This window comes from Mangrovibacterium diazotrophicum (assembly GCF_003610535.1).
In the GTDB taxonomy this organism is placed as follows: Bacteria; Bacteroidota; Bacteroidia; order Bacteroidales; family Prolixibacteraceae; genus Mangrovibacterium; species Mangrovibacterium diazotrophicum.
The window spans coordinates 57,672-115,342 of the sequence record NZ_RAPN01000006.1 but is presented as its reverse complement, the minus strand read 5'-3'; the positions used below and the strand labels follow the sequence as shown (position 1 = coordinate 115,342).

Sequence of the window (57,671 nt, the reverse complement as noted above, 5' to 3'; positions counted from 1 at the left end):
AATCGAGTCGAGCAAGATCGGTTCGCGCCCGGCGCGTCGTACCGGAAAACGAAGCATGGAAGACCTTCGTGCTATCCCTTGGGTATTCTCCTGGTCGCAGTCGCGCTTCAACATTACCAGTTGGTACGGCGTGGGTTCAACCTTACATGAAATGAAAACCCAAAAGCCGGACGACTATCAAAAGATGATTGAACTGATGGAATACGATCCGTTTGTGCGGTATGTGATGACCAATCTCGATTCGAGTCTGGCATCGACCGACGAGCAGATTATGGAAAAATACGCTTCGATGGTGGAAGAACCTGAAATTCGTAAGCGCATCATGGGCATCATCAAGAAAGAATTGACGCTGACCCGTGATATGTTGGCCGACGTGTTGCAGGTGCCGATAGAACAACGCCGGAAAAACCACTACTATTCGACCCAGTTACGGGCCGAAGCACTCAACTTCCTGCACGATGCTCAGATTGAGCTGTTGCAGAAATGGCGAGAAAGTAAGAAGAAGAAAACACCGGATGAGGATGATTACCTCTTTGCCTTGTTGCAATGTGTTAATGCTATTGCCAATGCCCTCGGGGCAACCGGTTGATGATACAGAGGGAGCGTTGCTCCCTTTTTTTATGGATTGAAGTGAATAAAAACAAAATTTTGAAAGTAATAACAGAGTTAGATAAAGATGAATAAAACGATTTCGCGTATTCAGACGCTTTTCCCGGGAGCCGCACCTTTGAATGAGGTGTTGGACGATTATTTTCAGAAAATGAATGAAGAGCATGATTTCGATGTTCGGAAAAATGTGGCAGCCTATTCGCTGTGCCCCGACGAGCTCAACAATCATGTGATCGAAAAAATCCGTTCGTTGTTTGGGAATACTTTCGCACTTGGTGGAATTACCGGCTACCCGTTTACTGGGGCCACGGGCTTCAACGCGTTTGGCGACCATATTCCGGACGATGGGACGGCGTTCATTTTCTACGGGCCGCACATGGGAATCAATGCGGAGCGCAACGGATATGTGCATCGGATCGGGCAGGAGCGCGACACGCTTTCATGCGGTGCTGCTTTGGGTGCTTACCAGCAGTTGATCGACGGTGGTGGCACCTTGCCGGAAATTAACCACGACGACTACCAGCAATGGCGGGTCAAGCAGATGATTGTGCCTCACCTTGCCGGCATGTCGAAAGTGACGCCTGAGCTGAACCTGATTGACATTGTGTTTGAGGAAAGCCGCAGTTTTGTTTTGCAGCAGGCAGCGCGGATTAAAAAGCAGTTTAAAGCGGACAAGATGTTTTTGTTGGGCGGGCTGGTGTTGAATACGCCGCTGGAGATGGCGGATTACATTTTAGCTAAATCCTTTGATGTAATTTAGCTACTGGCCCTACTGTTTTGAAAGTTTGTTCGTGCCAAAGCAGGCCGCATCGCGACCAGGAAAAGTGACATAGAAATTCGTCTCGATTTCGGAATCACTTTTCTTTTCAATGGTCCAACGGGCACTTCCGCCGGGAACAAAGTTTTCAATATTTTCGGTTTGAAAGACCAGAAAATCAGTAGTCGATAGGGAGTCTACCAAAACATATTGGTTGATATAGCCCTCGTTGTTGAATTGGCGGAACACAATTACTTTTCGGGCTTTGTCAAAACTAATCATCCCCTGATCGGTGTGATGTTCTCCGTTTGGATTTTGGCTGGTTGGTTGAAACCGGGAGTCATGATTGACTTCGATGAAACTGCCATCCATAACCGGTTTGTATGACGCGGTTATTGTCGATTGGTTGTTCCCAAATCCGCTGCCGGTTCCCTGCCAGTCGCCAAACAAGAAGGAGAGGCGTGCAAATGTATTTGACTGACCAGAACCTGCGAGGGCGATCAAAATTAATATCGAGAGCGTGATTAACTTTTTCATGAGTTAAGTATTCAAGAAGGTCAGTTTATTCCATTCGTTTGGCTTCTTCCCAGTATTTGTCCATTTCCGAGAGAGGCATTTCTTTCAGATCCATGCCTTTCTTAATGGTTTGGCTTTCTAAATAGTTGAAGCGTTTCATGAATTTCAGGTTGGTCCGTTCCAGCGCGGCTTCGGGATCAATTTTGTACAAGCGGGCAGCATTCACCATCGCAAAGAAGAGGTCGCCAAATTCGGCTTCTATTTTATCGTGGTCGTTGCTGTTTATTTCATGCTGCAGTTCGTTTACTTCTTCTTTCACCTTGTCCCAAACCTGTTCCGGGTATTCCCAGTCGAACCCGACACCGCTCACTTTTTCCTGGATACGGTTGGCTTTCACCAAAGCGGGTAACGAGGCCGGTACACCTTCCAGCACGGTTTTCTTTTTCCTCCCTTTTTCTTTCAGTTTCAGGGCTTCCCAGTTTTGTTCCACTTCGCGTGAGTTGTTCACGTCCACTTCGCCGTAAATGTGCGGGTGGCGGTAAATCAGTTTTTCATTCAGCGATCGAATGACATCCTCAATATTGAAAGCCTGTTTTTCTTCCCCGATCTTTGCGTAAAAGACAATGTGCAACAACAGGTCGCCCAACTCTTTTTTAATCTCATTCAGATCCGACTGCAGGATTGCGTCGCCCAGCTCGTAGGTTTCCTCAATTGTCAGTTTGCGCAGCGACTCAAAAGTTTGCTCCCGATCCCACGGGCACTTCTGACGCAATTCATCCATAATTTCCAGCAACTCGCCAAAAGCTTTCAATTTTTCATTCATATCTAGGGTGTTTTATTCAATTATCAAATCGTAATTCCGAAGCAAACCTGCTAATCCGTTGGTTGCAAAACGCGTTTTTTTCAGACTATTTCGCGACGGGTCAATCGTAAAATTGAAGGCTGACCGGAAGTCGGCTTTAACCAGCAGGCAACTCTCAAATTGGGCATCAGTCAGATCACAGTCATCAAAAACAGATTCAGAGAGATCCGTTCGGGTAAAATCAACTTCTTTCAACGAGCAGTTTGTAAAACGCGTCTTCTTCAACTTTTTCGCGGTAAACAACGCATAATCCATTTTGCAGTTTTCAAACTGAACCTGGAACAGGAAATCGTTGCAAGCTGAGAAATCCAAACCAACCAGTTTGCAGTTGCCAAATTTCACGTCTTTGAACCCCGTTTGGGCAGTCGCTGCGCCTGCAAAATTACAGTCCGAAAACTGGCAATCAATGAAGTCGCAATGATTCAACCCTGTGTTTTCAAAAGAACAGTTCACGAAGGTGCATCCGTCGAAAGTTGTGTCCTTCAGTTGATTGGTTTCGAAATGTTTGTTCTCGTAAGTTTCGTCGTAATTGGCCATGGCTGTTCTCTGAATTGAATCGGGAAGTTATTCAAAATTATCAGGAAACCGGAGTTCGACGCAGCTCATTTTATTAATTATTAATGAACCGATTGTGTCTTTATTTAACAATAAAAATTGAATTAATTGCTGCAAGGGTGTAGGGCGTTATCGCCTAAATACTTATAATAGAACGACAATAATTTACCACACCTCCCGTTTCTAAAGGTGCTGTTTTGCAAAAAACATCTATTTTTACCCTCGGAATGGAAGAGCCTCTTGCCTCGGTTTGTGCGACCTGAATGCTGTTGTGCGGCAATGTTTACGGAATGCGAACCCTTTTTGGCACTATTTTAGAATGGCTTTTCACGAAAAGTAAAGAGAAAACTCATGACCCTTAAATTTAATCCTATGAAACGTATTTACTGGTTATTGGTGGTTGTCCTAATTTTAGGAGCCTGTTCGTCAGGACAGAAGGCCCTGGATAACGGTAACTTCAGAGAAGCCATTGCGAAAGCTGTCAATCGCTTAAGTCAGAACCCGGATAGCCGCAAAGCCCAGCAGGTTGTTGCTGAGGGATATCCGATGGCCATGGAATATTACCAGGAAGAAATCGACCAGACGTTGTCTGGCAACGATCCGTTTAAATGGAACCAAACCCTGGCGGTGATGCAGGAGGTCAACAGCATTTCCGAGACGATCCGACGAATTCCGGCTGCCCGGAAAATCATCACTTCGCCAAAAGTTTACACCAGCGAGTTGCAAAATGTGATTCAGAATGCCGCGGAAGAACACTATGTTGCCGGGCAAGCTTTTCTGGATCGTAACAACCGCGACGATGCCAAGCAGGCATGCCGCCATTTTCAGGAATGCGATCGCTTGGTGCCGGGTTATAAGGATGTTGTTGCCATGATCAATGAATCGAAAGATTTAGCCACTTTGAGGGTGATCGTTGAGCCACTGCCAGCGCCGTCGATGCGCTATGAGCTGACAGCCGACTTTTTCTACAGCCAGGTGATGGAACGCATGAATCAATTGTATCCGGTTCAAAGTTTTGTCAATTTTTATACGCCCGAAGAGGCTGAGAAATTAGAACTGAAATACCCGGATATGGTAGTGAAGCTGGCTTTTATGGATTTCTACATAGAGCGCCCGAAGCACTACGAAGAAGAAAAGATGTTGCAGCGTGAGATTGAGGAAGAAGTGCAGGTGAAAGTTTCGCGCGATTCTGTTCGCACTGAAAAGCGGACATTTACCGTGAAAGGAAAAATTAAAGTTTCGACCGACGAAGTTGCTTCCGGCGGTTTGATAAAACTGAATATTCAGGATTTTCAGGCAGAAAGAGTGTTGCTGGATGACAATATTCCCGGCGAGTTCCTGTGGCGCAACCAATATGGCCTTTTCCTGGGCGATGAACGTGTGCTATCGAAAGAAGAAGTTCAAATTCTGAACAATTCAGCGGTACCTCCTCCTGGATCGCAGGATCTGTTTATGGAATTTACCAAACCGATTTATGCGCGCTTAACGGACCGGATGAACGGTTTCTTCAGACGTTATAACTAGAATGAATTGCTAAGCATAGAAAAGGCCTGAATTATCGTGGAGATAATTCAGGCCTTTTTGTTTATGATCGGGTTCCGGGTTCTGAGTTTCAAGTTCCGAGTTCCAAGTTCTGAGTCTCAAGTCTATTATCTATCATCCAGTATCTGGCGTCCGTCAGCCTTCAATCCTTCAATCCTTCAATCTAGTATCTCGTTGAGTGATAGAAAGCAATGGTGAAATTAATCGTTGGCCGTTCCAGGAAATACCACTGCATATCCCAGTCGTCAAAGTCGGTGTAGGGTTTGTGATCCCATTTCCAGTGGTTGGCTTTAAAGTAGTTGTAGCCCAATTTAAACATCAGAAAGTTGTGGCGTCTGCCCATTTGATGCCGGTAGCCGAGTCCTGCTTCGTAAATCAACCCTTTGTGTTGTTGGTCCGCATCGGTTCGAAAGGCGTATCCACCCTCCGCATAAATGAACGGCGTTCGTGCCGGTTTTCCGAAGAAATATTTCAGGTTTCCCATAAAGGGAAGCGTTTGCATTTTAGGACCAGTATATTGGTTGTAGCCTAATGACACCCCCGCGGAAACATGGTAATTCAGAAATATGTTGGCCGATACTGCCAATCCCAGGTTGAAAGGTGAAAATTCGTCGTGCCAGTTAGGCGGGTAATCCGTTGTCATACTTAACCCGTATCCGGCTTTCCCCTCGATGGTATAGTAGAAACCTTGGTTCCGAATAATTCTGTTTTGGCCGGACACCGTTACGCTAACGATAAGTAATGCGATACAGACCAGAGCTTTAGTAAAATTGTTTACTTTCATATTCCACAGCTAATAGTTTTTCTATTTTCCCTTCACGCAACGAATCGACCTACCTATGCTATCAAATGAAACGATGAAACCGATTTTTTAGTGTTTACGGGTAACATAAAATTCAGCCTGTTTTTTGCGAAATTTTAATGTGGTAACATAATGAAACCGGCACCTGCTCTCAATAAAATCCTTATTTTTGGGCTTCACTCATAACAAACGCATGAAAAAGTTACTCTCCCTGCCAGAAAACCTGGTTAATCAGTTTCACCAATTAGAGCAAGTTACCAAACAGGAATATTTTTGCGCCAGCGACCCCGCCGGTACAAAAGTGGGCTCCGGTGGCGGAACTTCCTGGTTGTTTTATCAGAACTGGAAAACTGAAAATCCGGAGATGAGCTTCAGCGACTGGTTGGCGAAAGATCAGCGGATTATTATTCATGCGGGAGGGCAGAGCCGACGGTTGCCATCTTATGCAACTGCCGGTAAAATTTTAACACCAATTCCCGTGTTTCGTTATGAGCGTGGGCAGAAGCTCGATCAGTCGCTGATGGACTTGCAGTTGCCCCTGTACGAGAAAATTATGACACACGCACCGGCGGGTGTAAATACGTTAATTGCCAGCGGTGACACCTTTATCCGCGCCAATGATAAAATTGAAAAGCTTCCTGAAGCTGATGTGATTTGCTACGGTTTGTGGGTCGAACCTTCGTTGGCTACGAACCATGGCGTTTATGTGTGCGACCGCGAGTATCCGCACGAGTTGCTGTACATGCTTCAAAAACCGAGTAGTGAAATTATTCGCGGTCTGGCCGTGAGCAAGCTGTTCCTGATGGACATCGGTATTTGGTTGCTAAGCGATAAAGCAGTGAAACTGTTGATGAAGAAGTCTGGTTTTGATGCGGAGCAACCGGCGGCGGATTGGACACCTTCGTTTTACGATTTATACGGACAGTTTGGTTTGAACCTCGGTTCGCAGGCAGAGAATGCCGATCCGGAACTGAATGCACTTTCGGTGGCAATTTTGCCATTGCCGGGAGGCGAATTCTACCATTACGGTACAAGTCGCGAGTTGATTTCGTCAACATTAGCGGTGCAAAACCGGGTGAAAGATCAGCGCAGCATCTGGACAAAAAATGTGAAGCCACATCCGGCCATGTTTATTCAAAACGCGGTGGTTGAAGTGCCATTGACTTCTGATCATTCCGAATTGTGGATTGAAAACTCGCACGTTGGCAAAGGTTGGAAATTGGCACAACAGCATATTTTGACGGGGATTCCGGAAAACAACTGGACAATGGATTTGCAGGCGAAGACTTGTATCGATTTGGTGACAGTTGGCGAAACTACGACGGCAGTCCGTCCTTATGGTTTCTCGGATAAATTTTCGGGCAAGGTGGCCGATAAATCGACTCTTTGGATGGGAATCTCGTTGCCGGAATGGTTTTTCCAACACGATGTTACTTTAGAGGATGCGGGTATTTTGCCGGATACAGATATTCAGGAAGCTGCCTTGTTCCCGTTGATTAAGGACGTTGAGCAAATGGGGCGCATGCTGAACTGGATGATCCAGGCGAATGGCGATGACGAAATGAAGGCGCTTTGGTTGAGTAGTGAGCGCTTGTCGGCAGCCGGAATTTCAGCAAAAGCGAACTTATTCCGCTTGTATGAGCAACGCAAAGCATTCCGCATTCAAAACTGGCCTGTGCTTGCGAAAAATTACCAGCGCAGTGTGTTTTACCAGGTCAACCTGGATGAAGCGGCTAAAGATTATGCTGAAAACAACATCGAATTACCGGCTTCATTGTCAGAGCAGGAGTCGGCAATCACACGACTGCACGATTATATGTTTCGAAGTCGGGTGGCCCAATATGCAGGTAAGAACCCGGAGCCCGATGAGCAAAAAGCATTTGCCTTGTTGCGCGAAAGCCTGATACAATCGCTGAAGGGAGATAAAGTTATTCCGCAACTCAATATTTTCCCCGATCAGATTGTGTGGGGACGCAGCCCGGTGCGCATCGACTTAGCCGGCGGCTGGAGTGACACGCCACCGTTTTGCCTCATGTCGGGCGGGTCGGTGTTGAACATGGCGATTGAACTGAACGGTCAGCCGCCGTTGCAGGTGTACATCAAACCTTGCGAGGAGTATAAAATTATTCTGCGATCGATTGATTTGGGCGCTCGGGAAGATGTCAAGACCTTTGAAGAGTTGGCTGACTACCAGAAAGTCGGTTCTCCGTTCTCCATCCCGAAGGCTGCCTTGTGTTTAGCAGGTTTTGGGCCTGTTTTCTCGAAATTGGTCAAAGGCAGCCTCGAAGAACAGTTGAAAGCCTTTGGTTGCGGTATTGAAATCTCGTTGTTAGCGGCCATCCCGAAAGGATCAGGTCTGGGAACAAGCTCGATTTTAGCCGCGACCGTATTGGGCGCGCTGTCCGACTTCTGCGGATTGAACTGGGATAAAAATGAAATTTGTAACCGAACATTGGTTCTGGAGCAATTGCTGACTACCGGTGGTGGTTGGCAGGATCAATACGGCGGTGTGTTCCCGGGCATCAAGTTGCTCGAAACACGTTCGGGTTTGTATCAATCACCAACGGTACGTTGGACGCCTGATTACCTCTTTACGCGCCCCGAATATCGCGAGTGCATGTTGTTGTACTATACCGGGATTACGCGAACAGCGAAGAATATTTTGTCAGAGATTGTTCGCGGAATGTTCCTGAACTCGACGCGTCACCTGGCTATTTTGAACGAAATAAAAGCACACGCCCAAACGACTTTTGAGGCGCTGCAAACCGGAAGTTACGAGCATTTTGCACAGCAAGTCAGCATGACCTGGCAGCAGAAACAGGATCTGGATCCGGGAACGAATCCTCCGGCTATTCAGGGCATCATCAATCAAATTAAAGATTTGTGTCTGGCCTATAAATTACCCGGCGCCGGTGGTGGTGGGTACATGTTCATCATGGCGAAAGATCCGGAAGCAGCGGGTAAAATCAAACAAATTCTGACGCTTAATCCACCGAACAAGAGCGCTCGTTTTGTCGACATCAGTTTGTCAAACAACGGGTTCCAATCGAGCCGTTCGTAGCGGCCTGCATTTTTTGCGGGATTTGACGAAAAACATATCTTTGTGGCATGCAAAAGGCAAGGCACATATTTTCCTTTGGTCTTCTGGCAGTCTACCTGATTGTCTTGATGCATAGTTTTGTGCCGCATCACCATCACGAGAAATCCTTTGAGGACAGCTGTTGCCAAGAGGTTTCAGCTCTTCAGTCAGAGTTTCATGTAGAGTTTTGCGCGGAAGATGTGTGCCATCATGAAGAAGAGTCTCAGGCTCCTTGCCACTTTGTTGTGAATCCCGTTCCCGGGAAAACCTTGGATCTGAAAGCGGCGGTATTGACCGCTTTTGTAATACTCGAAATTTATTACCCGGAGGAAGAAGAAACATCCTATTTCGAACATCGGATCGTTGTTCCCAAATCTCCGGAACGGCACACGGCCGGTCTCCGTGCACCTCCTGTAATCGCATAATCTTTTGGACGGAACACCCTTGTTCCGAAAATAGTTATTCGTCAGTTCTGTTTTCAGAGGAAAACGGAAAGGGCGTTGGTATTCATCATTTTTCAATTCAAAGAAAGAATGAAGCGATTATATGTTGTGGCTTTTGCTGCGGCCCTCGGTTTAGCGGCCTGCAGCAGCCATCAAAAAACAGAACACGATCATGATCATGAGAATGATGGCCATGATCATCACGAAGAAATCAGTCAAAAACTAATTCAATACAACGATACTTACGAGCTGTTTGCCGAAGCGGAACCTTTTGTCGCAGGAGAGTCTGCTGATGTGCTGGCTCATTTTACCTGCCTGGAAAACTTTAAGCCGCTTGTGGGAGCAGTGGTGAATGCTCTGCTGGAGGTAAACGGCGAACAATCGCAGGCAAAGGCTGAGGCGGTTTCTCCCGGAATTTACCGGGTGGTGGTTAACGCACCAAAAGCGGGTGCCGGACAATTGAAGTTTCGTGTCGCAGCAGAAGACGGTGTGAATGAGCTGTCAGTTCCTGTGAAGGTATTTGCGGACAGTCACGAACCGCACCACTTTCTGGAAGAAGAGGATGCACCGGCAACGGCAGTTCCGTTCACGAAAGAACAATCCTGGAAACTGGACTTTGCCACCGCGTTGCCGCAAAGCAAACCTTTCGGGCAGCTGATCAAGACGACAGCGCGAGTGGAAGCATTGCCGGCAAAAACAAGAACACTGACTGCTCAAACGAGCGGTGTTGTTCAATTTGCTTCGGCGGGGATTGTTGGCGGAAGCACTGTTACGGCCGGGCAGCAACTCTTTACCATTACCGGCTCGGGTATGGGCGACGATAATGCGGCGCTGGTTTATCAGACCGCTGAAGGCGACTATGAGCTGGCCAAAGCCGAGTACGAACGTATGAAGCAACTGGCCGACAAGCAAATTGTTTCGCAGAAGGAATTCCTGCAAGCCCGCAACAGTTTCGAGAAAGCTGAGGCGAAGTATGAGAATCTAAAAGCGAATTTCAACTCACAAGGGCAGAGTGTTCGGGCACCCAAAACGGGCGTGCTGGAACAGGTTCGTGTGCAAAACGGGCAACACGTTTCGGCAGGCGATCCGCTGGCAACGTTAGCCAGTTACGACAAAGTGCAGTTGGTTGCCGGTGTGCAGCAAAAGTACAGCAAGCAGTTGTCCAAAATCAGTTCGGTTGCTTTTTATACGAGTAATCCCGGTTGGCGAAACCTGGACGATTTGAACGGCAAATTATTGTCGGTTGGTCAACGTACGCAGGAAAGCAACTTTCTGCTTCCGGTTTATTTTGAAGCGGATAATGCCGGCGAATTTGTTCCGGGCAGTTACGTGGAGATGAACCTGACAACCGGTTCGGAGCAAAATGAAGTGGTTGTGCCGGTAACTTCATTGGTGGAGCAACAGGGTAACTTCTTTGTATTTGTGCAGCTGAATCCGGAGCTTTTCGAAAAACGGCAGGTTTTCCCGGGCTCATCCAACGGTTACGAAACGGCCATCAAGCGCGGTTTAAGTGCCGATGAGCGCATTGTTACCAAAGGCGCTGTGATGCTGAAACTGGTTTCGGCTTCATCAACCCTTGACCCGCATGCCGGGCACGTGCACTAAACGAAGGGAGGAGCTATGTTAGATCGAATAATCAAGTTTTCTCTTCAAAATAAGCTACTTGTTTTGTTGGGGGCAGCTGTGTTGCTGTTCGCCGGTGTTTACACGGCTCGGGACATGGATGTGGATGTGTTTCCGGATCTCACAGCACCAACGGTGGTTGTAATGACCGATGCACACGGCATGGCAGCCGAAGAGGTGGAGCGCCTGGTAACTTTCCCGATTGAAACGGCGGTAAACGGTGCAACCGATGTTCGCCGAGTGCGCTCGAATTCCGCACAGGGGATTTCATTTGTCTGGATTGAGTTTGACTGGGGAACTGACATTTTCAAAGCCCGGCAGATTGTGAGTGAGAAGCTGGTGACTTTGGCCGGGCAAATGCCCGTCGGCGTTGGCCAACCCACGATGGCGCCACAGTCGAGCGTGATGGGCGAGGTGATGTTTGTCGGGCTGCAGGCCGACTCAACCAATATGATGGACTTGCGCACGTTGGCTGAGTGGAATGTAAAGCCGGTGTTACTGGCTACGGGAGGCGTCTCGCAGGTGACCATTATTGGTGGAGACTACAAGCAATACAAGATCCTGGTCAATCCGCGTTTGATGGATCTTTACAATGTCAGTCTGGATGAACTGGCTTCGGTTTGCGCCGGGATGAGCGAGAACTCAACCGGAGGTGTTGTGCGGGAATATGGCAACGAATATGTTGTGCGTGGGATGGCCCGGACTTCTGATCTGGATGAGCTGGGGCGCTCGCTGATTAAGTTGAAGGATGGCCAGCCGGTTTACATGGAAGATGTGGCCGAGCTGAAGATAGACGCAGCGGTGAAGATGGGTTATGCTTCGCAGAACGGAAAGCCGGCCGTCATTCTTTCGGTATCCAAACAGCCCAATACCAACACCCTGAAACTGACAGAACGAATCTCCGGGAACCTGGAGGCGTTAAGCAAAACCTTGCCACCAGATGTGGTGCTGGATTCACATATTTTCCGGCAGGCAGACTTTATTGAAACGGCTGTCGACAATGTCAAAGATTCGCTGCTGGAAGGCGGCGTGTTTGTGATTGTGATCCTGTTTCTCTTTCTCGGAAGTTTCCGAACGACGATCATCTCGCTGCTGGCGATTCCTTTGTCGTTGCTGGGGGCAGTGCTGGTGTTAAAAGCCTTCGGATTAACGATCAACACGATGAGTTTGGGCGGGATGGCAATTGCGATCGGTTCGCTGGTCGACGATGCCATTATTGATGTGGAGAATGTCTTCAAGCGGCTACGGCAAAACCGGCAGTTGCCGGCAGCCGAGCGGGTAACTCCCTGGAAAGTTGTTTTTGAAGCATCGAAGGAAATTCGTTCTTCCATTTTCAATGCGACATTGATTATCATGGTCGCTTTTATCCCGCTGTTTTTCCTGTCGGGAATGGAGGGGCGGATGTTGAAGCCACTGGGGATTGCCTACATCGTGTCGCTGTTTATGTCGCTGATTGTGGCGATGACGCTGACGCCGCTGTTGTGCCGCTTGCTGTTAACGGGCGACAAGTACCTGACCCGGAAGAATAAGGAAAACTGGTTGACCCGGAAGATGAATCACTACTACGAGCGTTCCTTGCTGACGGTTTTCCGCTGGAAGAAAGTTGTCCTTGGTGCAGCGTTTGCGTTGTTGATTGTTTCTGTCATTTTACTTGCCGGTATGGGACGAAGTTTCCTGCCCGAGTTTAACGAAGGTGCATTGACGATTGCAGCAGTCAGCCAACCGGGAATTTCGCTGGACGAAAGTAATCAGTTGGGAAAACTGATTGAACAGGAACTCTTATCGATACCCGAGGTGCAAAGCACCGCACGCAGAACCGGGCGCGGCGAACTGGACGAACATTCGCAGTCGACAAACAGTGCTGAGATTGAGGTGAAGTTCAATCTCGACAAACGATCCAGTGAGGTCTTTATGGCAGATGTTCGGGATAAGCTGAGCCACATCCCCGGTATTGCCGCAACCGTGGGGCAGCCCATCGGGCACCGTATCGACCACATGCTCTCGGGAACGCGCGCCAATATTGCCATTAAGTTATTCGGTACCGACCTTACGGAGCTTTACCGTTTAGGGACACAGATTCAGCAAAATATAGCCGACATCGACGGGCTGGTGGATGTGAATGTGGAACAACAGGTAGAGGTCCCGCAGATTCAGATTAAAGCCCGCCGCACCATGTTGGCACAGTACGGCATCAGCATCGACGAGTTTACCCATTTTGTTGACCTGGCTTTAGGAGGTGAGAAGCTTGCCGATATTTATGAAGGGCAGCAGAGCTACGACCTGATTCTGCGCTTCAACCCCGATTACACCGATACCATGGAAGGATTGAAATCGGCGCTGATTGATACCGGCGCCGGTGGTAAAGTACCTTTGGAGCAGGTGGCCGAAATTGTGTCGGTATCCGGACCAAACCGAATCAGCAGAGAAGATGTGCAACGCAAGTTGGTTATTTCGGCCAATGTGAGTGAGCGTGACCTGCGCAGTGCAGTGGCGGATATCAAGCAAGCAATCGCAGAGCACATTAGCTTGCCCGAAGGTTACCGCATTGAGTATGGCGGGCAGTTCGAAAGCGAGGCCCGTGCATCGCGAACGCTGGCTACAGCAACCGTGTTGGCCATTCTCATCATTTTCCTTTTGCTCTACCAGGAGTTTAAGAACCTGAAGCTGGCGGGCATCATTTTGCTGAACCTGCCCATGGCATTGATTGGCGGTGTATTTGCCATCTACGTCACTTCGGGTATCATCAGCATCCCGGCTATTATCGGTTTTATCACCTTGTTTGGAATCGCCACGCGTAACGGGATTTTGTTGGTGTCTCGCTTTCAGCAAATGGAAGAGCAAGGCATGAAACTGGGCGACATCCTGATCCGCGGATCAGTCGACCGGTTGAACCCGATCCTAATGACAGCACTTACTGCCGCTTTGGCTTTGATTCCGCTCGCTTTGCGCGGCCATGCGCCGGGCAACGAGATCCAGAGCCCGATGGCCAAGGTCATCCTGGGCGGTCTGCTGTCTTCAACATTACTGAATATTTACCTGGTGCCGGTGATCTACCAGTTGCTGCACCGCTTTGGCTTATTAAAACAGAATGACGATGCGAAAAATTAATATCGCTTTGCTGATGCTGTTGTTCGCAGTTCCGGCTCTGGCACAGCAAAGCCTGTACGATGTTTTACAACAAATAGAAACAAACAATACCGCTTACCAGGCGCAACAGTCGCAGGCTGAAGCACAGAAAGCCGAAAACCGGATCGGCAACACGCCCGATAACCCGGAGGTGAATGGTGGCTACCTGTGGGGAAGCCCATCAGCGATTGGTAACCGCAAAGATTTTTCGGTGAACCAGGAGATTGCTTTTCCAACGGTTTATCACCATCAGAAAAAGCTGGCCGATCTGCGCGACCTGCAGGCCGACCTGAGTGCTGAACAATACCGGTTGGCTTTGCGGCAGGAAGCAGCGCAGTTGTGGGTAGAGTTGGTGAGTCTGAATCAACGTATCGCGATTCAGCGGGAACGGACGGAGCTGGCTGTCAAGCTGGGCAATGCGTACGAGGAACGTTTAACGGCTGGCGATGCCAACCGGATCGACCGTAATAAAGCGGCGCTGAATGCGATGCAGGCTGAAAAAGAACTGGCACGCTTGCAGCAGGAAAAAGAGCTATTGCAGCTCAGCCTGAATGCAATTAACGGGAATCAGCCACTACCGGTAAATGGGGAAACTTATGAGCCGGTCCGTCTACCTGCTGAATTTGATTTGTGGGAACAGGCGGTGATGCAAAATAACCCGACAGCTCGTTGGTATATGCTGGAAGGAGATGCGGCTGAACGAGAACTGAAACTGAACCGCGGGAAGAGCCTGCCGAAGATTAATGGTGGCTACATGATGGAGAATACCGTGGGAGAGAAGTTTCAGGGAGTGACTCTTGGACTTTCCATTCCTTTGTGGGAAAATAAGAATACTGTGAAGGCGGCTCGTTTGCTACAGGAATCCACGCAGCTGGAGCAGCAGGACTTTCAGCTTCAACTGACTGCTGAATTACAAAAGCTTTACCGCTCGGTACAGCTGGCATCGGCCCGAGTGGAAGGTTTTCGGGAAGAACTTGAGAGCATGCAGCAGCAGAATCTGTTGCAGGAAGCGCTTGATGCAGGGCAGATCTCGCTGATTGAGTACCTGCTCGAAATGCAGTTTAACTACGAAGCCGTTGATCAGTATCTGGAAGCGCAAAAAGAACTGCAACTGGCGTGGGTGAAGATGCAGATGCTTGGCATGTAGCGATTTGCCACGTCGTTGTACAAGGCCATAAGAGGAGAAAGATTGCTTCGTCGTCGTTCCTCCTCTTAGCAAAGACGATGTTTGAGAATGAAAAAAATAAGGGAGCTTTTGCGGCCGTGAAGCAAAAGCTCCCTTGTTCAAATTTACGCATCCCCGTCATGGCGAGCGGTGCGAAGCCATCTCGTTGCGATTCATGCGTAATGCCCGTTGTAGAATGATGCAATCCTGTTGCTATTCCTGTATGTAGATCATTTCGCAGAGAAAGCCGTCTCATGATAACCGTCTCATCTTTTTGTCCTCAAGCCGGACGGGCTGTTCATTTTGTCTTGACACAAAACGAACCAAAAGGTCAAGACTGCCCGAGGCAATTGCTGCGCACCGCTCACTCTGAACACTACATGCCTGACGCTCACGCGTCGCACTTCCGTGTTTTCGTTCGCTATTGCTGCGTGCAGTCGGCGCTTTGATCAAGATTGTGCGTACTTGTTTTCTCAACCCGACGGGGTGAAATGTTGGTAGTTTCTGCAGGACCCGATTTTTTGGTAGATCGGATTTTTATCCGTTGATGCTATTTATTTACTACATTTGAATAAGATGTTAAACTCAATAAATTGACGACTATGATTTTAGGTGTTTCACAATGGCTAAGCGATAAATTAGGTTGGAATGTAACGGGCATCCGAATTGCATTTGTGGTAGGTGTACTGATATTCGGAGTTGGGTTAGGCTTGTATCTGATCCTTTGGTTGGTGAAGATGTTTTCCAAATAAGCTGCTCCGGCCTATTCAACGCGGAAGTTTCCCGTTTTCATTGAAACTAAAAAAGGAACCCTGCTTATTCACTTAAGCCGGATTCCTTTTTTTTATCCAATCATTCAATCGGCTACATCGGTTCCAATACCAAAACGACTTTGTTGAAGTCGGCTGCAGCGTTAACCACATTTTTAAATCCTTCGAAGCGTTCTTCCGGAACGGTGATTTCGCTATAGTACTCGTCAATAACGACTTTGTATTGCTGTCCCTCGTAGCTGTAGGACGAGTTGAATACAAAGACCGGTTTATCGCCGTCTTTTTCAACCACAGACATAATTGCTGCTTCCGGGTTTTTAATACGGTAGCCATCCGGTACGTTGAAAACAATCTCCCGGTAGTATGTGCGGTTGAATTCGTTTTCAGCCTGCTGATCCCGATCTTCTTCAAAATACATTTCGGCTTGCGGGCCAATGGTATTGCCCAGGTGGAGCAGCAGTTTGTTACCGGCTTGCTCAACGAATGAGGTACTGGCGACTTTGGAGTGAACGATCATCTCTGCATCGGCGATCTTATCCTGGTTTGCCTGTGCTTCGCCTTTTTCAACCGACAGGATATCATTTTCGGGGACGCTGATCACCATCATATTTTTCAGCATGTTCTTCTTCTGGTCTTCATCAATGACCTTGTAGAACTGGCTGACAAAGCCACCGCTCAAACCTTTGAAGCCAACATAGGTGTCCACTTTGGCTAAGGCTTCGTCGGGATCGACGTCGACCTGGATGTACATGTTGTTGTAGTTTGCTTCGGGGCCGGGTGCATCGATGTGTTTAATTTTGCCGATTGCCGATTGGAAGGAGCCGATATTCACCCGCTCAACCGCCAGACCATACTCATCGGCCAGCATGCCATTGAAGCATCCTAAACGGAAGCCTTGTGCAGCGGGGTCGATGTACTGATCAGTTTCCGGAATGTAGATCAGGAACTTGTCAAGGTAGTTCCACGATTGAAAGTCGGGATCGAATTTGACTTTATCGCGGGGAGAGGTGATGACGATTTCGTGATCGATACCCAATTGCGCGAAGAGTTTCACCATCAGTCCGGTCATTCCGCGTCCGCTGGTCATCTTTTTGTCGTAAACAAAGGAAATGTCGTCAAACTCGGACGAGTGGAACTCCTGAATATACACGTTGGATTTCAGGTAATCCTCTATTTGCTTCACTTTACCAATATTGTCGGTGGCTGTCAGCTTGATGTCGTCGAACCATTTCTTCATGACTTTCGGATCGGGATCGAGGTACATGATGTCGTAAAGACGTTGGGCGGCTTCGTCCCAGCTGAGCACCTGCGCCCGGCTTTTATTCAGGTTATAGTCCAAACGGTATTCCAGGCGTTGTCTGCGTGGCGTGTCATAGCTGAACTTCTCGTCTTTGATACCTTTGATATTTTCTTCGCTGAAGCTGTAAACGTTTCGTTTGTCGTCCATCACGGTGTGGCTAACTTCATTACATCCGTTGTAGCCTTTAAAGTCGTACAGGATTGTTTCGGGTGTTATCAGCTCAAAATTTACCTTTTGAACAGGATAACTGTATTGCAGGAAGAAGCGTCCGAAATTGTCAGCCGTTACGTTGGTCACCACGTAGAACTCAACATCGTCGCCAACTTCAATACCGTCGATGGCAAAAATCTTGTAAGCATCGCCACTTTCTTCATCCTTGATCTCCTTGATGTTGTTTTTGTCGAACTCCACAATTTTACCATCGGGCTTGATCACACGAGCTTTGATGTCAACGGTTTCAAGCACATCGGCCATGGAGACGGAGATCTTGTTGAAGTCGTTGATGGATTGCTCGTTGTTGATCCGGAATTTCTTGTGGATGCTGCGTTGACCGAGGAAGTTGCCTTCGTCGTTGTGGTAATACTCCAGGCGCTCGTCCAGCAGAAGGCCGATGACATTTTCGCCGGCAAACTCCGGTAAAACAGTGGTGTAGCTGGGATGCGATTCCCACAAAAGAGGAGTGGCTGGCTTGTTGGCGTTGGCTGCAACAAACAAGCAGCAAAGGATTATTGTCAATAGATGTCGCATATCGTTTTTTTATCTTTTAGTTCATAATTTTTTGAGCACCACTGTTGAGCGGTACTGCTTGTTCAACTCACTAATCATTTTGTTCCAGTCGTCAAGCTGGTCTTCCAGCAGGACAAAGAATTCGAAGCGAATCACGTTCTGCATGATGATCCGGTTTCCTTCTTGTTTGTATTGAATGTTGAAGCCAAAATCTTTCGACTGGTATTCGCCACCTTCGGGAATAAAGTCAACCTGGTAGCCCTCGGGAACTTCAAACACGGTGGTATATTTCTCCATGCAGTAGAAGTCGTTTTCGATTGGCGAGATGATGTTGCTGGTATCGGCAACCATGGTCTGATAAGATTTGTCCATGTTGAGATTGATGTAAACCTCGTCGCCAAAATGCTTGCAGTAGTCCTGCAGTTTGAATTCATAGTCGATCTCCGCCGGGCGATCGTATTCAAAAAGGTTGATTACCTGGAAGCTGTCGACCAGGAACTTGTTGTTTCCTTTTTCGAAAATGCGCGAGAAACGTTTACGGTAGTCGTCGGGCTTCACACCGTCCATAGCGTGCGCAATCTCCACTTTGTTGAACCCGGTTTGGATTCGCTTGGCTTTGCCGATCACCAGATCCTGATCCAGTGAGATGCAAACCGAGTCACTCAATACGCTGTATTCGGGAGGGGTGACGGGTAATTTGTGGATCATGCATTTATCGTCGTCCATCCCGATCATGATTTCCTTGCCCTGAATGTGATAAGGTACAACGCCGTAATCCAGGTACTTGAATGTTCCGTCGAGCACAATCACCGAGTCGTTTACGAAGTACGAAACAATCATGTGGTTGTCGGTAATGGGCAGCGGCACCTCGGTGTAGCTGTAAGGAATGTGGCGTGTTCCGACCCAGGTGAATTTGGCATCCAATCCGGCCAGGAGCATCATCTTGCGGATCAGGCTCGACATGCCTTTGCAATCGCCAAAGCGCTTTTTATAAACGTCGACGGCTTTCATCGGGCGGAAACCATCGTAGCCCTCGGAGTAAGCGATGTACTTGATGTTCTTTTGTACCCAATAATAAATCTGACGTGCCTTTTCTTCGTCGCTCAAACCGTTTGTCAATTCCTTGACCAGTGCGCTGAGCTCATCGTTGTCGTCCACATTGGCTTCGGTGACGTACTGGCTGCTGAAGCGGTACAAATCGTCCACATCGCCGTAATACTGTTTTGTTTCCGAAGCCAGGCGGGCTTCTTTCATGTAAATAATAACATGGGGACAGATGTTGCGAAGTGAATAGTATTCGCCAAGATGATACTTGAAGCGATCGACGTTCGCCACTTCAAACTCGATGTACTTGTACTTTCCCTTTTGGTAGGTTTTTACCTGAATGTTGGCTTGGTCGCTGTTTCGCAGCTGATAGCCAACATCGATATTCTCATGAATCTTCAGGACAACTTTGTCCTTGATGATGGGAATGTAGGATTGAAAGAAGGCGCTCCGGATGAAGTGCGGGTCCACATAGCTGAGTTTGTAATTCAGCGCGGTCACAGCACCTTGCTGAAGCGAGGGGTAAGCGAATTTCAGCTTCTTGGAGTCGTCGTAGAAGATGCTGGCATCCATATCGCTCGATTCCTGGAAATTCTCAACCATCACTTTGCTGTACTTATTGCCATTCGGCACCAGGGTGTAAGCTTCTTTTTCGAGCAGTTTGCTGAAGGAGTCGTACACGATCTGGTCGTTGGTAAACTCTTTCGAGAATTCGTTCAGCATCAACGTCTTTTGGCTGACGGTTTGAGTCACGTTCACCGAGTCGTCAACCAGATCGAACAGGTAAAACTCTTCCCGTTCGGTAATCACGGCATTGTACCTCGAATACTCCTTCCTGATTTTCTCGAAATCGTCGCCGGCTTTTCCCCACGAAGTCATTGCAGTAACGACGATTAGATAGGTGATCAGTATCTTTCTCATGCTCTCTTAGTTTTTCACAGCGATAAACAGACCGTTGCTGTAATCGACTTCTTTGATTAGTTTGCCGGTAGCGTCGAAGTATTTCGTTGGGCCGTGTTCGGCATCCGATTTCCAGCTGATTTGTTTTTTAAGCTTGCCGTTTTCGAAATACTGGTTTTCTTCGCCGTCTTTCAAACCGTCCACATAATGAATTTCTTCTTTCAGCTGGCCGTTGGCGTAGTAGTCCTGGCTAACGCCTGTTAACAGATCGTCCTTGTAGTTGCGGACAATCCGGATCTGGCCCTTGCTGTCGTATTTCTTCAGTTGTCCCTCATTAGCGAAGTTCAACAGGTCGAGTTCATAGCTTTTTTTGCCATTGTTGAAGAAGGCTTCAACTTTAAACTGGCCTCCTGTTACCGGGATCGTGTCGCACAGCTCACCGTTTTTGTTGTACTGATAACCCATCAGCTCATTGTTGGCATAAATGAGCTTGATCATCAGCTCACCGTTATCATCATACTGGTAACAGTCGCCCTGCAAGTCACCGTCGAAATAGCTTTCTTTTTCTTCCAACTGACCATTTTCGTAGTAACTGCAGGAGATGGAGTCTTTCTTATCTTCAAAAAAGTAGGTTTCACGCTCCTTGGCTCCCGACTCGTAATAGTAATTCCACTTGCCGACTTGGTTACCGTTCAGGTAACCACCGCTTCGGGCGAGTTGGCCATTTTCATAGTAGCGTACATAGGGGCCTTCAGGCAATCCCAGTTCCATCATCTTTTTGGATGAAACCGTTCCGTCGGGGTAATACCAGGTCAACGATCCCTGGTGCATGCCTGCAGTGGTGGTGATTTCGCAGTTTTTCATGTTGCCGATACCACGGAAGATCATGGACGAGTCGGTCTGCAGGTCGGTGTAGTTTGTGGTGTCGCCTTTTTCATTAAACTCAATGTAACTTAAAACGCGGCCGTTGAGGTTTTTCCGTTTACTGCTCAGGTAGCCGGATGCGCTGTATTCGTAATTGTAACCGGTCAGATCTCCTTCGATGTAATAGTTTTCGGCGGTCAGCTCTCCCTTGGAGTTGTAATAACGCCAGAAGTTATCTGTCAGCCCATCTTTATACCAGCCTTCGGTTTTCACTTTACCATTTATTTCGTACTGAACGAACTGGCCGACCGGTTGTCCTTCCTGATAAGTTACAAGATCCTTCAGCTTTCCGTTCGGATAAAAATGTTTGACTTCACCATCCAGTCTGCCGTCTGTGTAGTTCGTGCTTTGCGAAACCTGGCCGTTTTTGTAGTAGGCGTTCCATTGGCCGGTTGGTGTTCCCTGCGCATACGAACCTTCATTCATTTTCTTACCATCGGTATCGTAGGTCGTAAAGTCGAAGGTGCCTTCGGCGCTATCGGAGATGGCGTAAGCTTTTCCGTTTTTGTCAAATGAAGATACTTTAACCAGGATTCCGTTGGTATAAATTTCTTCGGTCGTTAGTTCGCCCGCAATGTTGTAGTAGAGCGATTGTCCTTCCGGTTGTCCTTCCGCATTAAACAGGCGCACCGACTCGGGTTTGCCGTTGTGGTAGTAGGAGGTGTATTTGCCGGTTACTTCACCATCGGTGTAAGTTGCCCGGGCTTTTAGTTTTCCGTTGGAATAGTACTCAAGCCATTCGCCATCCTGGTTGCCGTCTTTGTAATTTCCGAACGAAGCGATCTGTCCGTTCATGAAGTAGTTGCGGCTCGGGCCTTGCAGTTGGCCTGCTTCGTAGTTGTAAACCGAGGAGGTATCGCCGGTACTGAAGAAATGGATATCGGCACCGGTTAACTCACCGGCTTCGTAGTTAAAGCTTTCGCTAACCTGGCCAGTCATGAAGTAATTGAAGCCTTTTCCCTGGCGTTGGCTGTCTTTAAAGTCAACCTGGCTGCTGATCTTGCCAAAATAGTCGTACCAGCGGACAGTGCCCTGTGCCTGATTGTCGAGGTATGGAGCTACCAGGCGTTTGTTGCCGTTGTCGTAATAATCGGTGTAATCGCCGGTGAGCCCTGCATTGGTGTAGCTTTCAGTCGATTTCAGGTTGCCATCTACCGTGTAATAAACCCAGTCGCCGTCTTTACTGCCATTCAGGTAACGGCCTTTGGCTTGAAGCGCACCATTGCTGAAAAAATATTCCCAGGGACCGGTTTCTGCGTCTTGATCATTTTTGTTGCCAATGCTGTACAATTGGCCATCGTCGAAATAGCGGCATTGGTATAGCTTCATCTCACCGTCGAGATTGGCCATGCGCTGTTGCTTGATGTAGCTGAGGTTGCTACCGGTTTGGTAGAATGCTTTCAGTGTTTTTTCATTTTTCGACTGGTAGTCTTTCACTGCATCGGACCCGGTGGAGGTGAGGAGCGTGTACAACAGCGGCTCCAGGTAATTTCCTTGTTTAACGGCGTTGAAGAAGGGGAAATACATCTTCACCCAAAAATCATCGCCCAGCTTGTCGAAAGGCAGAACCTGAACCAGCATCTGGGTTTGTTTCACCAGGTCGGCACGGAAGTCGATAATAGAAGGATAGCGGGAGTTGAGTACCAGTTTCGCTTTGAAGTAATGATCTACCTCTTCAAAAATGGAGTTGTCGATAAACGGTTCAATAAACTCGCCCATGCTTGTATCCAGGTAGTTGCCCGACATGTTTTCCAGGTAAACCAACATGGGATTGCTTCGGCTGCTGGCGGGCTCCAGTGCCAGGAACGTTTCCAGCGAGAGCAACGCGCGGGTGTACATCTTTTGGCGGGCAGCCAGCAGTGCCAGCATTCGGTGGCTCGACGCGTGGTACGGGTTGCCGGTAGCCGATTGCTCAAAACAGGCCAGCGCCTCCTTATACATGCCGTTGTTGTAGTAGGTAATCCCCAGGTTAAAATGCAACAGGTAGTTGTAGGGGTAACTTTCAATGGCCATCTTGTAAGTTGCAATGGCTTTGTCGGTTTCACCCAACGCGTCGTAGGCCGTGCCTTTGGTTCGCAACAGGTGCATCTTGTCGGCACCGCTTACCGCCAGCCCCTGGTTGGCAACGTAAATAGCACTGTCGTAACTGTTTTTGGCGAGGTAGGTCATCGCCAGTTCAGCCATCATCGCATTGTAGTTCGAGTCGTTCTCGAGAACCAAACGGTACTGCTGAATAGCCTGGTCGTACTGACCTTCGTCGTAGAGTTTTTTACCTTTTTCAATGAGTTCTTCTGAAGGTGTTTGTTGCGCACAAACAGAGTTGATTAGAAAAACCAGGACGGTGAATAATGAGATTTTGAGCATAATAAGCGCTTATTGCTTTTAAGTATGAATATTAGGTTTTGTTTATACAGTTCGAACCGAATAGCCACAGTTGAATTCCAATAAGCTACATGTCAGGTAGTCTCATTCCACAAAGACGAAATTATGTAGTTGTTCGGTTGGAGCTGATTCCGGACCCTCGATGATCCAAAAGTTGAAAGTACAATAATTTCGTTAAGTGTCAAACGGGGGAATGTTATTTTGAATTAGTTTACATTATGTCTCCGTCATTGCGAGCGCAGCGAAGCAATCTTATTGCGGTAATGCATGCTGAGTGCAGTCGTCGCTTCGTTCAACCTTACGCAATTATTTTCTCACCCCGTCGGGGTGAAATATTTATAGCCCCGGGTGGTAACCCGGGGTTAATGAGCACAGCGGGTTTTCGGCGCACCGGAATTGTTGTTTGATATCAGTGGCAGCATGCGCCGCATGGGAGAGAGTTTGCTTCGTCGTCGTACCTCCTTCTCGCAATGACGATGGGTGATCATTAAAAGACGTTACCCCTCCAAACCTCCCCTAAAGGGGAGGCTAAAAGTCCCCTATAGGGGATTTAGGGGTTAGTAACCAGTGGTGAACTTACAAGTTAATGGACGAGAGAAAGCTTTGCTCCGTCATTGCGAGCGCAGCGAAGCAATCTTGTTGCTGTTAATGCATGCTGCGTGCAGTCACGCTTTAATCAACCTTGCGCAATTATTTTCTCACCCCGGCGGGGTGAAATATTTATAGCCCCGGGTGGTAACCCGGGGCTAATGAGCACAGCGGGTTTTCGGCGCACTGGTATTGTTGTTTGATATCAGTGGCAGCATGCGCCGCATAGGAGAGAGCTTGTTTTGTCCTCAAGCCGGACGGGCTGTTCATTTTGATTGCTTCGTCGTTCTTCAGCATGTGGAAGGTTTTCCGAACAGGTTGCTTCGTCGTCGTGCCTCCTCCTCGCAATGACGATGGTTGATAAATAAAAGACGTTACCCCTCCAAACCTCCCCTAAAGGGGAGGCTAAAAGTCCCCTTCAGGGGATTTAGGGGTTAGTAACCAGTGATGAACTTACAAGTTATTGGATGAGAGAAAGCTTTGCTCCGTCATTGCGAGCGCAGCGAAGCAATCTTGTTGCGACAATGCATGCTGCGTGCAGTCGGTGCTTCAATCAACCTTGCGCAATTATCTTCTCACCCCGTCGGGGTGAAATATTTATAGCCCCGGGTGGTAACCCGGGGTTAATGAGCACAGCGGGTTTTCGGCGCACCGATAGTGTTGTTTGATATCAGTGGCTGCATGCGCCGCATGGTGGAGAGCTTGCTTTGTCCTCAAGCCGGACAGGCTGATACTTTTCCAATTGATGAAAAGTATCCAAAAATCTTGTCAAAACGAACCCTCTGCCGGGCGTTTTGACGGCCCACGCACCGCTTCGAACAAGTTTTGTGCATGAAGGGTTTCGATTTCGGACCGGCCTATTTTTATCAAAGCCGGAATCAAACTGGAAGCTTAGTGTAAACGAGAAGTTCCGACGCAGGAGGAAATCACTCGTTGAACTTAGCTTTCAGAAAGATGAAGGTTGTAGATAAAAATCAGCCTTGACTTTTTTTGCAAACTTTTTGGTGTCAAGACAAAAAAGTTTGTGGGGTTTGGGGCAACGCCCCAGTTGTTTGTCCTCAAGCCGGACAGGCTGTTCATTTTGATTGCTTCGTCGTTCTTCAGCACGTGGAAGGTTTTCCGAACAGATTGCTTCGTCGTCGTGCCTCCTTCTCGCAATGACGATGGTGATCATTAAAAGACGTTACCCCTCCCTGCCCGTCCGGTCAGGCGGGCAAACCTCCCCTAAAGGGGAGGCTAAAAGTCCCCTTCAGGGGATTTAGGGGTTAGTAACCAGTGATGAACTTACAAGTTAATGGACGAGAGAAAGTTTTGCTCCGTCATTGCGAGCGCAGCGAAGCAATCTTGATGGAAAACCACAATTGCATTCCAGGCGTAGCGAAGTCATCTCCTCTTTACACCACCAACACCGAATACATCCGGGTCCAGGGGCCGGCGAGGGTGGGGTATTTCGAGTTCACCCAGCGGAAATACAGGTAAGCTGTTTTCCCGTTACTGTCGTTGCCCAGATTGAGGGTAAAGCGGGCGCGGCTCGAGAAACTTTGCCGCAGCAGCGGATCGTTGGCCGATGCGGGAGGCTCGGTACCCACCAGGTAAAGCAGTTCCACGCCGTTGGCCTCGTCAATGATACCTGTGCGGGCATCCATGTTGTTGCGGCAGGTGATGCTCAGCTCGCCGCCACCAATCTGTACCAGGTCCGGGATCACCAGCGCATCAATCGGTTTGCTGGGCTTTGTGCGTCGTTGCTTGGCCAGCGGGCCGCTCTTGATGTTAAAGGTCGACAAGTCGGTGATGGTTACATTCGGCGAGGCCGCAATACGGTCCAGCAGGTGATGCTCTTTGTCGTAGGTCTTGGTATCCTTAATAATGGCATGCAGCTGGTCGGTTACCAGCATGGTGCGGGTGCTGCGTTTGTTCTCGTACAGCGGATACAGCGGGTTCCACTCATCGCGAAAAGCGAGCCAGGCCGTTTTCTCGGTATCCAGGATACCCAGTCGGGCGGCGTTGCTCTCGGGTGTGCCTGCCTCAAAATAATCAGCAGTACTTGCAATATAGCTATTGAATAATCCAATTGCTCCGGGGATGCGTGATCGGTTTGTTGCCATAATATATAAAATTTATATTTCGATTATAATGTTTATGAAAAATATTTGTAACTTGCTGAAAATAAAGTTAAAGGCTTTGGTTTTCGGTGGAAATAGTAAAAATCTATTATAAACAGGTTCGTTAAAGGCCAATCCAGAACAACTAACAAGGGGATGGCCAAACAGCTTCAGAAGGGGAGATCGCGGCAGGGAGGAACAAGCGCCGGCCTGGTGTATAAAAATTGGTTCTAACGAATGCGGTCAACACGATGGATGATTTAACTGCCTTGTGGTATAACAGTCGTTTTCGGGCAGCCGAGGCCGATGCGGCGCTCGATGTTGCTCATCAGCAAGTCAAATTGTTGAACTGGGGAAGCGCCCGGAAGTTTGGTATCATTAACCGGGCAAACAGGCATTTGCTGCTGTTTGAGCATGCGGCTCCCGCCCCGGAATACCTGCCCGATGGTGATCACGATTCCGGCTGGCCCACCATCGATTGGTTTTTACAGCTGCTGCGGCCCGTCGATCAACAGTTTGTAGCCAAAAGCCTCGAAAAGGTTCACCAGTTTCTCGAGAGCCTGCCGCCCGACGATTACCCCAACTACCGGCTCAGCTTCGATTTTTGCTGCGACAACCAGCCGAGCCATGCGCACCGGCTGTTGATGCACTTCCGTTACCTGGCGCCTGTGCCCCAATTTCCCGAGGGGCTGTGCCTGTTTTGGGCCTACAGTATCGACAGTGCGCAACTTCACTCGCCACCTCTTCGTGCTTTTGGCCGGCTTCCCGGTCTCGAGCCTGTTTTGTTCCGACGCGGGGAAGGCAACTACCCCAGCTTTTCCGACAAGCGGCGCCCGATGCTCGAATTGCTCCGGCAGGGGCGCAGTGTGAAGCAAATTGCCCAGCTGGTTGGTTGCTCCGAAGCCACTGTTTCCAACACGCTGGTTTACCTCCGCCAACACGTGTATGTAGCCAACAACCCCCAGTTGGTGTACTATTTCAGTTGTTTTTACGGTTATTAGCAGCGGCAGGCCGGCTGATTCCGCTGCTTTGGCGTGGCTGGCCCCACTGATCCGGCTGGCCGCGGCAGCTGATTCTTTTGAAAGGAATCAACAGCAGCCGAGTAAGAATCACCAGCCGGAAACAAAAAATCAGGAATACGGTAACAAAAATCAGGCGCAGCAGACGACAAATCACCAACGGCACCTTAAAAATCAGTTGCGGGTAGGACAGAATGAATAGCCCTACTAAAAAAATCACCAGCGTTAAGCGAAGAATCACGTGTGCCCGATTGAAAAATAACTGTTGCCTGCTGTCCGACGCAATCAGTATCGGTTGGTGGTGCTTTTTCGCCAGGCATCTTCTTTTTTTATTAAAATGGAATTACGATAATCACTATGCTCCTGTTTTGATCTATCGCTTAACTCGTGTTTTAGGTGTGTTTGTGTAAGTTCCTCATAGTTAGTAAATAAATACTGTTTTGTCTTTTGTTGTTTGTTGAAATAATTTTTAATCCATGTATAAAATTATGATGGTATTTATACTGTTTTATTAGTATATTGTAAACCAATTCTAAAAGCAAACAACCCATGAACCCAAACTTAATGCGTGCACCTGGTGCATACTTCAATTTGCCGCCAATAGCCATTGGCGGAGTAGAACATTTGAAATTTAGTATGAAAAGATAGGAGGGCTTTAAATGGTTTTTGCAGACCTAAAAAAACAGCATAAACGAAACAACTGAGATTTTTACCTGTACGGAAAAAACGCTTGCAAAAACCCAAAGCCCGCCAGCGTTTATTTTGAAGGATAAAGTATAGTCAAGCAGTAAGTTATAAACTGAACCCTATAAGCGATATATAATACACCCGTCATATACACAGACGTTGGGTGCAATATTGAAATGAGAACAGACTATATCACATACACTTTATTCCTATTCGTTCTTTTGAGTTGTCAAAGAAACGAACATGACCGAATTTCATATAATGGAATTAAAATAGGTCAAATGATTGATTCATCATGGACTGTTGTTGCCGACGATGAAGAAACCAAATTCAAATACAATCAATACAAAAATGACACAAGTCTCGCTTGTCGAACGATAGCTGATACAATATGGAACATTATGAAATCTGGCATTAGTGAAATTGAAGCGGAAAATCTGGTTAGTAAATTTAATTCATCACTTGACATGAAAGCTGAATCCAAACAGGTCAACAATGTATCTGGATTTTGGGACTGCTATCAATATCATTGGAAGGACTCAAAAACGGGAGACGTTATTAACCTCTGGAAATGTAAATTAAAGAATAATACTATATATGGTCTTTGGGAACTTGAAATATCTAATGATAGTTTATTGAATCATTTAAATTCAAAACATGACCCTTATTATAAAGTCTATAAATAATAAATAAAATACTGCACCCAACATTTTGCAAATTGCATTGCGGGTGCAGTGGTGTTCGTTGTCTCTGCTCCTTTCTTGACCGTCATGTCCTGTCGGACACTGACGCTCTTCGAAATCCGCAACGACAACTTGCAAGTGACCGTTGTATGCAATTCAAGAAAACCGAAACCAATAAGTAATAATTAAAATAAATTGACATGAGAAAAAGAATTACTATCGGATTGATACTGGTAATGACCTTATCAATTATGATTTCCTGTAGTACAAGTCCGACTGCAAAAATTCAAGGAGTTTTTGAAGTGGACAAAGAATCACTAAAAAGTAGTCTACAAGCAGAAATGGACGGTGAAAATGCGTTTGCTATGGGATTATTAAATGTAGCTTTAGAGAATGCAGTGATAGAGTTTTGTATAAAAGGAGACTCTATTAAAGGGATATTATTTATGGCAGGTGAAACAACACTTTTAGATTCTAAAATTGTTGAACGAAATGACAGTTTAATAATTTCTGCACCAGACTTCGAAGCCCATATTGTACCAACAGAAACTGGATTAAAATATAGTGCTATTGGTTCCGACATGACTTTAAAATTAAATAAGACTGATAGAACTGATTTATCTTCTGACACGAAAGAAGCAATTGAAGCCCAAAAAGTTGCTATAAAAGAAAAAGAAGAATTTGAGAAAAACTTAGGTAAATGGCAAGAAGGTAATTATGTAGACGAATTCGGAGACAAAACAGGTGATGGATTTGCATATTGCTTAATTCGTGGAACAAGTGAGAATTCGATTACTTCTAATAATGAAGTTTATATTAAAGCAATGGTTCAAAGTGGAAAACTATACTTTGATATTTATAATAGCTCATTGAGTATGAAAGAAACATTCCCAGACAGTAAATTCGGTAGAATGAAATTAAAATTCCCTGATGGTAAGGTAGAATCAGTAAGGATTTTCTTTTACAATAATGGAGCTTCGGAATCTGGTGATAAGGCAATCTTATTTGATTATATTTCAAAAAATGAAGGACTTGTAAAAGTATTTATTGATTTAAGTACAGCAAGCGAATATTATTCAGACAAGTATCAATTTGCGATTGAAAAGAATAATTTGACTGAGATATTAGCAGGATTGAAGTAGGAAAAACTGCATACAACAATGTATAAAAAACATAAGTGGTTCAGTGGTTTACGAAGCTTTCGAGCATTTAATCAGCTCCGCCAAATCTGCGATTTGACGGGTTGGTTTGAAGAATTAAATTTGTGTCAAAACGCAAATTTGGCTCAGTGCAACTTGACAGGTAAGAGCTTCGAAATCACTTACGTATCTTATACTCACCGTTGTGCCCAATTAAAGAAAACTGACATCGAACATTAAGTATATGAGATTTTCACAAAGAATAGGAAAGAAAAAAGCAACGAAAGAAATTCAGTTAGAATCTATAGATACTGAGTTACAGAATGGTTTATGGAATATAATTAAATTGCTTTATATCGACCCAATACCACGCCCTTCTAATTATAATCGTGGAGAATTTAATGGGTTTGCCAATGTGCTTTGGCATCACTTTTACAAATTACCTGTTGACAGAATACCTGAATATGAATTCCAAATTGAGGATTTTATTCGCAAAAGGTTTTTTGAAGACGAATGGTACGAAAGTTATGATTTTATAGAGTTCTTATTGAATTTGGATTATGACCATTATAACAAAACGGAATTTGTCGACACATTAAATTCTATTTTAGAACGTGAATTTGCTGGGTATAGAATAATTGACAATTTGATTGCGCCGATATCAAATGAACTTGAATTGGAAGAGTTATCTACTGCGACTAAAAATACGAGTCAGTTTTCTGCCTTAAATGGAGCAAATGTTCACTTAGAAAATGCGCTTGACTTACTCTCTGATAGGAAAAACCCAAATTATAGAAATTCAATAAAGGAATCAATTTCAGCAGTTGAGGCAACTTGTAGGATTATAACTAATGAAAATACATTGGGCAAAGCTCTGAATAAGTTAGAAGAAAAGGGACTAAATATAAATAATCAATTAAAAGCAGGATTTGACAAAATATATGCTTATACCAATGATAAAGAAAGTGGGATAAGACATGCAATAGTCCAGCAACCAAATGAACCAGACTTCAGTGATGCAAAATATATGTTGGTTTCGTGTAGCTCATTTATAAATTATTTGATAACAAAGGCTGAAAAAATAGGATTGGAAATATAATAACTGGGCACAACAATGTATATACAAAATAGGCGTGATAGTAGTAATTTAAAGGGTTGTAGCCCGCTTCAACTTCTCAACGGTTTGATAGGTTTGAAGCCCGCAATCGCCTACTTTGCATATACTCAACGTTATGGAGCATAATGCAAAATGCCGACACAAAAGATATGAAACATGATAATTAAACCAATTTCAATTTCCAGGGATAACTATTTTGAGTTAATGAAAATTGACGAATCGGAATCAAAATTTACCGAGGATTGGTTGCAGAAAGTAATTCATGACAATCCTCAAACATATCCAATCGAGAACCCTTTAAATAAAGATTTAAAAATAATTTCTTTGGGTCGAGAGATTAATAGCGGTGCAGGATACATTGACATTTTATTTCTAACTTCTGATGCCGAATTGATAATTGCAGAAACCAAATTATGGAGAAATCCAGAGAAATCAAGAACAGTTTTGGCACAGGTGATAGACTACGCCAAAGAAATTAGCAAATGGGGATTTGATGATTTAAATAATGCTGTAATTTCCTCGCAAAGAAACTCACAAAGTGAAAAAGCACTTTCGCTGAAAGAAATAATTGCAAAGGAATTTTCAAATCAAAACCAAACGGATTTCATAGATATTTTAATCCAAAACCTCCATAAAGGTATTTTAAAGTTGAGCATAATTGGAGATAAAATCTCTCCTAACCTTTTATTATTATCTGACACACTGCAAAGTTCTCCAGGACTAAACTTCTCTCTGTCTTTAATTGAAATGAAATTATTCAAATACAATCATGACATAATACTTATACCTGACATCGTCGGAAAAACTAAAGAGGAAATAAGAGGAGTTGTTAAGGTTCAATATGAAAAAGAAAAACCTAAAATTGAGATTACATACTTGGAAACAGAAAAATCTCAAAATCAAAAAAACAAAACGGATAGGGTAACATTCATATCTCAATGCCCAAATGATATTTCACAGATTCTTGAGAAATGGATAGATGTTTGGCAAAATAATTCTGACCTCATGATTTATTGGGGAGTAGCTGGTTTAAGTATTAGAAAACAGTTGGATAAAAAATGGACAACCATTCTCGATATTTATCCTGATTATGTGTCAATGATAACGCAATCAATGGCTGAATCATGCAAAATTCCACAAGATATTTATAATAAGTATTTGGAGGTTTTGTTTAGTATTGATGAGATGAAATCAGCTTATTCATCCAAGAAGAGATATGTTAAATACGATTCAATAAGTACGGAGGATATTGAAGTGATGATGACAGCGGTTAATGAACTAATAAATAAACTAATTGACAACAAGTAGATTACGTCCCGAGACAACGTACAAATTGCAGGGCGGGTTTTGGTGGTAAGCCAACTGCGCCTGCCTGCGGCAGGCAGGGATTCTCGCATCGCTACATGAATAAACATTAACACCAATTCGAAGAAATGGAACTAATATTTAAACATGCCTGGATCATGTTCATTGCAGTAACGATTGCAAATGGATTCGTTCTAAAATATCGTTCTAAGAAGTATATAGCCCAAAACCCCGAATTGGAAGAAGGCTATGATAAGTATTTTAAGGGATGGATGTTCTATGCCAATATTCCGTGGGTTATTATGATGATTGGAAACTTAAGTGGAATAACACACAACACTTTTGAGTACTTTAATCCAAAAGCTATGAATCCAATGGTTTTACTTTTCCATTTTTCGATTATCGTACTTTGGGTCCTAAGTGTGAGATGGATCTATTTTAAAGAAGGAGCAGAGTTTATTGAAAAACACCCAGGATTATTTCAAAAATCAAGTTTTAGCGGAAATACAAATGTGACAGCAAAACAAATTAAACTGTTCCTCCCATTAATGCTTTTAGGTGGAATAGCAGGAATGATTATGATGTGGGTAGTGGGTTTTCCAACGGCACAATTTTAAAAACTAAACAGATGAAAACTCGGGTAGGAGAATTACCTCGGGGCTTGGAGGGGGTAAAGGTTCACGAATATCCTTCCAGATTGCTAAATAATATGCTAAAATACTAGGCCATAATTAGTAAAACTATGAAAAAGATTGGAATTGTGTTCTTTGTTATCATGGCTATTTCTTTTGCTGTTTTTTTGACGGTTCAAGATCATTCAAAGACAAAAAGGTTACATTCAGAATTTAAGGAAGTCTATACCAAAGATGAATTTAAAGGAATAATAACAGATTTATATACTGACAGAGGGGCGTGTTTTGTGACAAGTGGGTCCAAAAAAATTTTTCTGCATAACTCAGCGAATTCATTATATCGTCAAAGGTTTCTTCAGGATAATTTATCAATAGGAGATTCAATAGTAAAGAAATCTTGGACGGACTCTCTTTTTATATTCAGGGGAAATTCTAAGTACTATTTTGTGCTTGGAAAATTAATAAATGAATCCCCCCGCTAGCTCGGATTTGTGATCGGAGCAGTGGATGGCTTGTTGACTCACCCCATCGCGATGAATCGTTCCGATGAATCGCAATTGCCCCTCTCTACCCGTAGAGAGGGGACGAGTCGAAGAAACGGGCAGCGCCGGATTGCGAGGGTTGGGGGAGAGTCCTCCGCCAGCGCGGATCTGTGATCGGAGCTTCACAGAAGCCTGTCAATAGAAGATAAATTGAAATAAAACCAAAATTCACTAAAAGCTAATCGAATGACTAAGAAAGTAAAACTCAGTGGTATTTTTTTGTTCAGTTTAATGTTGTTTCAGTCGTGCTTTGTTGCTAAGCAGTCGACGGTTGTTCGGCGGTCTGATATGGAAGAGTTACGCAATGGCGGAGTTGTTATCGGCACAAAGGAATACCCGAAAAATGCAGGCGAGGAATATAAAAAGGCGGTTGATGCGGAAAATGAAATGGCTGTTGAATTCTTTAAGAAGAACTGGACTTTCTGCCCGATTGTAGACGTGCTGCCTCAAGGAGAGGCTTGGGAGTTTGTAAAAGATATGAAAGGCTACTTTATGCTCACCTTGGAGGATTTTAAGGTGCAGCAAATGTCTCATAATACGAAGCCCTTTGGGCCTATTCCGGATCCATACCGGCCAAACATGAAATTAGACTACTCCAGTGGTGTTAGAGTACCGGGAGCGACCAGCTATCACAAAGCCGTTTGCCTGTATGTCAAACAAGGTCAAACAATGGGTGGGCATGCGCTGCGGTTTTTCATTCCTTTCACTGCTGAAGAAAAACTGGTGAACCCGATTTCGTTGCAAATCGCTTTAAATGATGTGCAACAAAGGGCCGAGGATATCGAGTCCGGAAAATTGAGGAACTCATTCAATGTGATGGACGCTTATCGGAAGCGTTCGAAAGGGATTAAAGACCAAACCCTCCTGATACCCGAGTTCATGATGCATCGAAAAATGGATGAGCAGAAAGTGGCCAAACTCTACCCTCATAAGTTCGAGATTTGCAGCAATGAAAAATATAACGAAGTCGTTTTAAATCAAACCGAGGGCTATGTTTATCCGGCTGTTAATACAACTGTGCTGGGCACCGAAAACCTTCAGGTGTATTCGTCGGCTACCGGTGAATGTCTCGCACTAATGGCTTTGCCCGGCTCTTTGGGTACCAATATCGCAGTGGCCAACAACAAAGATTATGAAGAACTCATTCAATTAAAACCCAAACAAATAAAAAAGGCGCTTAAAAGATTGAGATAATTCGGGCATTGTTAAGCTTGCAGACTCACCCCATCGCGATTAATCGTTCCGATGAATCGCAATTTCCCCTCTCTACGGGTAGAGAGGGGAAGAGTCGAAGAAACGGGCAGCGCCGGATTGCGAGGGTTGGGGAGAGATTATAGAAAGTAGTTGAGGTGAGAGAATTATTAATTGAGAGCATATGATAAAAGAACATACTACGAAGGCTTGTCTAATGCAAACCGGGAGTAATCTGTTCAATATTATGAAGGGATTGCTGATTCTGTTTTTTAGCTTATTCTCGTTGGTTGCTGTTTGCCAGGTACCGGAACCGAATAATCCGGAAGAAAATCCCCACCAGGTTAATCAATGGATGGTTGATTCGTTAAATCACAGGCCCATCGACTTTTATTTAAACCATCCGGATATTGATAAATATGCGAAGCTATTTTTTATGGGAAAGTTTGCGGCCTCAGATGATAACTTCACCTTTGCCTTTTTGGATAGCGTGTTAACAACGAATGAGGAGACGAGCGCATTCTATTTATTTGTTTTTAACTGTGTTTTGAAAATAACAGATGGTGCGTTATCGGAATATATCGGGCAAGATTGCAGGGCATACCTGGAAACCTATCCCTGCGATTTCATAGCATTGAAGCACAATGAACTTTACGCCGAAAACTATTATAAATGGATTAATTATGCAGCTTACGAATATTATTTTGAGGAGGATCCGGTTGCATCGACAAACAAAAGTATAGCCGCGCTAAAACAAATCGTAGCGCAGAAATGTGCAGACCAAAGTTTCGAGCTGGAGGAGATTCGGAAAAGTGTAATTCAATTTATTGCAGAAAATGATTGATAGGTCCTTTCCATGCGATTGCATTGCATGGGAGTAAGGGGCTTTGTTAAAGAGGAAAAAACAACAACAAATCAAAATCATACTGTATTATGGAAACAGAAAAACAAACTACTCAAGGTTACTTTACAGCCATTCGGATTGTTCACCTGGCACTCATGGGGGGAATCGTATTTTTCAGCGCAATTTCGTATGTACTGCAATTAAACGGTTTTGAGTCAAGCAGCGACGAAGAGTTTAACCGGTTTCTTGCACCTGTGGTTGGTGTGTTTGTTATCGGAGCTGCTTTTGCAAGCCAGATTGTTTTTAAACAACGCCTAAAAGAATGTGTCAGCAAACCGAGCCTGCAGGAGAAATTAATGTTATACCGGGCGGCCTTAATCCTAAAATTTGCTTTGATTGAAGGACCAAGCTTTATGGCGGTTGTTGCGTATTTGCTAACCGGAAATTTATTGTATCTCGGAGTTGTAGGCTTACTGTTGATCCTGTTCCTGATTTACCGTCCTTCGAAAGAGCAGACGATCCTCGACCTGGAACTGAATATGAATGACCGAAGATTATTGGACGATCCCGACACTCGCATCGGCGCGGATCTGTGATCGGAGCAGTGGATAGCTTGCTGGCTCACCCCATCGCGATGAATCGTTCCGATGAATCGCAATTGCCCCTCTCTATGGGTAGAGAGGGGAAGAGTGGAAGAAACGGGCAAAGCCGGATTACTTTGGGGCAGGGGAGAGTTTAAAAAAGTTAGATGGAGTGTAAGAAACCCTGCGCGATTGCATCGCGTGGTAACATCAGCTAATCTAGAGCAAAGGGATTTGCGAGGCAGCAGTGGAGAAGATTGATAAATTTAAAACGAAAACAGAATGGGCAAAAAAATCACGGTTCCAAAAGAGGAGGTATTAGCCGAAACTCAAAGATTCTTTGTAAAAGTTTATGGGTGGATGTCAATCGCCTTAATTATAACCGGATTCGTTGCGATCTGGACCGCATCGAATGTTAATATAAACAGCATACTTACCGAGAGCAGATGGTTCTTTTTTGGATTATTGATACTTGAATTTGTTTTAGTGGCCTATCTCGTCGGTTGGATTATGAGAATGAGTTCACGTACTGCTGCACTTATTTTCATCTTATATTCCATCCTAAACGGATTCACCTTGTCGGTAATATTCCTTGTATTTACGCCTGACTCAATTGCATCGACCTTTTTTATTACCGCCGGAACTTTTGCCATCATGAGTATCTATGGATATTTCACGAAATCTGACTTAACGAAAGTGGGCAATCTTTTATTAATGGGATTGATCGGGTTAATTATTGCTTCAGCGGTTAATATGTTCTATCAGAATGAGACCTTGTACTGGATAACAACCTATGCCGGGATATTGATATTTATTGGGCTGATTGCTTATGATACTCAAAAAATAAAGCAATTAAACATCATCGGTAACGAAGGAACAGATGAGGACAAGAAAGAGGCAATAATTGGAGCATTAACCTTATATCTCGATTTCATTAACCTGTTCTTAAGATTATTAAGAGTGCTTGGAAAGAGAAAATAAAAACGAAGCGAAACTCTGTTACCATGCGATACAATCGCGCGGCAGCATTGTAAGTAAATACTGATTTAATAATACAAGTATGGAAGAGTATAATTATCCCGGAGTATCGCTCCGGGTAAAAGCAGTCGTCAGCGACAGTATTGTCCTACTAATACTGATTATAGGTGCTACCTATCTGCTTGAAAGTTTTAACAACGTTCCCGGTTATGTGCGGGGGATTGTCTTTGTTGGCATGTTTCTGTATGACCCGATTCTCACCAGCGCTTGCGGTGGAACTTTGGGACATTTGCTTTTCGGTATCCGGGTAAAGCGACAAAACGATCAGCAACGAAATATATTTTTCCCGCTGGCACTGATCCGCTATATCGTAAAAATAGCCTTAGGGTGGATTTCATTAGTCACTGTTATGAGTAACAAAAAAGGCAAAGCCATTCACGACATGATTGTTGGATCGGTGGTACGTTATGAACTACCAGCTCCGGCCAAAGCAGATTTGTGAATCCCGCTTTGTTTGGCTCGCTGACTCACCCCATCGCGATTAATCGTTCCGATGAATCGCAATTGCCCCTCTCTATGGGTAGAGAGGGGAAGAGTGGAAGAAACGGGCAAAGCCGGATTACTTTGGGGCAGGGGAGAGATAAATTCGATGACCGGGCTTGGCTGCAAAAGAAGAAAGAACATTAATTTAGCGGGATTATAAATCGACTATGATACAAGATAAATACCAGGCGGCAATTCTATTTGCCGGAGAAAAGCACAAGAATCAGAAAATGCCGGGAACAGATTCCAACTACTTACTTCATTTGTCGAATGTGGCCATGGAAGTGTTGCTGGCCTATAAGGAAGAGCAAAACTTTGACGTCGAGTTGGCGGTGCAGTTAGCGCTGTTGCACGATACCTTGGAAGATACTACGACTGAATTCGACGAACTAAAAGCGAAGTTTGGTGATGAGGTGGCACAGGGCGTTTCGGCCTTAACCAAAAAGAAGGAGCTGTCGTCGAAAGCGGAGCAGATGGAAGATAGCCTGGAACGAATTAACCGGCTGCAGAAAGAGGTTGGCATTGTAAAACTGGCTGACCGGATAACCAATCTGCAGGAACCACCGGCTTACTGGACGAATGAGAAAAAGCGGAGCTACCGTCAGGAAGCAGAGCGAATCAACGAGGCCTTGGAACGCAAGAATGAGTTCCTGAATAAAAGACTGGAAGCCAAGATTTCGGACTACGAAAAGTATATCGGCTAATGGCCGGAATCATCCAACCGGATTTGTCGACCAAAAAACTGAAAAAGAATGAAAGTTACAGCTGAACACAACGAACGAATTGCCAAAATGACCTTTGCCTCGGTTTACCCGCACTACCTGACAAAGGTCGTGCGTAAAGGACGCACCAAGGAAGAACTGCACGAAGTGATTCGCTGGCTGACCGGTTTCGATGATGCGAAACTACAAGCGCTGATCGATGAGAACGCGACCTTTGAAAGCTTCTTTCAACAAGCCCATTTGCACCCGAATGCAGAGCTTATTCAGGGAGTCATTTGCGGTTATCGGATCGAAGAAATCGAATATCCGTTAACCAGGCAAGTGCGGTACCTGGATAAACTGGTTGATGAATTAGCGAAAGGCCGAAAAATGGAAAAAATCTTACGGGAAGAAAAGAAATAAAAGAAGGTCGATTTAATGCGGCCAAAGCAGCGCAATTGTATCGCGCGGTACTTCAAACAAAACAACTAACGAACACCTATGCTACTCCAAAAACGTTTTTGGCAAACCTGCTTGTTGCTGGTTATTGGTTTCAATGCCTGGGCACAACCAACAAGTAAAGACTGGATGCTCTCGGTTGAGGGCAACTACTACAAATCGAACTCGGATCGGTCGGTTTCCGGCTCCGACATCACAACTGACGACAAATATTGGAACCTTGGATTGAATGCCGAGCGCTTTATAACCGATCGTTTTTCGGTTGGTGTGGGCCTGGCACGATATTATGAAATAACCAAAAAAGCAAGCTGGACACTGGAAGATGATATTATGTATGGAGAGCTCATTGGGGGTGAAGGAACTTACTGGCTGCCGCGGGTTTTCTGTAAATATTATTTGCCGGTATTCAGTCGCCTTTACCTGGTTCCCCGCTTTACCGGAAGCTACGGAAAAGCGAAGTTGCAAGGCGTGGGCTTCTACCTGGCCGAGCACTATCCGTTTGAGGATGGGATGTATGAAATTATTTCTCCAAGGGGGACAAGCTGGAGTATCGATACTAAAGGAGAAATGCTAAGCCTGGAACTGGCGCCGGAGCTGGCTTACTTTCCCTGCAAGCATTGGGGACTCTTTGCTTGCTTTGGCGGGCTGCGTTACGACCGCTTTATGGGCGATCTAACGATTACAGAACGCGTACTCAGCTTTAAGCGCGAATACTGGAAACTGGGCGTCAACTTTCGGTTTTAAGATTGAATCTGCCCTTTGCGTTTTGCTCTCTGCCATTAAACAGAAAAAGGCTGTCTAAAAAGGTGACAACGAGAAATTCAGACTTACAAATTGAAAGCTCCTGCTGATTTTACCCCTCCCTGCCCGTCCGGTCAGGCGGGCAAACCTCCCCTAAAGGGGCGGCTTAAAGTCCCCTTCAGGGGATATAGGGGCAATAGCTTGAATGGACTTACAATTTGATAGTTAGGAAAAACTCTTCAGACTTTTAGGCAGCCTCTTCCGCTTTTTATGTTTCGCTTATTTGTAAGCCGATTAATTCAGGTATAAGGCTTGGTTCATTTCAGGCTCGCCGCTTGTTTGGATTTTGGTGGTTTTCACTTCACCATTTTCACTGGCAAAGGCAAGCTGGTAATCCTGGTTACGTTTCACCCGAAACACCAAATATTTATTCATATCGTCGGTTGGCGAAGGAGAGAAGCCAAAGTCTACTTCTTTGCCGTCTTGCATCAAGCTAACTCGTGTGGGAATGCGGTTGTTGCCGTCAGGGGTGCAGCTTTCATCTTTAAAGAGTACCACGTTCAGCAGCTGCTCGTCGGCCGGAAGCTGAGATTCGTGCATTTGTTCGTTATACACGTCGATGTAACGTTTGGTCACGTTGTCGGCGTTCACATAATGCAGATCCATGTCCCAGATCAGGCGGAACCAGGTTTCGGCCGGTTTAAACGAACTGGCATAAATACTGTAGTTGGGATCATTCGGGTTGGCTTTTCCGGCATCAGCTACAAACCACCCTTTATTCAATTGGTCGGGGTAGTATTCGGTGAAATACCATTTGCCATCCACCATTACTTCAACCCAGTTGTGGTTACCACGTTTGGTTGTCCAGTTCGGGATGCCGGCAACGCGGGCAGGAATACCTACCGAACGAAGCGCATCAACCAGCAGAATAGACAAGCCGGTACAAGTAGCCATTCCTTGCTCAATCGATTCGTAAGGACTTTGGTCAACCTTGCGTCGTTTCACGTTGTACTCGGTTTGCAGCACATCGGCAATGTTACGGCTCACCGAATCGATGGCAGCACGAATGTCGGTACAATTGTCCACCAGCGGCGAAAAGCGGTTCAGGAAATCCTGGCGCCAGTTATCGCGGCGTTCGTTCAAGCTGGCATAGGGCAAAACTTCGTTCAGGAAAACCGAATCGGGTAGCGCTTTCGCCCAGGCGTATTTCTCGCGCGTCTCGTAAGCTACTTTGGTATTTTCAAGGATGAAGTCACCAGTCAGCGAATCCAGGTCGCGTTGAGGCATGTAGGAAATCAAAAAGGCGACACCTTCCAGTTGGCTATCGGGTGCTTGCTCCAGTGCTTTGGTTAATTCGGCCTGGTTGGCGCCTGCTTTGCTTAATTGTTCGTTCACCAGGGCCAGCGTCTCGGGCTTTAGCTTGCTTTGCCAGCTTGTGGTACACGAAAAAAGGATCACGCCCAATAACAGCGCGGTCATTGTCAATTGTCTCATGGTTAAAAAATGTTGGTTGGTTAAAAATCGAAGCCTAAAATAGCAAGCTTTTCGGGATAATCAGACAGGAATGTCTATTTTACTTCGACGGTAAAGTAAAGGCAATTTTCTAAGTGTGTTGAGGGAAAATCATTGGGTTATTGGTAGTCAAATAGTTCTGGCTCTTGTCTGCTCGGTGGTAGCTTAAAATATTGATGAAACGAAGCTCTCCGTTTTTAGGTTAATGTTCTGTTTTCTTTTCTGGTTTAAGGTAGGATACATTGAACCATTTGCCCAGGTTGATTAAATAAACGGTGCGTTCTTTTTTGTCTTTTTCCTGCCAGTCCAGGTCTGGTTGAACATAGCGTGCAAACCAATCGCCATAGTCCATCGGTCTTAGCTTATTTTCTCGCATCAGGTTCACCAAATATAGCAGCGCTTGCTCCCAATTGGCGTAAAAAGGATTTCTTGGCTGAAAGACCAAATGTTCAGCTCCCAAAAAAATACGACCAATCGAGTATTCACCTGCCAGCTGTTTCCTTATGGCATCTCGCTCTTCAGGACTTTGAATCTGCTCAGGAAAATGAAAATAGGAGCTACAACTGAAAACCAGGCGTTTCTTCCGCTTACCAATGGTTTCCTCGTAGCCCCGAATTCGAAATGAATAACCGTCGTAAGTTCCCGTGTAATATAAGTCAGGGTGAAGTTGTAATCCCATTGTTTGCAGGCATTCGAACTGCGGGTGTTGCAGTTGTCGCAACCAGCGTCGGCGTTCCAGGATTTCCTGGCTCAAAAAGATGATGGATGCAAGCAAAAGAATAACGACGATACTTATAATGCCGCTTGTTAATAGGGCTGATTTCCAGTCCTGATCGATTGAAAATATCAAAAACCAGGTCAGCCAGATAAAAGGCAGGTAGACCCAGGGGTGGACGAAATACTCTTGTATTTTCCCTTCCCGGATCAGGCGTATTTTTGCTTGAGTTGGTTTTTCCTGAGGATCGCTAAAGTGGATTTGAGGCATGATTCGGGATTTGCTTGGCGAATTTACAGCAATTCGACGCCCCTTCGGTTATATTTTGTGTTAATCTTGAATATTCTTTATGTAGAATGCTTTGCGACTTGATTGTCGAGTTCTTTTTCAGAATTAGCAACTCCTCATCTTTGTTCGGATCTGTTATTTTGAGGGACAAGTGTTTGGGGAAGAAGAACTGAGTCATTCAATTTTCACATTAAACAGGTAGTTGTAAATCATCGAGGGAATGCATAAATCAATTGTAGCTACCAGGAACGGTACGCAAAACATCAGCCCGCCCGAAATGTATCCGGCAGTGGTGTATCCCATGGCAAACAGAAAAATATGCAGGCTGATCCACAGCGTTGCCAGGGTACAGGCAAACTTGAATTGCCTGGATCGCGGAGGTAAGAAGGGCTTGTTGATTAGCTTCCGTACGCCGAAGTTATAGAGGTAGTCAAACGGATTGTAGGGGAGAATTAGTGACAAAAAGGATACGAGCAGCAGAAAAGACAAGATTGGGATACTTGCCAGCGCTACGCCAATGGCCAGAAGGGTTGCACAAATGACTACCGGAAACTTGTTGGCAAAGGCCAGTTGAGAAACGTCCTCATCGGAGTAGCCGGAAAATCCCTGGCACTTGATCCTATAGATGCGGGCTTTCGATAGGTTCTGCATAATCACTATCCTCTCTATTTCGTTTGATACAACACAAAGTTGGGTATACCGCCATTTCGGAATTGAGGTTGCTTTTGGGCTGAATTCTTTTTTACAGGAGAACTCCTGTCGCTTGGTTTTGCAAACAGTTATGAACCAAAAAGATAATTGGCCTGTTGCAGAAAAGAAAAAGCTTATGAAACGTCGCGATTTTATCAAACAGACAGCGGCCGCAATGGCTGCACTCTCGGTTACCGGACTGACAACATCGTTTACAAAGGATGGTGTTCCGTACCGCAAACTGGGTAAAACCGGGATGGATGTGTCGTTGCTTGGAGTGGGAGGGTATCATATTGGCGATCGCTTTATCACGGAATCGGATTCGATTAAGCTGATTCGGGAAGCACTGGACAACGGGATCAACTTCCTGGATAATGCCTGGCACTACAACAATGGCCGCAGCGAGGAGTTGATGGGAAAAGCACTGCTGGATGGTTACCGCAACAAAGCGATCTTGATGACCAAGCACCACGGGCGTGATCCGAAAACGGCACAGGAACATTTGGAAACCAGTCTTCGTCGCTTACAAACCGATTACCTCGATTTGTGGCAGTTTCATGAGATTGAAAGCATGGATTCAGTGGACAAAATCTATTCAAGCGGCGTACTCGATTTTGTGGTGAAGAAGCGCGATGAAGGCGTGATTCGGCACATCGGCTTTACAGGTCACAGCCGCCCGGAAATTCACCGCGCGATGATCGAAAAAGGCTTTGAATGGGAAACGGTACAGATGCCGATTAATGTACTCGACCACCATTATTCCAGCTTCTCGCAGGAGATTATTCCTTTGCTGGTGGAACGGAATATTGGTATCATCGGTATGAAGTCGGTGGCTTCGGGCGCTATCGTAAAAGAGGGAATCGCGACAATTGAAGAGTGTCTTCGTTTTGCGATGACCTTGCCAACTTCGAGCGTGGTTTCGGGAATGAATAATCTGGAGCATTTTCGCCATAATCTGGAGATTGTGCGTAACTTTAAGCCGATGACCGAGGACGAGATTGCGACTCTGCTGGACAAGACTTTGGATCACGCACAAGGCGGAAAACACGAATGGTATAAGGATAAAGTCTGATTTTTCTGCCATTGTTTATTTTGCAGCAGATAATAGTCGAGCTAATTTTTCGTTTAATTTGGTAACAGAGCGAATAACAACGATTAAGAAATAAGGGTACTGGTGCATCAGCATTGGTACCTTTTTTATAAGATACCATCATGAAACAGCTTTTACTGCCCCTTGCTGCGTTGGCCATGATTGCCTTAGCCTGCCAATCGCACCAATCAACCGATCCGAAGGTGGTGCTGGATAAAATCATTGAGAAAGCGACTCAACCCGAGGAGGAAGAGTCCGATTACGAGAAAGCGCACAAGCTGGAGAATTTTCTGTCGACTGCAGAGCCGGAGCAAAAGGATGTCCGCACAATTTCGGAGCCTTGTGCGGTATTCGTTTTTCCCGATTCAGTGCAAATTGCCAAGATGAAGGGAAACAGCACGGAGCAAGAGGAGGATTTTTATATTGCTGCCGACGACAATAACTATTACGACTACCTGGCGTCCGAGTTTTTGGACAGCCTGCAAGTGAAAACGATTCACCTGAAAACACGCTATCTGAAATGTGAACTTGAAAACGAAACTCTTTTGCTGGATTCGCGATCCGAAGCATCGAATGGCTGGTTTGTGGTTTTGTTTGAGCCGACCCAAAAGCCGCGTTTGATCGATGCCATTGAAATCCGGAAAGCTTACAAAGAATATTATAAGCGCTGATTTTGTCGTTGAATAGGAACTTCTGCCCATCAGCCTGAAAATAAACAAGCCGGTCTTTCGCAATTGCAGAAGACCGGCTTGTTCAATTTGAATTCGGTATGATCAGGCTTTTTCTTCGATTTTTGACGGATTCACAAAAATCATAAAGAAGATAAAAGCAAACGACATTTCGAGTAGTTCGGCCTGTTTTGCCAGGTTGATCAAGGCAATTAAACCAGCTACCAGCAGCATGCCAACGGTGTGTTGGATACGGGGTAGTGGAACATTGAACTTCAGTTCGAGGTTTCGAATAAAAGCAACTTTTTTCACCAGCCAGCCCATTAGCAGGAAATAAACCAGCAACACAACGAACAGCAGTTGCGAAAAGATCAGCTTATTGATGCTGGTGGTGCCCACAACCAGGTTGTGCAGGTTGGTTTCGGCTTGCTTGTTGTGTTCCAAAAAGAACTCGCTCGACTGGATGCCGAAAATACGTTGGCCCCAACTGATTTCTTCGCCGGCAGCGAAAAAGAACAGGATTGCCATCATGACCGCCGTGAATATCCACAGGGCGGGTTTCTTCGCTTTCCGAAACTCAACAACCCGGTAAATACAGACCATCGAGGCCGCAAGCAGGAACAGTGAAGTGAGGTTTTCGACTAACCCATCTTCCTCTGTAAAGATGGTAAAAGCTGCCAAATCAGTTTTTGCCAGGTAAAGTCCATAGCCTGAAAAGGCGAAAACGACGGCAAACATGATCCATTCGAGCTTTGTAATATTTTTCAATGTGTTCATTTTTATGTGTTTGAAACAGGAGAAACCGAAACCTGTTAAGGTTTTGTTTCCTGCGTGTTACAATCCAATTACACGGCAAATGTAGCATAAAAAAAGAAAGGCATTTCTTAAAAAGTGTTATTCTCCGGTTTTGGTCGAAGGCGATTTGAAGCCCCGGCAATGACCGTTAGATTGAATTATGGACTTAAATTTTACCTTTGCATCATTCTTTAACATCATTCTATGAAAAAGCAGGCATGGCTGTTGCCACTCATCTTAATTTGTTTGTTGGTAAATGTTTCGGGGATGCTAACCCCACTAGTGGTCAATGCTGCAAAATATGCGCAGGTAGCCCGCGAAATTTTAGCCAACCACGATTGGGTAAATATGACCATTGCACACGAGCCTTATGAGCAAAAACCACCCATGTTGTTTTGGATTGGTGCTTCGGCCTTTTGGTTGTTCGGCAAGTCGGCTGTGATCTATAAAGCTGCAGTGCTGCTGTTTTCGCTGATCGGTGCTTTCGCCACTTTCAAGTTAGGCGATCTGCTTTACAACCGGCGTACCGGGCAGGTGGCTGCTTTTTTCTGGATAACCAGCCTCGGCTTTGTACACTTTAACAGCGATATTCACACGGATACCTTGCTGGCAGTGCCTGTGATGCTGGCGATTTGGCAATTTGCCGCTTACTTCAAATTGAAACGCGAACTGAATTTTTACCTGGGCGTGGTGTTTGTTGGTTTAGCAATGCTGACAAAAGGTCCCGTCGGGATGGTCATTCCCGGAGCCGCTGTTGGTGCGCATCTGTTGCTGACCAAAAACTTCAAGGGCATCTTGAATTACCGTTGGTTGCTGGCCATTCCGTTGGCATTCATTATCATCCTTCCCGCTTTGATTGGTTTGTTCCAACACTTCGGGATAGAAGGGATTAAATTCTATTTCTGGACCAATAACGTCGGGCGGGTAACTGGTAGCTACAAAGGAACCAACTCCGATCCTTTCTTTTACATCCATACCACACTTTGGATGATTGCTCCCTGGATGGGTTTCGGATTTGTTGGCCTGTTTATGCAGCTGCGTGAGAAAATACTGAGACGTACGCCTGCCGACGTCGCAAATGAATATTACACCCTAGGTGGAATCCTGTTTTACTTGATCATCGCTTCGATTGCGAAGCAGAAGAACCCGCATTACGAGATGGCTGTTTTGCCGTTGATCCTGGTAATTGGTGCACGTTGGGCACTGGAGATTTATGAGAAAAGCAAGCTCCGCATGCTGAAAAAAATAATGTCGGGTATTCACCTGTTCATCGGTGTTGTACTGGTAGTTTTCGTATATCCGTTCCTGGTGTATTTCTTCCCCGATGCCAAAATTTGGGTCTGGTTTGTAGTGGTGGTTTTAACAGGTTTCTATATCTACACAATCACTTGGAAAGTGACTTTGCACAAACAGCTAACCAGCCTTTTCCTGGCGATTTCAATTTTCATGTTCACGCTGAATGCGCATATCTTGCCACGACTGGCCGTTTATCATTCACCGTTGAGAGCCTGCGAAGTTTTCAATGAAGAGGCGAAGCCGGAAGCCGAACTGCATATCTTCACCCAACAAGCCCGCTATTGGGGAATCTTCTTCTATGCTAAAAATTACGGTCGTTACCTGATTACGGAAGAGGATCTGCAAAATGCCAAACTGCCTGCTGGCGATTGGTTGTATACCAGTGCCGAAGGTTTAACACAACTGGACGAAATGCAGGTGCCGTATAAATTGGTGGAAGAAATGGATCACCGGAGTTTGTCGCGGATTTCGATGAAATTCATCAATCCGAAAACGCGCGCCAGCAAAACAGAGAAACGCTATTTGGTCGAGTTGGAATAACAAGATCAATCCATAAAATGAAAAGGCCTGAAGCTGCGTTAGTTTCAGGCCTTTTTTTATTTAGAAAAGATCTTTCTTTCGGAAAATGAAGACACCCAGCCCGGACATGAACACGGAGATGGCAATGATGATCGGGAAAGCCCACTTTGAATTTTCAAAGGCATTCGGGACATTCATTCCGTACAAACTGGCAATTAAAGTCGGGATCATCAAAATGATGGAAATGGAAGCCAGCTGCTTCATCACCACGTTCAGGTTGTTTGAAATCACCGATGCAAAAGCATCCATCATGCCTGCCTGGATGTCGGAGTAGATTTGCGACATTTCCAAAGCCTGCTTGTTTTCGATGATCGCATCCTCCAGCAAATCTTCGTTCACCTCGTTCAAATTTCGTTTGAGGCTGTTCCGCAACTTGGCCAGTACAATTTCATTGGCTTTCAGTGAGGTGATGAAATAAACCAGGCATTTCTCCATTTTAAGCAGTTTGTTCAGCTCTTTGTTCTGAATGGAGCGCTCCAGCTCATCCTCAATCCGCGCAGTCTGCTGATTGATTTGCTTCAGGTAACGCAGGTAAGTGGTTCCCGAGCGCAGGAATAGCTTAATGATGAAATTGACCTCATCGTGAATCAGCTGGTTTTGTCCACGGTAAAGGGCTGATTGTTCAAAGGGCAAAACCTCGTTCGGTGTTGAGCAAAGTGTGATAGTAACACCGTTGATGGTGACAATTCCTAAAGGCAAGGTGTTGTAGGGAACGCCATTGTGCGGGCTTTCAACCGGAATACGTAAGATGATCAGTGACCAATCGTCGTCAATTTCGTAACGCGGTCGTTCATCCACGTCGAGAATATCCCGGATCAGATCCTCGGGAACATCAAATTCTTCTTGTAATTGCTGAATTTCGGCGGGTGATGGTTGAACAACATTGATCCAACAACCTTTTTCTGCTTGCGGAATTTCAATGTATCCACCGAAGCTTTTGAAGATTTTTAACATGTGCGTCCTCCTTTTCTTTTTGTCTGCAGGAGGACATAAAACGTCAGGCCTCCTACAGCGAGGTTAATATTGGAAATTTCTTATAATACGGGCCTTCGTCCATTTGTATTTTTTTGCTTTGAGCGCCGCAAAAGTACGGTTTAATTTTCGAAGAGGCGTGGGGATTGGGAATTAATTTTTGTTAATGGATTCGGGCTTTGTACGATTTCAGACTTTAATGTCTTGATCTGTTTTGGGTTGTGGCCGAAAGTGAAGCACGAGAAAAAGGAAGTATTATTCTTTCTCCCTTTTGTTATCGCCAAATCCGGGGGAATTGAATGTTTGTCGCAGGCGATATTAACAGGAATAATTCGACTCCGCCCGAAGTCGCAGAAATGGTGCTTTACGATTTGCTATAAATATGGGATGCCGCCGGCATCCTTCAGGTAGGGGAAAGCTTGAATCAGAGAAGCCTGATGTAATCAAGGACGGGAGGAGAGGATTGGAACTTTTTGAGGGTTTTCCCTTGTTGTCATGGTTCTCATAAGTTATCCGTTTGTTGTCCCTTTTATCTGATTACTTCGCGTCTTTGCGTCTTCGCGTGCATCGGTGGCAAAAAAAGGAGCACCGCAGTACTCCTTTCGTCCTAAATTATCTAAAGTATCCGGTTAACCCTCGAGGAAATAACTGGTTTCCTGTAATTGCTCAGTAAACAGTTCAATGTTGGGGATTCCCAATTTTTTCCCCTTAGCAATCAAAAGACCTTCTTTTTTTAAGGCTGAAATGACGCGGATCACCTGGTCGGTTGATGTGCCGGCAAATTCAGCAATATCGCGGCGCGAGAGGGTCATGTTGATGAAACCATCGGTTTGCCCGAACTTACTCTCGATAAACAACAAGCCGTTGATCACGCGCTCGCGCACCGACATTTGTACAAATCGCTTGGCATTGGCTTCGCTTTTTTGCAGTTGATCGGCATAAAACAACATAAAATCGAACATGAGCGGTGGCGCTTTGTGCAGCATTTCAATTAGTACATCGGTTGCGAAATTGCACAAAATGGTATCCTTCAACGCTGCTGCGCTGATATCGTAAACATAGTTGGTACCGAATCCCCGATGTCCGACAATCTCGCCGTTTTTTGAAAAACGAATGATCTGCGATTCTTTGTTGGGGGTTTGGCGGTACACTTTCACCGCTCCCTGGTAAATAAAGTAGAGTCCGCTTACAGGTGCTCCTTCCAGGATAAATTGCTGTCCCTGATTGCAATTGAAGGTGTTTTTTCGATGAAGATATTCACGAACAGCTTCATTGTCAATGTGCTTTTTGATCAGGCAATTGGAGTTCACACAGGTCAGGCATCCGTAATTATTTGCTTGCATAGTCTAATATTAATGATCCAGAAATGTCAGTAGCTGCTGACGGTATTTGTAAAAGTCAGGATGTTCAACAACCGTTTTGCGGTCGCGCGGACGGTTTAATTTGATGTTGGCCACCTCGCCGACTTTCGCGTACGGGCCAGAGGTCATCATAATCACACGGTCCGAAAGGAAGATGGCTTCATCAACGTCGTGTGTTACCATGATCGCGGTAATCTGTTCTTTCGACCACACGTCAATTAACACGTCCTGCAGCTCCACGCGGGTCATCGAATCGAGCATCCCAAACGGTTCGTCAAGTAATAAAACTTTTGGCTTTAATGCAAATGCCCGGGCAATGCCCACACGTTGTTTCATCCCTTGCGACAAGTCTTTGGCCTTCTTATTGAACGAGTCGCCCAGACCAACTTTGCTGAGGTAGTATTTGCAAATATCCTGGCGCTGATTGGAGGTGGCGTGCGGAAAAACCTGCTTCACCCCAATCAATACATTTTCCAGTGCTGTCATCCAGGGGAACAGGCTGGGGGATTGGAAAACCACGGCCCGGTCAGGTCCCGCTCCCTGAATCGGGTCGTTGGCTACCGTGATCGATCCGGAGGTGATGTCGTTCAGGCCGGCAATCATCGTCAGAAGCGTTGATTTGCCGCAGCCCGAGTGTCCGATAATCGATACAAATTCGCTTTCTTTTACCTGTAGCTGGAAATTCTCCAAAACCACAAAATCTCCTTTGGGTGTGGGATATGCCTTTTTGATATCGCGGCATTCCAGCATCACTTTTTCTTCAGTCAGAACTTCCATTATAAATTTGGTTTTGGGTTAAACAATTTTCCGGTTCCCGGAATCTTGGGTTCCAGCATCGGTAAATCATATTTTTTCGCATTGGCAACAACTCGGTGTTTCCCGATTTCCATCAGGTAGTTGTTGATGTCGTTGCGTTCCTTTTTAAAGTTGTCGTCCGAGTTGATTGCCGCCTTGTCGCGAGGCCGTGCGAATCCAATCGGGAATTCGGTTCCCAGGGTTGCTTTGGGACCTGGTTTCAACGGAATCACCCGGTCGGCCAACAGGATGCCTTCATCCACATCGTTGGTAATCAAAAGCACCGTTTTCTTCGACTCGCGCCAGATACGTTCAATCTCGATTTGAAGTGATCCGCGGGTCAAGGCATCCAAAGCACTCAACGGTTCGTCAAGCAACAAAACTTCCGGATCCATTGCCAGGGCACGGGCAACCGATACGCGCTGGCGCATACCACCCGACAGCTCCGACGGCTTTTTGTGCAAAGCCGGGCTGAGGTTCACCATTTCGATGAAGTGCTCCACATGCCGTTGGCGTTGCTCTTTGTTCATTTTTGGGAACACTTGTTTAACGGCCATATCCACATTGCCCGAAACACTGAGCCAGGGAAGCAGCGAGTAGTTTTGAAATACCACGCCGCGGTCGGGGCCGGGACCTGTGATCTTTTCGCCTTTCAGCAGAATCTCACCCTGGTCCGGTTCAATCAGTCCGGCAATCAGGTTGATGAGGGTGGTTTTGCCGCTACCGGTAAATCCAACGATTGCAATAAATTCGCCCTCTTCAACAGTGAGATTTATATTTTTCAGGACTTCGACGCGGTTGGCGCCTTGCCCGTAACTTTTCGATACATTGCGTAGTTCTAAAAATGCAGCCATGATAATTCGTTTAAAGTTTTAAGTTTCGAGTTCCGAGTTTCAAGTTTGAAAAGCGAGCTTAGAGAGGGAGCGTTGGGTGAGTGAGAGTTCCAAACTCCAATCTTTCTACTCCTGTCTCACTACTCTTCTAGGCTTTATTCTCGTAGCTCACGGCTTTCTGAACCAACATCATAACGCGATCCAGTGCGAAACCGATACCACCAATTACAAACATGGCTACAATGATTTTCGCGTTCGAGTCACTTGAACCGTTTTGGAATTCTTCCCAAACAAATGATCCCAAGCCCGGGCTTTGAGCCAACAATTCAATTGCAATCAATACCATCCAGGCTACCGAAAGGGTGATTCTCAATCCGGTAAAGATTAGCGGGATGGAAGATGGCAGGATAACTTTAAACACATTGCTGATAACGCCTAAACGCAATACGCGTGATACGTTGAGGTAGTCTTTGTCGACCGACGATACACCTACCGAGGTGTTCACGAGCGTTGCCCACATACTGCAAAGCCCGACACTGATGAAGGAAATCACAAAGGATTTGTCCATATCGGCTGTAGCAAGAATTGTTTTAACCACCATGGAAACCAACAGCAACCAAACTACGGGCGAAACCGGTTTGAAGATTTGAATCACCCAGTTGAGGGCGGTGCGCAATGTCTCGCTCAAACCTAAAACAATACCGGCCGGGATGGCAAAAAAGGCAGCTAAAAGGAATCCGGCGAACACCGTTTCTAGGCTGGTCATAATTTGATCCACGAATGACGGACGTCCGGTGTAGCGAATTGGAGCCAGGCCTTGTGTTTCTCGTTGCGCGTTGATGGCAGCAGTTTTTTCCTTGAATGCCGCTTTGTCGGCGCTGATCATTTTGTGGTCAGCGACCAGTGTTTCCGCAGCACGCCAAACATCCGACGGTGATGGCAAGGAGTTCGGTTTGCAGCTCAAATCGCCCGAGTCGATACATTCCTGCATTTCCAGGGCGGCGGCATCGCCGAGTGTTTCGCGTGTTTTTTCAATCTTGCGGTCGCGTTCAATATTGTACAGGTAGCTCGAAAAGAAGTTCGCAATTCCTAAAAAAAGGAGTACTGATACGATCGGGATGACCACTTTTTTCAACACCAGGCCACCGTTTTTCTTCGGTTCAACACCCTGAAACAGTTTTATTAAAGGATCCAGAAAACTGAATCCGAGCCATCTGAATGAGGCTATTATTGCTTTTCCCATGATGAATGTCTTTTTTGAGTTGGTTAAATTCTGAATGACTGAAAATGATTTGGACAAGTCGGCGAAGTGGAAGGTACAGCGTGTAAATCCGGATTGCTGTACCTTCCTGAAATTCACCAACTAAAAAACTGAGATTTTGATGTTTCGAGTTTCGGGTTCTGAGTTTGTCGTTTGGGGTTTCTTTTTAGTAACTCAAAACTTTAAACTCGTAACTTGAAACTAAATATCTTTATTACCTATTTTGAACTTTGTCAGGTAATCGTTTGGCTTTTTGCCGTCGTATTGAACACCATCGATAAAGTCTGTGGTTGCGGGTTTGAAACCGTCGGTTTCAGGAATATCCGATGCCGGAATTTTACCTTCTTCAACCAACAACTCAGCTGCTTTTTTCCAGATCTCGGGGCGGTAAACCTTTTTCGCTGTTTCCAGGTACCAGTCATCTGATTTTGCTTCCGGAATTTGACCCCAGCGACGCATTTGAGTCAGGAACCAAACAGCGTCTGAGTAGAACGGATACGTTGCATTGTAGCGGTAGAATACGTTGAAGTCGGGCAAAGAACGCTTGTCGCCTTTTTCGAATTCGAATGTTCCGGTCATCGAGTTGGCAATCACAATAGAATCGGCTCCAACGTAGTCAGGTTTCGAGAGGATACCAACTGCTTTTGGTCTGTTGTTCGGATCATCCAGCCATTTGCCGGCACGAATCAACGCTTTGGTTACAGCCACAGCTGTATTCGGGTTCTCGTCGATGAATTTTTGGGTCATCACGAAGACTTTTTCAGGGTTGTTTTTCCAGATCTCGTAGTTCGTTACCACCGGCACACCAATTTGCTTGAACACGGCTTGCTGGTTCCAGGGTTCACCTACACAGTAGCCATAAATAGTTCCGGCTTCCAGTGTTGCAGGCATTTGTGGTGGAGGGGTTACCGATAACAAAACATCAGCGTCAACCTGCCCCTGGATGTTGTCGGCCGTGTACATGCCCGGGTTGATTCCGGCAGCTGCCAGCCAGTAACGAATTTCGTAGTTGTGGGTTGAAACCGGGAATACCATCCCCATTTTGAACGGGTTCCCGTTGGCTTTGTATTCTGCAATAACAGGCTTCAACGCGTCAGCTTTAATCGGGTGAACCGGTTTGCCATCGGCGTCAGTCGGAACGTTGGCTTTCATTTTATCCCAGATGGCGTTGGAAACGGTGATCCCGTTTCCGTTCAGGTCCATTGAGAATGGGGTAACCAGTTGTGCCTGGCGACCGAAACCTGCTTGTGCTGCGATCGGCTGACCAGCCAACATGTGCGAGCCATCCAATTCGCCGTCGATAACACGGTCGAGTACGTTTTTCCAGTTTGACTGAGCTTCGATTGTTACGAACAGGCCTTCCTCTTCAAAATAGCCCAGCTCTTTCGCGATCGCTAACGGAGCCATGTCTGTCAGTTTGATGAAGCCAAATGTCAACTGCGGTTTTTCAATGATCAAAGCTGATTTTGGAGCTTCGGCAGAAGTTGATTCAGCTTTTTTACCGGAGCCGCCGCACGATTGCAGGAACAAAGCGGTAGCCATTGCCAATGCCGGAATTTGGAGGTTTTTCAATTTTAACATGATATTTTGTTTTTGTTGTTTGCTTTTTGTTGAGTTTCGAGTTTCGAGTTTCGAGTTTTTGTCTTAAAATCTCGTTTCTCACGACTCAAGTCTCTTATCTTCTTCTTATAAGAACTTAGGTGAGAAGTTGATCATCAACCAACCCCAGCTTTGCATGCCGCCGATTTTAGCTGTCGGATCGCCCAATTTCAGTTGTTTCATTGTGTCGGAGATACCGAACATTTGAGAGTAGCCCGCGCTCAGTACAACACCTTTTGTCAGTGCATAATTGAATACAAGGTCAAGTTCTGTACCCAGGTAACCGTCGTAGCTTTCGCCGGTTGTTGCGTTGGTACGGGCTTCCGGAGCCGAGAAGTAATGCAGGTGACCAACCAGTTTCGCTTTTTCGCTCAGTTTGAACGCTGTTTGCAGGTAAATATCTACCAAACCGGCGCTTTTTGCATCAACGCCACCGTGACCGTTTCCGACGTAGAAATAATCCATGAAACCGTAGAATTTGTGGTTGGTTCCGTATTTCGGAGCCCATCCTTCTACTTTATCAGTAGTCGATTCGTCGTCGCCACTCAGGTAGTCAACACCGAAAAGCGGAGATCCGGTAACACCTGTGAATTGCACGTAGGCATTAGCCATGTAGCCGCTCAAGTCAACTTTCGAGTATTCGCCGTCAGTTTCGGTTTTGCCGTTAGCACCTCCTGTGTAGAAGAACTGTCCGCCGAATTTTACTTTTCCGGCTGTAAAGTTTGGGGTAAAACCGAATGTTGTATTGCTGTAGTTTTCGCCTGAAGTGGCGTCAACATCGTAAATATCATCCAATAACATGAAGGCCAGGTCGCCTGATTTCAAGGTCTTTTTATAGTACGCCATCAATTGCGCTTTTGGCAACGCCAGGTTGAAAATACGGGTGTTTGTGCCACCGCCGGTTGTAATAACGTAGGCGTTTCCAACCAATTTGGCAGGTTCTGGTGATCCGTCGCCGTAACCGGCCTGGTTCCAGGCAGCCATCAGGTCGAACTGGTTTCCTTTTTCATCTTTATATAAATACCGCAATGCATCCAGCGAGCGACCTTGTGCCGCCCAGTCGAGGCTACCGAACAAACGGTGTCCGTCGTAAATGACTTCCTGGCGACCAATGCGGAACGTTGATTTTCCGGAAGCGTAATATTCGCCGTATGCTTCGTGTGCACTCAGTAATTGGTCCGATTTGTTGATCTGACCAGTTTCACCCCAAATCCGAACATCCTGGATCGATAATTTGAAGGCGTATTTTTCGGCTTTGTAACCGGCAACCAATCGGGTGCGTTGCTCCGTGAAAACGGCAGGTTCCTGATCGGGTAAGATTGGTTTTTTAAAACCATTACGAAGTTCAGTGCGCGGACGGAGTTGTCCTTCGAGAGTAAATTGTGCATAGCTTGCACCAGCTGTCAATACCAAAACGATTAAAGCAAATAAGGTTTTCATACGATAAGAGTTTTAATTTTAATTGCTAAATGGAGTCGGTTGAACGTCTTTTTGAATTCTTTGGGCTTTAACTGATTCAACCTGAAACCTACTTTCTGATCTGTTTTACTTATGTAATTCGATACAGTAAAAGTATGGGTTGAAAAACATGAAAAATATGGGATATGCACTGTCTTTTTAGTCTTTTTCACATGTGTTTTCAGACTATATGATATAAAAAAACCTGCCAAAAAGCAGGTTTAAAATATTTTTGTTTTGATTGTGAGCTATTTGTGATTTTAGCTTTGGATGAAATAATGATGCTCTGCGATCTCTTTTTTGAGAATATCCGCATCCGGAACTCCGATTTTTTTGCCCGAAAGAAGGATTAATTCTTCTTTTTTCAGGGACGAAAGTACGCGGATGACTTGTTCTTCTGTTGTCCCGGCAAAATCAGCAATTTCTTTGCGGCTAAGCGTGATGTTGATGAAGTTTTTCTTCGACCCAAATTTTCGTGTAATATAAAGTAGTGCATCGATTACTTTTTCACGAACGGTCATGTGCGCAAACATGCGGACTTTGGTTTCGCTGCGGTGCAGTTCTTCGGCGTAAAACGAAATGAAGTCGTAGGAGAGTTTGGGTAAGTTGAGCAGCATCTCTTTCATCACTTCCATCGAGAAGTTGCAGACGATGGTGTCTTCCAGGGCTGAAGCACCAATCGGGTAGTACTGATGGGTACTGAAGCCACGCTGTCCCAGCATTTCTCCTTCCTTGGCAAAACGCAGAATCTGTTCCCGCCCGTTGATGCCGGTGGTTAATACTTTGACTCTTCCGGAATAAACAAAGTACAACCCGTGGATTGGCGAGCCTTCGATGATAATGTTTTGACCTTTTCGTGCGGGGATCGATACTTTACGACTCAAGTAAGATGTAATACCCGGATCTCCGCAATGCTTTTTGATCAGGCATTCCGAATTTGAACAGCTCAGACAATCGATGCGGTGTTTAATCATGACGCTTATTTCCTAGGTGGTGAAAAAACTTCGGTTTCGATTTTATTTCGGTTTGAAAAATCTTCAGAGATCAATCGTATTTAAACGATAGGGTCGGCATATTTCCCGATGAACAAAACAGCAGGAGTGGACGGTTTCTTTTCAAGAATGCATTGCTCAACATTACTGATGGTACAACTCAGCAGGCTTTGCGCTTCCTGCCCAACGTGGCTCATCACCTGAACGGGCATTTGCGGATCCAATCCGGCTTCAATAATGGAGCCTGCAAGCAAACCAATATTCTTGAACCCCATGTAAACGGTAACCGTTCCGCCGGCTTTCAGCACTTCAATCACACTTTCAATGTTTGAAAGCGAGTCGTCGGTGCGGTGTCCGGTGTAGAAAAGTACCATCGGGCTTTTTTGGCGTTCGGTAATCGGAACTTCGAGCAGGCCGGCTGCAGCAACTCCCGCTGTAATTCCGGGAATCACTTCGTAAGTCAGCCCTTGCTGTTTGCAGAAACGAATTTCTTCGGCTCCGCGTCCGAACACCATCGGATCACCGGCTTTCAGACGAACAACTTTTTTGCCCAGTGCAGCCAGTTCCGCCATCTTCAGATGAATATCATCCTGGCGTTTGGCCTGGCATTGGCCGTCACCCTGAAATTTGCCCGCGTAGATCATTTCGGCGTCTTCGCGAGCTAATTTCAGAATATCGTAACCATGCAGAGCATCGTACAGTACAGCGTCTGCTTCGCTCAGGCGTTTGTGCGCTTTAACGGTCAGCAACTCCGGATCTCCCGGCCCTGCGCCAACGATTGATATTAAGTGTGTTGTTGTCATTCTCTTGTAATTCCGTTTCTGTTCAAATTGAATTGATCAGTCTCCACGTTTACTTCTTCCTTTTTACTTTCTCTGTTTGCCTTATATCCCTTCTTCGCCGTATTGGCTGAAATCGAGAATTTCTTCGATGTGCTGATCCAGGTAGTCGCGCAAATGATTACGCAATTTGATGGATTTGAATACGTCGCGTCCGCTGGAGGCTACAGCCACCGTCATGTTTTTGTATTGATAGACGGCAGGAGAGACGTACTGGCACATTTTCGGCTTGTCGTGAATGTTGCAAAGTACTCCCTTTTGCTTGGCATCCCGCCGAATCTGGCAATCCAGTTTTTGATTGTTCGAACAACTGTACACCATGATGTAACCTTCCAGGTCCGACGGCTCATAAGCTTTTTGCTTGTAGGGCCAGCCACTGTTTTTAATTTCATCACAGATTTCCAGTGCCACGAACTCAATTTCAGCATCGAAGCGTTTCAGAATTGTTCCTTTGCTAAAGGCACTTTTCCCGGCTCCGATGATCAGGATTTTCTGGTTGGTAATGTCAAGCGATATGGGTAAATACTTGCGTTGCATAATTCAATTTTTCAAGGTTGGCCTGAAAGATAGCTGAATTTGGAAACAGTTGGAAACAGTTGAAAGTGTTGAATGCAGTTGAACACGATTGTTTTCAATGCTTCCCATTGCCTTCAAAGGCATTCAACTGCCTTCTTAATCAACTATTCAATCCCAACATAAACGAATCCGTCTTCTATTTTTACGGGATAAGTTTTCAATTGGTAACCTTCGTCGGTGAGGCATTTGCCATCTTCGAGCGAAAAAGTCTTTTTGTGGAACGGGCAAGCCACTTTGTGCAAACCATCCGAGTCGCCGGTGAGGCCACGCGAGATGGCCATTTCACCTTTGTGCGGGCAGCGGTTTTGTGTGGCGTACCAACGGCCTTCGTTCGTAAAGTTGAATACCGCGATTTGCTCACCATTGATCAGCACT

At 45.7% G+C, this 57,671-nt stretch carries 52 protein-coding genes (2 of these 52 cut by a window edge); 27 read left to right on the top strand and 25 right to left on the bottom strand.

The annotated features are described in order from the left end of the window. Positions 1 to 589: the 3' portion of a phosphoenolpyruvate carboxylase gene (locus BC643_RS22845; protein WP_120275777.1), read on the top strand. Its footprint begins 2,183 nt before the window's first position; the window shows 589 of its 2,772 coding nt (coding positions 2,184-2,772); the start codon falls outside the window, past its left edge; it ends in the stop codon at positions 587 to 589. Between the two features lie 87 nt (positions 590 to 676). Then, the gene (locus BC643_RS22840) at positions 677 to 1,369 is read left to right on the top strand and encodes a hypothetical protein (protein ID WP_120275776.1); all 693 of its coding nucleotides are present in this window, start codon (positions 677 to 679) and stop codon (positions 1,367 to 1,369) included. A 9-nt stretch (positions 1,370 to 1,378) separates the two neighbouring features. Here BC643_RS22840 and BC643_RS22835 read toward each other — a convergent pair whose 3' ends face one another. Genes BC643_RS22835 through BC643_RS22825 form a run of 3 tightly spaced genes read right to left on the bottom strand, consistent with a single transcriptional unit; the run spans position 1,379 to position 3,281 of the window. Then, positions 1,379 to 1,903: a hypothetical protein gene (locus BC643_RS22835; RefSeq protein WP_147377317.1), complete on the bottom strand. Its 525-nt coding sequence runs from the start codon at positions 1,901 to 1,903 to the stop codon at positions 1,379 to 1,381. A gap of 25 nt (positions 1,904 to 1,928) precedes the next feature. Continuing rightward, positions 1,929 to 2,705, bottom strand: a complete 777-nt coding sequence (mazG, locus tag BC643_RS22830) for a nucleoside triphosphate pyrophosphohydrolase (RefSeq protein WP_120275773.1) — start codon at positions 2,703 to 2,705, stop codon at positions 1,929 to 1,931. 12 nt (positions 2,706 to 2,717) lie between these two features. Beyond that, a complete protein-coding gene (locus tag BC643_RS22825; RefSeq protein ID WP_120275771.1) occupies positions 2,718 to 3,281 on the bottom strand; it encodes a pentapeptide repeat-containing protein in 564 nt (187 codons plus the stop codon). Positions 3,282 to 3,671: 390 nt separating this feature from the next. Between BC643_RS22825 and BC643_RS22820 the strand changes: the two genes are divergently transcribed. After that, entirely contained in the window at positions 3,672 to 4,823 is a 1,152-nt protein-coding gene (locus BC643_RS22820) for a hypothetical protein (protein ID WP_147377316.1), read from the top strand. Positions 4,824 to 5,004: 181 nt separating this feature from the next. Here BC643_RS22820 and BC643_RS22815 read toward each other — a convergent pair whose 3' ends face one another. Beyond that, a complete protein-coding gene (locus BC643_RS22815; protein ID WP_120275768.1) occupies positions 5,005 to 5,625 on the bottom strand; it encodes a hypothetical protein in 621 nt (206 codons plus the stop codon). Positions 5,626 to 5,788: 163 nt separating this feature from the next. Here BC643_RS22815 and BC643_RS22810 point away from each other — a divergent pair, with 163 nt between their 5' ends. From BC643_RS22810 to BC643_RS23790, 6 genes are all read left to right on the top strand, one after another. After that, the gene (locus BC643_RS22810; RefSeq protein ID WP_317127741.1) at positions 5,789 to 8,704 is read left to right on the top strand and encodes a bifunctional fucokinase/fucose-1-phosphate guanylyltransferase; all 2,916 of its coding nucleotides are present in this window, start codon (positions 5,789 to 5,791) and stop codon (positions 8,702 to 8,704) included. Positions 8,705 to 8,751: 47 nt separating this feature from the next. Next, positions 8,752 to 9,147, top strand: coding sequence for a hypothetical protein (locus BC643_RS22805; RefSeq protein WP_120275766.1), 396 nt, complete (start codon positions 8,752 to 8,754; stop codon positions 9,145 to 9,147). A 108-nt stretch (positions 9,148 to 9,255) separates the two neighbouring features. Further along, positions 9,256 to 10,770, top strand: coding sequence for an efflux RND transporter periplasmic adaptor subunit (locus tag BC643_RS22800; RefSeq protein WP_120275765.1), 1,515 nt, complete (start codon positions 9,256 to 9,258; stop codon positions 10,768 to 10,770). 15 nt (positions 10,771 to 10,785) lie between these two features. Further along, a complete protein-coding gene (locus BC643_RS22795) occupies positions 10,786 to 13,896 on the top strand; it encodes an efflux RND transporter permease subunit (RefSeq protein WP_120275763.1) in 3,111 nt (1,036 codons plus the stop codon). Then, positions 13,883 to 15,061 (top strand): TolC family protein, encoded by a 1,179-nt coding sequence (locus BC643_RS22790; RefSeq protein ID WP_170154665.1) that lies wholly within the window; start codon positions 13,883 to 13,885, stop codon positions 15,059 to 15,061. Before BC643_RS22795 ends, BC643_RS22790 begins: the two co-directional genes overlap by 14 nt. A 620-nt stretch (positions 15,062 to 15,681) precedes the next feature. Continuing rightward, entirely contained in the window at positions 15,682 to 15,831 is a 150-nt protein-coding gene (locus BC643_RS23790; RefSeq protein WP_120275760.1) for a PspC domain-containing protein, read from the top strand. A gap of 112 nt (positions 15,832 to 15,943) precedes the next feature. Here the strand turns inward: BC643_RS23790 and BC643_RS22780 are convergent, their stop codons facing one another. The 5 genes from BC643_RS22780 to BC643_RS22760 form a co-directional block, all read right to left on the bottom strand. Then, positions 15,944 to 17,896: a DUF3857 domain-containing protein gene (locus tag BC643_RS22780; RefSeq protein ID WP_120275759.1), complete on the bottom strand. Its 1,953-nt coding sequence runs from the start codon at positions 17,894 to 17,896 to the stop codon at positions 15,944 to 15,946. 21 nt (positions 17,897 to 17,917) lie between these two features. Further along, entirely contained in the window at positions 17,918 to 19,840 is a 1,923-nt protein-coding gene (locus tag BC643_RS22775) for a transglutaminase-like domain-containing protein (protein ID WP_120275757.1), read from the bottom strand. Between the two features lie 6 nt (positions 19,841 to 19,846). Further along, positions 19,847 to 23,107 (bottom strand): toxin-antitoxin system YwqK family antitoxin, encoded by a 3,261-nt coding sequence (locus BC643_RS22770; protein ID WP_120275756.1) that lies wholly within the window; start codon positions 23,105 to 23,107, stop codon positions 19,847 to 19,849. Between the two features lie 738 nt (positions 23,108 to 23,845). Then, positions 23,846 to 24,010 (bottom strand): hypothetical protein, encoded by a 165-nt coding sequence (locus BC643_RS23455; RefSeq protein ID WP_170154664.1) that lies wholly within the window; start codon positions 24,008 to 24,010, stop codon positions 23,846 to 23,848. A 1,097-nt stretch (positions 24,011 to 25,107) separates the two neighbouring features. Beyond that, on the bottom strand, positions 25,108 to 25,818 hold the full coding sequence (locus tag BC643_RS22760) for a hypothetical protein (protein ID WP_120275752.1): 711 nt from the start codon (positions 25,816 to 25,818) through the stop codon (positions 25,108 to 25,110). A gap of 248 nt (positions 25,819 to 26,066) precedes the next feature. On the opposite strand from BC643_RS22760, the gene BC643_RS22755 reads away from it, so the two are divergent. Next, positions 26,067 to 26,816 carry a helix-turn-helix transcriptional regulator gene (locus tag BC643_RS22755; protein ID WP_120275751.1) on the top strand — a complete coding sequence of 250 codons (750 nt, stop codon included), beginning with the start codon at positions 26,067 to 26,069 and terminating at the stop codon, positions 26,814 to 26,816. On the opposite strand, the gene BC643_RS22750 is transcribed toward BC643_RS22755, so the two are convergent. Further along, positions 26,794 to 27,075 (bottom strand): hypothetical protein, encoded by a 282-nt coding sequence (locus BC643_RS22750; RefSeq protein WP_120275749.1) that lies wholly within the window; start codon positions 27,073 to 27,075, stop codon positions 26,794 to 26,796. The two genes, BC643_RS22755 and BC643_RS22750, sit on opposite strands and share 23 nt — an antisense overlap. A gap of 727 nt (positions 27,076 to 27,802) precedes the next feature. On the opposite strand from BC643_RS22750, the gene BC643_RS22740 reads away from it, so the two are divergent. The 14 genes from BC643_RS22740 (at position 27,803) to BC643_RS22675 (ending at position 38,980) form a co-directional block, all read left to right on the top strand. Then, a complete protein-coding gene (locus BC643_RS22740) occupies positions 27,803 to 28,207 on the top strand; it encodes a hypothetical protein (protein ID WP_120275745.1) in 405 nt (134 codons plus the stop codon). 197 nt (positions 28,208 to 28,404) lie between these two features. After that, a complete protein-coding gene (locus BC643_RS22735; protein ID WP_147377314.1) occupies positions 28,405 to 29,346 on the top strand; it encodes a hypothetical protein in 942 nt (313 codons plus the stop codon). A 241-nt stretch (positions 29,347 to 29,587) separates the two neighbouring features. Further along, positions 29,588 to 30,442, top strand: a complete 855-nt coding sequence (locus BC643_RS22730; protein ID WP_120275742.1) for an AbiJ-NTD4 domain-containing protein — start codon at positions 29,588 to 29,590, stop codon at positions 30,440 to 30,442. 174 nt (positions 30,443 to 30,616) lie between these two features. Then, entirely contained in the window at positions 30,617 to 31,768 is a 1,152-nt protein-coding gene (locus tag BC643_RS22725; protein WP_147377313.1) for a hypothetical protein, read from the top strand. A gap of 155 nt (positions 31,769 to 31,923) precedes the next feature. After that, positions 31,924 to 32,382 (top strand): hypothetical protein, encoded by a 459-nt coding sequence (locus BC643_RS22720; RefSeq protein ID WP_147377312.1) that lies wholly within the window; start codon positions 31,924 to 31,926, stop codon positions 32,380 to 32,382. Positions 32,383 to 32,507: 125 nt separating this feature from the next. Beyond that, the gene (locus tag BC643_RS22715) at positions 32,508 to 32,879 is read left to right on the top strand and encodes a hypothetical protein (protein ID WP_120275738.1); all 372 of its coding nucleotides are present in this window, start codon (positions 32,508 to 32,510) and stop codon (positions 32,877 to 32,879) included. A gap of 246 nt (positions 32,880 to 33,125) precedes the next feature. Then, positions 33,126 to 34,133 (top strand): hypothetical protein, encoded by a 1,008-nt coding sequence (locus BC643_RS22710; RefSeq protein ID WP_120275737.1) that lies wholly within the window; start codon positions 33,126 to 33,128, stop codon positions 34,131 to 34,133. Between the two features lie 181 nt (positions 34,134 to 34,314). Then, the gene (locus tag BC643_RS22705; RefSeq protein WP_147377311.1) at positions 34,315 to 34,974 is read left to right on the top strand and encodes a hypothetical protein; all 660 of its coding nucleotides are present in this window, start codon (positions 34,315 to 34,317) and stop codon (positions 34,972 to 34,974) included. 89 nt (positions 34,975 to 35,063) lie between these two features. After that, positions 35,064 to 35,570: a hypothetical protein gene (locus tag BC643_RS22700; protein ID WP_120275734.1), complete on the top strand. Its 507-nt coding sequence runs from the start codon at positions 35,064 to 35,066 to the stop codon at positions 35,568 to 35,570. Positions 35,571 to 35,837: 267 nt separating this feature from the next. After that, positions 35,838 to 36,536 carry a Bax inhibitor-1/YccA family protein gene (locus tag BC643_RS22695; protein WP_120275732.1) on the top strand — a complete coding sequence of 233 codons (699 nt, stop codon included), beginning with the start codon at positions 35,838 to 35,840 and terminating at the stop codon, positions 36,534 to 36,536. A gap of 79 nt (positions 36,537 to 36,615) precedes the next feature. Continuing rightward, a complete protein-coding gene (locus BC643_RS22690; RefSeq protein ID WP_120275731.1) occupies positions 36,616 to 37,035 on the top strand; it encodes an RDD family protein in 420 nt (139 codons plus the stop codon). Between the two features lie 208 nt (positions 37,036 to 37,243). Continuing rightward, complete coding sequence (locus BC643_RS22685) at positions 37,244 to 37,780, top strand: HD domain-containing protein (RefSeq protein WP_120275729.1); 537 nt, start codon at positions 37,244 to 37,246, stop codon at positions 37,778 to 37,780. A gap of 48 nt (positions 37,781 to 37,828) precedes the next feature. Next, entirely contained in the window at positions 37,829 to 38,200 is a 372-nt protein-coding gene (locus BC643_RS22680; RefSeq protein WP_120275728.1) for a DUF2200 domain-containing protein, read from the top strand. Between the two features lie 78 nt (positions 38,201 to 38,278). Then, positions 38,279 to 38,980 (top strand): hypothetical protein, encoded by a 702-nt coding sequence (locus BC643_RS22675; protein ID WP_120275726.1) that lies wholly within the window; start codon positions 38,279 to 38,281, stop codon positions 38,978 to 38,980. 291 nt (positions 38,981 to 39,271) lie between these two features. Here BC643_RS22675 and BC643_RS22670 read toward each other — a convergent pair whose 3' ends face one another. The 3 genes from BC643_RS22670 to BC643_RS22655 all read right to left on the bottom strand — a co-directional run bounded on the left by BC643_RS22670 (position 39,272) and on the right by BC643_RS22655 (position 42,143). Further along, positions 39,272 to 40,471 carry a transglutaminase domain-containing protein gene (locus tag BC643_RS22670; RefSeq protein ID WP_120275725.1) on the bottom strand — a complete coding sequence of 400 codons (1,200 nt, stop codon included), beginning with the start codon at positions 40,469 to 40,471 and terminating at the stop codon, positions 39,272 to 39,274. Positions 40,472 to 40,691: 220 nt separating this feature from the next. Then, positions 40,692 to 41,474 (bottom strand): hypothetical protein, encoded by a 783-nt coding sequence (locus tag BC643_RS22665; RefSeq protein ID WP_120275723.1) that lies wholly within the window; start codon positions 41,472 to 41,474, stop codon positions 40,692 to 40,694. 192 nt (positions 41,475 to 41,666) lie between these two features. Beyond that, positions 41,667 to 42,143: a DUF4395 family protein gene (locus BC643_RS22655; RefSeq protein ID WP_120275720.1), complete on the bottom strand. Its 477-nt coding sequence runs from the start codon at positions 42,141 to 42,143 to the stop codon at positions 41,667 to 41,669. Between the two features lie 175 nt (positions 42,144 to 42,318). On the opposite strand from BC643_RS22655, the gene BC643_RS22650 reads away from it, so the two are divergent. Then, entirely contained in the window at positions 42,319 to 43,254 is a 936-nt protein-coding gene (locus BC643_RS22650) for an aldo/keto reductase (protein WP_170154663.1), read from the top strand. A gap of 140 nt (positions 43,255 to 43,394) precedes the next feature. Next, complete coding sequence (locus BC643_RS22645; protein WP_120275717.1) at positions 43,395 to 43,943, top strand: hypothetical protein; 549 nt, start codon at positions 43,395 to 43,397, stop codon at positions 43,941 to 43,943. A 102-nt stretch (positions 43,944 to 44,045) separates the two neighbouring features. Here BC643_RS22645 and BC643_RS22640 read toward each other — a convergent pair whose 3' ends face one another. Then, positions 44,046 to 44,717 (bottom strand): hypothetical protein, encoded by a 672-nt coding sequence (locus tag BC643_RS22640; RefSeq protein ID WP_120275715.1) that lies wholly within the window; start codon positions 44,715 to 44,717, stop codon positions 44,046 to 44,048. 222 nt (positions 44,718 to 44,939) lie between these two features. Here BC643_RS22640 and BC643_RS22635 point away from each other — a divergent pair, with 222 nt between their 5' ends. After that, entirely contained in the window at positions 44,940 to 46,571 is a 1,632-nt protein-coding gene (locus BC643_RS22635; protein ID WP_120275714.1) for an ArnT family glycosyltransferase, read from the top strand. Positions 46,572 to 46,631: 60 nt separating this feature from the next. Here BC643_RS22635 and BC643_RS22630 read toward each other — a convergent pair whose 3' ends face one another. The 11 genes from BC643_RS22630 to nirD form a co-directional block, all read right to left on the bottom strand. After that, complete coding sequence (locus BC643_RS22630) at positions 46,632 to 47,564, bottom strand: magnesium transporter CorA family protein (protein ID WP_120275713.1); 933 nt, start codon at positions 47,562 to 47,564, stop codon at positions 46,632 to 46,634. 647 nt (positions 47,565 to 48,211) lie between these two features. After that, positions 48,212 to 48,925 (bottom strand): Crp/Fnr family transcriptional regulator, encoded by a 714-nt coding sequence (locus BC643_RS22625; RefSeq protein WP_120275712.1) that lies wholly within the window; start codon positions 48,923 to 48,925, stop codon positions 48,212 to 48,214. Between the two features lie 9 nt (positions 48,926 to 48,934). Continuing rightward, positions 48,935 to 49,720 (bottom strand): ABC transporter ATP-binding protein, encoded by a 786-nt coding sequence (locus BC643_RS22620; protein ID WP_120275711.1) that lies wholly within the window; start codon positions 49,718 to 49,720, stop codon positions 48,935 to 48,937. Then, positions 49,720 to 50,592 carry an ABC transporter ATP-binding protein gene (locus BC643_RS22615; RefSeq protein WP_120275709.1) on the bottom strand — a complete coding sequence of 291 codons (873 nt, stop codon included), beginning with the start codon at positions 50,590 to 50,592 and terminating at the stop codon, positions 49,720 to 49,722. The genes BC643_RS22620 and BC643_RS22615 overlap by 1 nt, the downstream gene beginning before the upstream one ends. A gap of 127 nt (positions 50,593 to 50,719) precedes the next feature. Beyond that, positions 50,720 to 51,814 carry an ABC transporter permease gene (locus tag BC643_RS22610; protein WP_120275708.1) on the bottom strand — a complete coding sequence of 365 codons (1,095 nt, stop codon included), beginning with the start codon at positions 51,812 to 51,814 and terminating at the stop codon, positions 50,720 to 50,722. A gap of 219 nt (positions 51,815 to 52,033) precedes the next feature. After that, positions 52,034 to 53,413: a CmpA/NrtA family ABC transporter substrate-binding protein gene (locus tag BC643_RS22605; protein ID WP_120275706.1), complete on the bottom strand. Its 1,380-nt coding sequence runs from the start codon at positions 53,411 to 53,413 to the stop codon at positions 52,034 to 52,036. Between the two features lie 105 nt (positions 53,414 to 53,518). Next, a complete protein-coding gene (locus BC643_RS22600; RefSeq protein WP_120275705.1) occupies positions 53,519 to 54,871 on the bottom strand; it encodes an alginate export family protein in 1,353 nt (450 codons plus the stop codon). 278 nt (positions 54,872 to 55,149) lie between these two features. Continuing rightward, complete coding sequence (locus tag BC643_RS22590; RefSeq protein ID WP_120275702.1) at positions 55,150 to 55,863, bottom strand: Crp/Fnr family transcriptional regulator; 714 nt, start codon at positions 55,861 to 55,863, stop codon at positions 55,150 to 55,152. 80 nt (positions 55,864 to 55,943) lie between these two features. Continuing rightward, positions 55,944 to 56,684 carry a uroporphyrinogen-III C-methyltransferase gene (cobA, locus tag BC643_RS22585; protein WP_120275700.1) on the bottom strand — a complete coding sequence of 247 codons (741 nt, stop codon included), beginning with the start codon at positions 56,682 to 56,684 and terminating at the stop codon, positions 55,944 to 55,946. A gap of 81 nt (positions 56,685 to 56,765) precedes the next feature. Continuing rightward, on the bottom strand, positions 56,766 to 57,257 hold the full coding sequence (locus BC643_RS22580; RefSeq protein ID WP_245995053.1) for a precorrin-2 dehydrogenase/sirohydrochlorin ferrochelatase family protein: 492 nt from the start codon (positions 57,255 to 57,257) through the stop codon (positions 56,766 to 56,768). 143 nt (positions 57,258 to 57,400) lie between these two features. After that, a protein-coding gene (nirD, locus tag BC643_RS22575) for a nitrite reductase small subunit NirD (RefSeq protein WP_120275696.1) crosses the window boundary here: on the bottom strand, positions 57,401 to 57,671 show its 3' portion. It continues 83 nt past the right edge of the window; 271 of the gene's 354 nt are visible here — the last part of the coding sequence; its start codon lies off the right edge, out of view — the gene reads right to left on this strand; the stop codon is at positions 57,401 to 57,403.

What these genes read in the sequence shown, in the direction of transcription:
- BC643_RS22725 (WP_147377313.1), top strand. Translation starts at nt 30,617, where the DNA reads ATGATAATTAAACCAATTTCAATTTCCAGGGATAACTATTTTGAGTTA.
- BC643_RS22690 (WP_120275731.1), top strand. Translation starts at nt 36,616, where the DNA reads ATGGAAGAGTATAATTATCCCGGAGTATCGCTCCGGGTAAAAGCAGTC.
- BC643_RS22710 (WP_120275737.1), top strand. Translation starts at nt 33,126, where the DNA reads ATGACTAAGAAAGTAAAACTCAGTGGTATTTTTTTGTTCAGTTTAATG.
- BC643_RS22705 (WP_147377311.1), top strand. Translation starts at nt 34,315, where the DNA reads ATGATAAAAGAACATACTACGAAGGCTTGTCTAATGCAAACCGGGAGT.
- BC643_RS22655 (WP_120275720.1), bottom strand. Translation starts at nt 42,143, where the DNA reads ATGCAGAACCTATCGAAAGCCCGCATCTATAGGATCAAGTGCCAGGGA.
- BC643_RS22680 (WP_120275728.1), top strand. Translation starts at nt 37,829, where the DNA reads ATGAAAGTTACAGCTGAACACAACGAACGAATTGCCAAAATGACCTTT.
- BC643_RS22675 (WP_120275726.1), top strand. Translation starts at nt 38,279, where the DNA reads ATGCTACTCCAAAAACGTTTTTGGCAAACCTGCTTGTTGCTGGTTATT.
- BC643_RS22695 (WP_120275732.1), top strand. Translation starts at nt 35,838, where the DNA reads ATGGGCAAAAAAATCACGGTTCCAAAAGAGGAGGTATTAGCCGAAACT.
- BC643_RS22645 (WP_120275717.1), top strand. Translation starts at nt 43,395, where the DNA reads ATGAAACAGCTTTTACTGCCCCTTGCTGCGTTGGCCATGATTGCCTTA.
- BC643_RS22685 (WP_120275729.1), top strand. Translation starts at nt 37,244, where the DNA reads ATGATACAAGATAAATACCAGGCGGCAATTCTATTTGCCGGAGAAAAG.
- BC643_RS22775 (WP_120275757.1), bottom strand. Translation starts at nt 19,840, where the DNA reads ATGAGAAAGATACTGATCACCTATCTAATCGTCGTTACTGCAATGACT.
- BC643_RS22580 (WP_245995053.1), bottom strand. Translation starts at nt 57,257, where the DNA reads ATGCAACGCAAGTATTTACCCATATCGCTTGACATTACCAACCAGAAA.
- BC643_RS22740 (WP_120275745.1), top strand. Translation starts at nt 27,803, where the DNA reads ATGATTGATTCATCATGGACTGTTGTTGCCGACGATGAAGAAACCAAA.
- BC643_RS22670 (WP_120275725.1), bottom strand. Translation starts at nt 40,471, where the DNA reads ATGAGACAATTGACAATGACCGCGCTGTTATTGGGCGTGATCCTTTTT.
- BC643_RS22730 (WP_120275742.1), top strand. Translation starts at nt 29,588, where the DNA reads ATGAGATTTTCACAAAGAATAGGAAAGAAAAAAGCAACGAAAGAAATT.
- BC643_RS22610 (WP_120275708.1), bottom strand. Translation starts at nt 51,814, where the DNA reads ATGGGAAAAGCAATAATAGCCTCATTCAGATGGCTCGGATTCAGTTTT.
- BC643_RS22665 (WP_120275723.1), bottom strand. Translation starts at nt 41,474, where the DNA reads ATGCCTCAAATCCACTTTAGCGATCCTCAGGAAAAACCAACTCAAGCA.
- BC643_RS22715 (WP_120275738.1), top strand. Translation starts at nt 32,508, where the DNA reads ATGAAAAAGATTGGAATTGTGTTCTTTGTTATCATGGCTATTTCTTTT.
- BC643_RS22630 (WP_120275713.1), bottom strand. Translation starts at nt 47,564, where the DNA reads ATGTTAAAAATCTTCAAAAGCTTCGGTGGATACATTGAAATTCCGCAA.
- BC643_RS22780 (WP_120275759.1), bottom strand. Translation starts at nt 17,896, where the DNA reads ATGCGACATCTATTGACAATAATCCTTTGCTGCTTGTTTGTTGCAGCC.
- BC643_RS22640 (WP_120275715.1), bottom strand. Translation starts at nt 44,717, where the DNA reads ATGAACACATTGAAAAATATTACAAAGCTCGAATGGATCATGTTTGCC.
- BC643_RS22800 (WP_120275765.1), top strand. Translation starts at nt 9,256, where the DNA reads ATGAAGCGATTATATGTTGTGGCTTTTGCTGCGGCCCTCGGTTTAGCG.
- BC643_RS22790 (WP_170154665.1), top strand. Translation starts at nt 13,883, where the DNA reads ATGCGAAAAATTAATATCGCTTTGCTGATGCTGTTGTTCGCAGTTCCG.
- BC643_RS22735 (WP_147377314.1), top strand. Translation starts at nt 28,405, where the DNA reads ATGAGAAAAAGAATTACTATCGGATTGATACTGGTAATGACCTTATCA.
- BC643_RS22615 (WP_120275709.1), bottom strand. Translation starts at nt 50,592, where the DNA reads ATGGCTGCATTTTTAGAACTACGCAATGTATCGAAAAGTTACGGGCAA.
- BC643_RS22795 (WP_120275763.1), top strand. Translation starts at nt 10,786, where the DNA reads ATGTTAGATCGAATAATCAAGTTTTCTCTTCAAAATAAGCTACTTGTT.
- BC643_RS22620 (WP_120275711.1), bottom strand. Translation starts at nt 49,720, where the DNA reads ATGGAAGTTCTGACTGAAGAAAAAGTGATGCTGGAATGCCGCGATATC.
- BC643_RS22815 (WP_120275768.1), bottom strand. Translation starts at nt 5,625, where the DNA reads ATGAAAGTAAACAATTTTACTAAAGCTCTGGTCTGTATCGCATTACTT.
- BC643_RS23790 (WP_120275760.1), top strand. Translation starts at nt 15,682, where the DNA reads ATGATTTTAGGTGTTTCACAATGGCTAAGCGATAAATTAGGTTGGAAT.
- BC643_RS22755 (WP_120275751.1), top strand. Translation starts at nt 26,067, where the DNA reads ATGGATGATTTAACTGCCTTGTGGTATAACAGTCGTTTTCGGGCAGCC.
- BC643_RS22835 (WP_147377317.1), bottom strand. Translation starts at nt 1,903, where the DNA reads ATGAAAAAGTTAATCACGCTCTCGATATTAATTTTGATCGCCCTCGCA.
- BC643_RS22820 (WP_147377316.1), top strand. Translation starts at nt 3,672, where the DNA reads ATGAAACGTATTTACTGGTTATTGGTGGTTGTCCTAATTTTAGGAGCC.
- BC643_RS22625 (WP_120275712.1), bottom strand. Translation starts at nt 48,925, where the DNA reads ATGCAAGCAAATAATTACGGATGCCTGACCTGTGTGAACTCCAATTGC.
- BC643_RS22760 (WP_120275752.1), bottom strand. Translation starts at nt 25,818, where the DNA reads ATGGCAACAAACCGATCACGCATCCCCGGAGCAATTGGATTATTCAAT.
- cobA (WP_120275700.1), bottom strand. Translation starts at nt 56,684, where the DNA reads ATGACAACAACACACTTAATATCAATCGTTGGCGCAGGGCCGGGAGAT.
- BC643_RS22840 (WP_120275776.1), top strand. Translation starts at nt 677, where the DNA reads ATGAATAAAACGATTTCGCGTATTCAGACGCTTTTCCCGGGAGCCGCA.
- BC643_RS22635 (WP_120275714.1), top strand. Translation starts at nt 44,940, where the DNA reads ATGAAAAAGCAGGCATGGCTGTTGCCACTCATCTTAATTTGTTTGTTG.
- BC643_RS22600 (WP_120275705.1), bottom strand. Translation starts at nt 54,871, where the DNA reads ATGAAAACCTTATTTGCTTTAATCGTTTTGGTATTGACAGCTGGTGCA.
- BC643_RS22605 (WP_120275706.1), bottom strand. Translation starts at nt 53,413, where the DNA reads ATGTTAAAATTGAAAAACCTCCAAATTCCGGCATTGGCAATGGCTACC.
- BC643_RS22805 (WP_120275766.1), top strand. Translation starts at nt 8,752, where the DNA reads ATGCAAAAGGCAAGGCACATATTTTCCTTTGGTCTTCTGGCAGTCTAC.
- BC643_RS22770 (WP_120275756.1), bottom strand. Translation starts at nt 23,107, where the DNA reads ATGCTCAAAATCTCATTATTCACCGTCCTGGTTTTTCTAATCAACTCT.
- BC643_RS23455 (WP_170154664.1), bottom strand. Translation starts at nt 24,010, where the DNA reads ATGCTGAAGAACGACGAAGCAATCAAAATGAACAGCCCGTCCGGCTTG.
- BC643_RS22720 (WP_147377312.1), top strand. Translation starts at nt 31,924, where the DNA reads ATGTTCATTGCAGTAACGATTGCAAATGGATTCGTTCTAAAATATCGT.
- BC643_RS22590 (WP_120275702.1), bottom strand. Translation starts at nt 55,863, where the DNA reads ATGATTAAACACCGCATCGATTGTCTGAGCTGTTCAAATTCGGAATGC.
- BC643_RS22650 (WP_170154663.1), top strand. Translation starts at nt 42,319, where the DNA reads ATGAAACGTCGCGATTTTATCAAACAGACAGCGGCCGCAATGGCTGCA.
- mazG (WP_120275773.1), bottom strand. Translation starts at nt 2,705, where the DNA reads ATGAATGAAAAATTGAAAGCTTTTGGCGAGTTGCTGGAAATTATGGAT.
- BC643_RS22700 (WP_120275734.1), top strand. Translation starts at nt 35,064, where the DNA reads ATGGAAACAGAAAAACAAACTACTCAAGGTTACTTTACAGCCATTCGG.
- BC643_RS22825 (WP_120275771.1), bottom strand. Translation starts at nt 3,281, where the DNA reads ATGGCCAATTACGACGAAACTTACGAGAACAAACATTTCGAAACCAAT.